Source organism: Planctomycetaceae bacterium (genome assembly GCA_041398785.1).
Taxonomy (GTDB): domain Bacteria; phylum Planctomycetota; class Planctomycetia; order Planctomycetales; family Planctomycetaceae; genus JAWKUA01.
Window position 1 is genome coordinate 173,015 of record JAWKUA010000012.1, and the last position, 57,671, is coordinate 230,685.

The following is a 57,671-nucleotide window of genomic DNA, read 5'->3' on the forward strand; positions in this document are numbered from 1 at the left end:
CTGGCGAACGATCGATCGCCTGCGGCCTTGTTTTGCTTTCCGGCACCGCAGCGTCGTCTGACTCTGGAAGCGTCCGCAGCACGGTCCCAACCGCAACTCGTGGCACGAGACCATGATTCCGTCTTGCGACGCAGCGGTCAACTCCAGCCCCCCTGCGTGACGATTCGGTGCAGCAATACGACGTCTCCGGGGAGTCTTGTGCCAGAAGGAATCACCGGCGAGCGCGATTCCCGTACTGGCAGCCGGCAGCTTGTTGAAGGACATCGACGTCACGTATCAGGAAGTTGTCCGCAGCCGTTTCGTTTTCATGACGCTCGTCCGCACCTTTTTCGGAAATCCCCGGATTTCCCAAGGTTTCAGCGCCCGATGTTTCCGGGGACGGGATCGGAATGATTGTGCACTGCTCTTGCGCGCTGCACATGCCTGTGACCGATCAAATCCACCAGCAGGGGGCTGAGCCATTGAATGGCGATGGTTGTATGTGGCGTGTTCGCCGGGGAACGTTGTCGATATTCGTCTGTTGTCTGGTCGTGGGCGGTGTCCGTGGCGATGTCATTGAAGTCGGTGACGTCAGCAGGCCATTTACGGGCGTCGGTTTCGATCGCTGGGTGGGAAACGCGGGTGTCGGATCGATGGAGATCAACGGCGGGACGTTTGAAGTCAATAACGTTGGCCGTGTCGGTCGTCAGGCGGGATCAGACGGAACTGTCCTGGTCACAGGTGCCGGGTCCACCTGGCAAAACGACCGCCAACTCAACATCGGCGAATCAGGCACCGGGCGACTCACTGTTCAGAACGCCGGAACTGTGACCTATCGCGATACGGGAATCATTGGCCAGAACGCGGGCTCGACCGGAAGAGTGACCGTTACGGGAACGGGATCGCGGATGCGAAACCTGGGAGGCGTCGGCGGCGGGATCCGCGTGGGCGAAGCCGGGTCCGGGACGCTGAACGTCCTCAACGGCGGCGTGGCGGAAGATGCGTCACCGAATGTCGCCGACGGCTGGATCGGCCGACTGTCCGGCTCCACGGGAACAGTCAACGTCGATGGCGCCGGGTCATTCTTCGAAGTGAATTCCAATCTGCACATCGGTCAGGACGGCACCGGAGAACTGAACATCACAAACGGCGGACGCGCCCGAAACAATGCCGCCAACGTGGGCGCTACGTTCAACGGCACCGGGTCCGGAACCGTGACTGTGGACGGTGCCGGGTCGACCTGGTCGAACTTCAGCGGCATTAACGTTGGCGACGGTTCGATCACGATCAGCAACGGCGCGTCTGTTACAAGCACTTTTGGCATTGTGGGCAACCGTTCGGGCGCAACGGGTAGTGTCCTGGTGACTGGCACTGGATCGTCCTGGGCCGCCGGCGGCGGAAACGCAGCCTTCCAGATTGGTCAGTCTGGTGGAACCGGTTCTCTGACCATTGAAAACGGCGGTTTAGTCACCAGCGGTTTAGGCAATATCGCAGCTGGAACTGTCATCGTCCGGGGAACCGGCTCGACGTGGCAGAACACCGGAAGCAACGGCCTCACGATCGGCAGCTCCCTTGGAGCCTCGCAAACTGGTAAACTGAACATTGAGAACGGCGGTTTGGTGGTGAATGTGACGGGATTGGGAAGAACGAGGGTTGGACCACAAGGCATTCTGAACGTTGCGGGCGGCACGCTTCAAACTGCGACGGTCGAGATTCTCAACGGTGGCCAGGTGAATCTGTCCGGAGGAAAGATCGAAGCGTCCGGCACCGTGACTCCCGGAGCACCTTCGAATTTCTCCATGACTGGCGGAGAACTCGAAGCGCCCACGATTCAGGGTGACTTTGCATTCAGCGGAGGCACGCTGGACGTGGAAACCGTCAACGGGACGCTGACTCAGTCCGGCGGCCTGCTGGCTCCCGGCGATTCGCCCGGCATCACGACGATCAATGGCAACTACCTCCTCAGCGGCGGCAGCATTGGCATCGAAATCGCCGGGCTGACTCAGGGGACGGGATTCGATTTCATCGACATCAACGGCAATTGGATCCTGACCGGCGGAAGTCTGGACGTGTCGTTCCTCGGCGGCTTCACGGCAGCCAACGGCAGCACGTTCGATCTGTTCGATTTCGACTCGGTCAGCGGCACGTTCGACACACTCAACCTGCCCAGCCTGTCCGGTGGCCTCGCCTGGGACAGCAGCAACCTGTATTCCAGTGGCTCACTGTCGGTCACGGCCGTCCCGGAACCATCGACATGGGGGATTTGCGGGCTGCTTCTCGGCGGCGCTCTTGTTCGATCTTGCTCATCGCGGCGAAGGCACCGCCGCCTCGATGGGACGAAGGTCCTGGACTCGAACGAACAGCGGTTGCTGGGCGAACACTGAAGCACTCAGCCCGGATGATTCACGCGATCAGAATCTCCCGACGTACGGCGCCCGGGAAACGGTGGCTATGTTGAGTCGGCGAAATGCACACTGTCCGACGGGACTCCGATCCCGTCGCTGCATTTCGACGGGATCGGAGTCCCGTCGTACAAACCCGTCAATAATCCGGGTTAGTCTGATCTGCGGCCTGGCACGCCGACCGCTGTAGGGCAACCAGACTGACATTTCCCGGCAAGCGAACGCTACTCCGCTTCCGCGGGCGGATTTGCGTTGGGACGATTGCCGCTCTGCAACTGAACCCGCACGTCCCAGACGTGAAGTCGGAATGGCGACAAGGGGCGGCGAGAAGTGAACGGGGTGGCGAAGCCGGGAGGTGATGCGGGGCGGTTCTGTTTGTCGGAGAAAAGCTGCATCGCCAGTTGATGTCCGAACGGTGACCACGCGGCGTGCATGACCTGTCCCGGAAGTTCGGCCGATGCGATCAGGCTGCCGTCGTGAACCTCGAACGCATTGATGAACGTGACTGCATTCCTGTTGCCTCCCGATCCGTACTGGCGGTCGACGGTCAGCAGGATCGAATCCGTCGGATCGAACGACATCGCCTGAATGTCGGCGCGAGCGTTCGTTGCCTTGACGGAAAACCTGCTCAGCAGGCTACCGTCTTCAAGCGATCGCAATTGCAGTTCGTCAGACGAAGTCAGCAGGGCGAATCGAGCCGGATGAAGCAGTCCTTTGATGTGCTGCGAACCGGCATCCAGCGCCAGCAGTGACGGCGGGCGTCTGAGAGATTGCTGCCATTGCGGCTCGCCTGTCGCGACGTTCAACGACAGAATCAGGTAGTCGCCCGGCGAACGATACGACGGAAACAGCGTCGACGGCATCTCGGGGTTCTGCCGTGGAATTTCCCTCATTCCATCGAACACGCGTCCGAACGAAACCAGAAGCGACTGACAGTCCAGCGAAAACGCCATGTCTTCGACTCGCCCTTCATGCGGCCGAAGTTTGTGCACCCGTCGAAAGTTTCGCGGCGCGGGGCTGTCGTCATCCGGCTGAAACGGCCATTCGGGCGTCACGAGTCCGATGGGCCGATCCGGCAGCGGCTGACCTTCGGCGGCCCACAGTTCCACGGTGCCGTCCATCTTCCCGACGGCAAACAGACAGCCGCCGGGAGCCGCGAAGACCTTGCGAACGTCGGCATTGCTGTATCGCAGACCGTTGGAATGTCTGTCAGCGCGATGGCTGACATCCAGTTCGGCGACCGGCAGCGGTTGGTCTTCGTCAAAGGTCTGCAGCAGAGTTCCATCCGCTGCGTCGCGGAAGCACAGCCGAGTGAATTCACCCAGCGTCGCGATCACTTTCCCGTCACCGGACAACGCTGCGTGGTACAGTCGCTCGGTGGAATGAAGCTCAAAGAATTCATGCTTGAGCCGCCATTCCGGGCCTTCGGCGATGGCGCAGACGTCGGCCGATACGGCGACAAGCTGGCCTCGTCGTCCGAAACTCAGCCTCGGCACCGAGAGCCTGCTGTCGTCCAGATCGCGGATGGAATGTCCCGTCATCTCAATCGTGGCGTGCGGCCAGCGACTGCCTTCGGGCACCGTCACGGTCGGCGTCGGTGCGTGCTGCCAGACAGCTTCCAGGTCTGCCAGCCGCTGCTGTTCCCGGCGATAGTCGGCAAGCACGGGAACCAGGTGCCAGCACACGGCCACCGCCGAAACCAGCAGCCAGACGGATAGAAAAATCCGAAACGGTGATCGCTGTTCTGTGAACATGATTCAGTCTCCACTCGTTGCAGGCTTTCAGGCCAGATCGATCCGACACCATCGGCGGAATGCATAGGCCGTCGCAGCGACTCCGACACACAACATTGCCATCGACGCTACGACAACAGCGTTCGTCTGCAGAACATTGGTCGCTCCCATGAAGGTCCATGTGGCCTGGCAGATCATGACAAGCACGATCATGCCGACCATCTTCCAAAACATCGAACCCAGCGATGCGGACAATGCCCCGCATCCAAAAATCATGACGTGAGCCGACAGCAAATAGACGGCCGCAGCGGCAAGAATCGGCGATGTGATGAACTCGCGGAACCACACGAACAGTATGGGAATTTGAATAACGAGCCACACAACCTGCAGCGTCACGATGGTTCGCAGGACGGCCAGGCCGTTTTCCACGACCCAGTCGCGGCGAGTCACCGGCCGCAGTGATTCGTATCCCAGACGCGCCCAGCGCTGCACCTGCGGCAGCCAGCACATCCACGAAAGCATCAGCGACCACATCAGCGGAAACGACATTAACCCCGCAAAGCTTTCGGCGGTCTTTGGATTCGCTCCTCCCATCATCTGCAACGGAGTGAGTTCAACCAGGCACGCCATAATCGCCGTGAAAACGATTCCCTGCGGCCAGTCCACCGCCAACTGCCAAAGCCGGATGCGTTCCCGTCGGCCGACCCCAGCTCGCTGAGTCAGTTGTTCCAGCCGCCGCGAAGCTCCGAGCAGGAACCATTGAAACCGCTTTGTATTCCATCCCGGCTGCTGCCACAGAGCCCTCTGGCGGCGACGCATTTCGGCCGCCTTCAGATCCCACATGTTCATAGGCATCACTGCGGCGTACGACGGATCTTCTTCTGTCAGTTTCGACAGCTGATAAAACATCCGGACGGCCATCGCGGCTGCCGTCGACAGCAGGCTCAGCATCAGAGCCGTTCGCTGACCGTCCTGAATTTCGAACACGGCCATTCGCAGCGGACCAGCAAACATCGCCGCGAACAGACCGAAGAAGTAGATCACTCCAACGGTATTCGCATTGGCCATGATTCCGAACACAGCAACCCAGGCACTTAGCTGAATCGTCACGTGGCCGGCCGCCGATCCTCCGGTTGCCGCGGCCAGCAGAATGCCCATGCTGACCGGGACGACCAGCAGGAAGGCTCCCACCGCCAGGTGAGGAAACCGGTAACCGGGAACAAGCGACGCTTCCGGCGTTGCCAGTTGCTGTTTCAAATGAGCCCCCAGGAACATGGCCGGAAAAATCAAAAAGATGCCGCCCATCGCGGCCTCGCGAGGAGTCTCGTCCGACAAGATCGAGACGAATACCGGCAAACCGGCAATCAATCCAAACGCCAGAATCGCCAGAACCAAGAGGCGGCGGGTCAAATACGAGTTGATCACCTGAAGATAGACATTCGGTGACCCCGTCAGCCGCTTGGCCAGCACCAGATCAGTTGTCGCTGACATGAATGTTCTTTCTATCCGGACAGTCCCGGGATCGATGCATCTGTGACAAGGCTTCCGTCGCGCGCTTGAATCGGTTCGACAAATGAAACCGGCTAGGAAATATCCACCAGCGGCGAGTGGTGCAGTTCCAGGAAGATCTCTTCGAGGTTGAGATCTTCCACATCGATTTCGGCCTGCCATTCGTGACGCAGTCGCTCCGGCAGCGACGGGTCGAAGTCACGCACGCTGATCACGGCGCTGCGGCCGTTGCGGTCGCAGTTCAGCAGGCCGGGAACGGTGTTGATCCCGTCCGGCAGAGTACCCGCGACGGAGATTCGCAGGCGCTTCACGCTGTCCTTCAGAGAACTCAGTTCGTCGTCCCACGTGATCGTTCCATTCTGCAGGACAGCCACCTGATCGGCGACTCGTTCCAGATCCGACGTGATATGGGTTGAAAACAGCACCGTGCGTTCGCCCGACATCGCCATGTCCAGCAGCGTCGCCAGAAACCGACGGCGAGCGTCCGGGTCCAGGCTGGCGACGGGCTCGTCCAGAACCAGCAGGTCCGGTTCGTGCCCGAGTGCCATCACGATGGCCAGCTTCTGTGTCTGACCGGTCGACAGTGTGCCGACTCGATCGTCCACGGGAAGATTCCATTCGGACACAAGCCGGGCGATGAGTTGATCGTTCCACCGAGGATAGAAGGCTCGAATATAGGCAATTATCTGCCGCACCTTCATCCACGGATAGAGACTCACTTCCTGAGGCACATAAGCCAGGCGGGCCTTCGCTGCGGCGGACAGTTCCAGAGTCGGCTCACCAAATACGGTGATCGTTCCCGCCTGTGGCGTCTGCAGACCCAGTGCACACTTCAGCAGTGTGGTCTTGCCGGATCCATTGGTGCCCAGCAGTCCCGTGACCGTGCCCGGACGCAGCGAATAGCTCAGCGCATCCAGCACCGTCTTCTGTCCGAAGCGTTTGGTGACGTTATGCATTTGAATGATGGAATCAGCCATTCTTCAAGTCCTTCAGCAACGGAGACAACGCGGACAGCACCTGTTCGCGGGACAGTTCCAACTGCTTCGCCTGAGCGGCCACCTGTTCGAGCAGCGGTTTGAGAGACTGTTGTTTTTGTCGCACCGTCGACGGCCCGGCGGCATTCGACGATACGCGCATGCCCTGGCCTCGCACACGTTCCAGCACGCCGTCGCGTTCCAGCAGCGAATAGGCCTTGGACACGGTCATGGGATTGATCTGCAGTTCTTCGGCAATCTGCCGAACAGACGGCAGCAGTTCGTCGCCGTTGAACTTCCCGGCCGCGACCAGAGTCTTCACCTGATCCATCACCTGCCGATAGATCGGCACGCCGGACGAGGGGTGGATCTGAAACAGTAGTCTGGGACTCATACGTCTTGCTGTCGGGCCATTCTGTATTCATCAGAGCCGCGGCGTCTTTGTGCGACGATACGACAGGCCGCGAGTTTCGCCGTGATGCCACTGCGTTCGACAACGGACCCGCGGCAACACTCGAAGTGTGTGTATTACTACAATAATACACATGCAGGCGGGTTTCAAGCGAAAGCTGGCCGATAGCAGATTTTCAGTGAATCCGATGAACCGAGACAGCCGCTTTTGTCTCACAACCGTGAATCAACCGGGCTGATCAGGTAACTCAAGGGCGAACGCGCCTTGAGCCGGCAGCGCCGGCGGCCTTCTCAGGACGCGGTCCTGACACACTTCCAACTGCCGAATAAGCGTGACCGTGGCACCGCTATCGTTCCTGCGGTAGGCTGTTGTACAAGGCGGACTTCGCCGCGCATAAGACGTGTTGCCGGCGATGCGGCTGGTAAGCGAAGGGGCAAGTCGCCCCGCGTCACACCGCGAATCACCATCTACGGGGAAGAAACCATGAAACGTTTTGCAATCGCTGTTTCCGTGTGCTTCGCACTGACTGCTGGCGTGACACTGTGTGCTCAGCAGCCACCGCAGTTTCCTGCCGAAAAGGAACATGCGTGGCTGCAGCAGTTCGTCGGAGAATGGGAGTCTGAATCGGAAGCGTCGATGGGCCCAGGGCAGCCTTCGATCAAGGGCAAAGGAGCCATGTCTTCGCGGATGCTGGGTGAATTCTGGGTGGTATCAGAAATCACTGGCGACATAGGCGGCGGCAGCATTCATGCGATCCAGACAATCGGCTACGACCCCAGGAAGAAAAAGTACGTTGGGACATGGGTCGATTCGATGATGAATCACATGTGGAAATACGAAGGCGCCGTCGATGACTCCGGCAAGCTGCTGACGCTGGAAGCTGAAGGCCCCAACTTCATGGATGAAAAAAAACTGACGAAGTTCCGGGATTCGTACGAATTCAAATCGCCGGACCACATCGTGGCAACATCGTCGATGCAGGGTGAGGACGGCAAGTGGATCATCTTCATGACCGGTCACATCCGCCGCGCCAAGTAATGGTTGCCGTGCGGCGCCGCGTACGCTCGCGGATCATGTTCCGGTTTCCCACCGTTGACGATTGAGAGTCATTCCCGCGAGGGCGTGTCCGAGACGCGAAATCGGACGCGGCAGCAGTAGCGGACACAGCCCGGGAACGAAAAAACATCCGAGGATCTCGATCGTGTCCGCCAGATAGAGACTGCGACTCACCTGGAAACCGTTTCGAAATTCGTTCGTGCGTTCGGTCCCTACACGCCGCGGCGTTCCTGTTTGCCATCATTCCGGCGCAGGCGGGATTCCAGCCCGGATCGCTGAATGCCCGCTGTCAGCCCGGGCGATTCACGGAACCGGGGAAGGGGGCAGGCTCCGAGAGCCACCTGCGGCCGCAACCGAAATCCGACGATCTTCCGCTCGGCGTCTCCTTTCCGGCGAGGTGCGGACCCAACAAAAGCGAACCCGCGCGCATCAACTGGCGATGTATGTGATTTACCAGAACCATCTGCCCATGCTGGCTGATTATCCATCTGCTTTTTCGGGCCAGCCGGACTGGAAGTTGCTGGCGCAGATTCCTTCGAACTGAGACGAAACACGCGTTCTGCATGCTGAGTTCGGTAAGTGTCTCGTCATCGCCCGCCGATCGGGTAACGACTGGTATCCTGGTGGCATGACGGCGACCGAAGGAAGGACTTTGAAGCTGCCGCTTGCGTTTCTTCGCGGCGGTTCGTACCAGACCGAATTGTATCTGGACGATCCGGCAGCCGGTCCGACATCCGTGAAAAGTTCGCGGCAGGCCGTTTCGGCGGAAGACTCGCTGGAGGTTCTCATGCCTGCATCCGGCGGGTTCGCCGCGCAATTGACGCCAATGGAGCGTTGATGCCGCCGCGAACCGGTCGACGAAGGTCTTGCTGCCGGTCGGTCGCGGGCAGCGGCGCGTCACACCTTTTGCGGCGGTGTGTAGGGGTTGACGACTGCCTCGGCGCGGCTGTCACTGATCTGCCGGTCGCTGGTGTCGGAATCGTCGGCGACGTGGCTCAGATCCCGCAGACTCAGGCCCAGCGAATTCAGGAAGTAGACTCCCAGAAGCGTCACCGGAATATACATGCTGAGGTGGTAATACAGTGACGATCCCAGCACGAGCGACGGGTCCGGCTGAACGGCCAGCGTGGCCATACTGATCTTGAAGCAACCCTGGATGACGCCGAAGTAGCCGGGAGTCGACGGCACCGTCACGCCCAGCGCTGTGACACCGGTTACGATCAGCCCGGCGGCGGGAGTCACCGGAATGTGAAACGCTGTCAGAGCCGTGTAGGCGATCATTCCGTTCAGCAGCCATTGGGCCAGCGAACTGGCGGTGATCAGAACCAGTGCCTTACCGTTGCGAAGTGCCTGAAGTCCGGCAGCTCCGCTGCGCAGCATTTCCAGAAGCTTGTTGCTGAGTCCTTCGGGGACAAACGGCAGGCGGTTCAGCACGGCCATCGTGAAGCGGACGAACTGCTCCGTCCAGATCAGAAACACAACAACACACAGCACAACGCCGGCGGAGGCAATGCCCAGGAACTTAGCGGCGTTGCGGTATTCGTCCGGCAGATCCTTCGTGAAGACCAGTCCCAGGCTGAACAGTGCCAGAATTGCCAGGACGTCGAAGATGCGTTCCAGCACGACTGTCGACAGGACAGTGCTCGCGGGCACTTTGTGTTTTCGCTGTACCACGAAGACTCGCACGAATTCGCCCAGGTGCGCGGGCAGAATGTTGTTGGCCGCGAATCCGATCAGCAGCGGTGCCATCAGTTGTTTCGTCGACAGCGGCTTGACGGGAGCCAGCAGCCACGACCAGCGCATTGCTTTCAGCCAGTAGAAGCCGAACAGCAGCAGCAGCATGACGGGCAGCGTCAGGTAATTCGCCTGCTGAAAACCGGCCTGCAGTTCTTCGCGCGACGTTCCCTGCATCGACCACGCGAACGCGGCCACGGAAACCAGAATGCCGATCAGCAGGCCGAGAAAGCGTTTCATGACTGGCGACGTCGCGCGGGGAAAAGGCGAATGCTCAACCCGTGGTCGCAGAACAGACCATCAATGTGGTGTCTCTGAAGGTGCAGGCCTGATCCGCGACCACGGGCTGAACCAAGTGCCCGGGAACCAAAGTATAGGCCACAAACACCGCTCGTGCAGAGGCACGTTTTGATCCGAACGTTCCGCACAACCGGAACACGCCGATGCCGGGCGCGAAGCTCAACGCATGACGCGACTCCGATCCCGCCGATTCACAGCGACGGGAATGGAATTCCGTCGTACAGTAATGCACGTCAACCAAGGGCCGGCCGCGAAGCAGAATCCTACTTCAGCAGATCCTTCACGGTGTCACGTTCTTCGCGCAGTTCGGCGATCGTGGCATCGATTTTAGCCTGAGCGAAGTCGTTGTGTTTCCGGCCCTGTACGACCGACCAGGTTTTTCCGTCGCTGGTGAGTGGAAAACTGCTGATCAGGCCTTCGTCAACGCCGTAGCTTCCGTCGCTGCAGACCGCGGCGCTGAATGACTGACCCTGCGGCGTCGGATTCGCGGCCGCGCGGATGGTGTCGATCACGGCGTTGGCGGCTGACGCTGCGCTGGAAGCTCCCCGAGCTTCAATCACGGCGGCACCGCGTTTCTGAACGGTCGAAATGAAATCACCCTTCAGCCATGCTTCGTCGCCGATGACTTCCGCGACCGGTTTGCCGCCGATCTTCGCGTTGTAGAAGTCCGGGTACTGCGTCGCCGAGTGGTTGCCCCAGATCGTCATGTTCGACACGGCAGAGACAGGCTGGCCGGACTTCTGCGCCAGTTGCGAGACCGCTCGATTCTGGTCAAGCATCGTCATCGCATACCACCGATCGTTGGGAACTTTGGGAGCGTTGTTCATCGCGATCAGGCAGTTGGTGTTGCACGGATTTCCCACAACGACAACTCGCACGTCCGACGCGGCGGCATTCGAAATTGCCTGGCCGGTGCTGGTGAAGATCGGGCCGTTGATGCGAATCAGATCGCCTCGTTCCATGCCCTGCTTGCGGGGCACGCTGCCGACGCACAGCACCCAGTTGCAGTCGCCGAAACCGTCTTCCAGATGATCGCTGTCGGCTTTGACGACACCAGCCAGCGTGGGGAACGCGCAGTCGTCAAGTTCCATCTGGACGCCGTCGAGAGCCTTCATGACCGGCGGCACTTCCACCAGATGCAGGATCACCGGCTGATTCGGGCCAAACACCTGTCCGGAAGCGATGCGAAACAGAAGTGCGTAACCGATCTGTCCGGCGGCTCCCGTGACGGCAACTCGAATGGGCGACGACATTCAACAATCCTTTCGCTTTGGGGCAGGGAAACCGGAATTCCGGAAACTTTGTGATGGTGGAATCGCGGGATTGTAGGCACATCCGTCGCCGCGCGCCAAAGTGCGGCCGCGCGAGTCTCACGAACAGAATTTCGTGTTCCCGTCCCTGCTGGCTATCGGGAAAATGTCCGCTGCAGCCAGCCTTGAAGCCGCCGCCACAGAGACACGGAGTCTGTCTGAATGCGCACCCGCCCCGTGCCGAACAGCTGCGTCGCACCAGCTTCTTCGGAAACGATTCGAATCGTCACCTCATAGACGACCTCCGCCGGGCGGAACTTCGCGCCATTCGGAATTGCAGCAGCCAGACGCGCTGCGACGATTTCCGAAGGCAGCTCATCGGCAGCGCGCGGAGCGACGCGTTCCACAATCCCGCGCTGAGCACCGGCACCGGTTCCGACGGAAAGGAACTGCAGAGACTGCCCCGGTCTGACGGTGTCCAGTTGGTATTCCGAAACGAAGGCGGCCACGTGCGATGACGTTTCCGGTTCGCCGACATAACCCAGCAGCGTGCCTCGATTGATCCATGATTGTCGGTTGAGATGTTCGAGCGGCAGGCCGGACCAGTGTTCGGGCAGGTCGTCATCATCATGCGTCGGCGTTACTCGGGGCGGCAGCAGCGTCCCGCTGATGGAAGAGCGAATCGAGAGCGCGGCGTACTCGGAATTCACGTTGTCCAGCGTTCCCTGCACTGCCAGCATCGATTCACGCAGCGCCGGGACCAGCGGTGAGCCGGCCGTCTGCGGATCGCGAAGTATCGCTTCCAGCCGGAGCCGGCTTTCTTTCAATTCGGCCTGCAATTGCTGCTGACGCTGCTGCAGGTCCGGATTGCGGAACTCCGCCAGCACGTCTCCGGCCTGCACGGTGTCGCCGTAGTTGGCAGCAGCGAAAACCTGTCCCGGCAGAGAGGCGTACACCGGCACCGCGTCCGGTAACACGATCGCCGGCGCAATCACCGAATGAGGCAGCGGGATCGCCGCCAGAGCGATCAACACCGGCAGCGCCAGCAGTATTCGTCGCTTCGCGGAAGAACGGAATCCGCGCGTGCGGTGGTGGCCGATCAAAGCGCCAGAAAACGCGGCAACCGGAGTGACAATAAACGCGAACAGCACCGCGACGGAGATCCCTGCGGTGACCACCCGCAGATTCCATTCGCGACCGACGGTCTGCAGCAGCTTCAGAATCGCGATCGTTAATACCGTTCGATAGAGCAGTGACAGCACTCCATAGCTCAGCAGGAAACCGTGACGGTCGTCAGCCGGTTCGTCGCTGCCCATTTCCCCGGCAGTCAATAATCGCTGAAAAAATGCCTGCACCGTCGCGGACGCTCGCTGGCCGAGATTCGGCAGATTCATCCAGTCCGACAGCAGGAAGTATCCGTCAAATCTCAGCAGCGGATTGCCGTTGAACAGCACGGTATTGACCGAACACACAATCATTGTGTTCAGCAGCACAGTTCTTGTCAGTCCCGGCGCAGCGAAGAACCACAGAATCGTGCAGACGGACGCCAGCACCAGTTCGACGACCAGACCGGCAGCCGTCACCAGCAGCCGCTGACGTCGAGGCAACAGCCAGGCGTCGGTGACGTTTGTGTAAAGCACGGGAGTCATCACCAGCAGCATGATGCCCGCTTCATGGCATTCGGCCCCGAAGTGCCGGCATGTGAAAGCATGACCCGCTTCGTGCAGCACTTTGACGATAACAAACACCAGCAGCATCAACGGCAGATTCGCCGGCCCCAACAGCGTGCCGATATGTGGAAACGAATCTGTGATTTCGTCGAATCGCAGCACAACAAGGACAGCGGCGATCGCGGTGACAGAAATCATCACAGCAACCGCCGCCGGCTGAAACAGCGGTTGCACGACCGGCATCACAGCGTCCAGCAGTCGTGTCGGATTCAGCAGCGGAATCCGCAGCCGCAGCAGTTGCAGCACCGGCTTCACGACAGCACTGACCAGTGCGGCTGTCGTTGCGGATGCTGTTTTTGTCGTGGATGCTGTTTTCGTAAAGGATGGCGGTGCGGCTGACGCGGAAACCGTGGATCGCAGCAACTGCCGAGCCGCAAGGTGCCTCAGAAACCCGCTCAGTTCTTCAATCGAAATCCCTTCGCCGAGTCTGGTGACGTGCTGCAGCAATCGCGACGCGGTCACCCTTCCGTCCAACTGGTTGAAGATATTGAATTCCAGGTCGTTCAGAACGACGTATTCCAGCGTCAGCGGATCCTTCAGCACCCATCCCTCTGATTCATGGCGTCGCACGATCAAATCCGATCGTTTGCGCCAGGGAATTGGATGTATGGGACGTTCATTCATGATTCGACACGTCGATAACACACGGCTCAGCGTGAACGCACGCCGCTGGCAGGATTCAGTGTACCAGCGCCGTCCCCCGGGTCAGGTCGTGTGCCGCTGTGCCAATGTCTTAAATGTTGGATGGCACCGGCACAAGCACCGGCACAAGGCGGATGGCACCGGCACAAGGCGCGGCACCGGCACAAGGCGCGACACACGTTGATGGGCGATTAAGGCCCAACGGGCCGGTCGTTCGTCCAGCCTGGGACGACGTCCCAGGAAACGGGTGCGACCGTAACCAAAGGCCCAACGGGCCGGCAGTTCGATTTGTCTTCGTGAGGCGGTTTGTCGGCGGAATGGTGTGGGCGAATCTCACGTGTCGAATGGACGCCTCAACGTGGCGTGGATTACCCGGGGCGATGCCGCAGGCTGGGAGAACTGCCGGCCCGCTGGGCCTGAACTGCGACTTGACGGCTGGGTTCTCGCCTGCGCGGGAATGACGGGAATCGCGAGACTGCGTTCCCGCCTGCATGGGAATGACGGAAATCTGTCCCACGCGCCAAACTCAGTCACTCCCATTCGATCGTTGCTGGTGGTTTGCTGCTGATGTCGTAGACGACTCGATTGATGCCGCGGACGCTGTTGATGATGCGTGTTGAGATGCGGCCAAGGACGTCGTGGGGGATTGGGTACCAGTCGGCCGTCATGAAGTCTTCGGTCTGGACGGCCCGGATCGCCGCGACGTTTTCGTATGTGCGGTCGTCTCCCATGACTCCCACGGACTGCACCGGAAGCAGCACAACAAAAGCCTGCTTCACTTCGCGGTACAGTTTCGCGGCGTGGAGTTCCTCGATCAGGATCGCATCGGCTTCGCGGATGATTTCGAGCCGTTCTTCGGTGATTTCGCCAAGGCATCGCACGGCCAGGCCGGGACCGGGAAACGGATGCCGCCAGACCAGAGTTTCGGGCAGCCCCAGCTTCAGCCCCATGCGGCGGACTTCGTCTTTGAACAGATCCCGCAGCGGTTCGATCAGTTCGAATCCCAGCTCTTCGGGAAGTCCTCCGACGTTGTGGTGAGATTTGATTGTCGCGGCCGGACCGTCGACATTGGCTCCGCTTTCGATCACGTCGGGGTACAGCGTTCCCTGAGCCAGAAACTTCGCGTTTTCGATCGATTTCGCTTCGTGACGGAAACAGTCGATGAAGACCTTACCGATGATCTTTCGTTTCTGCTGTGGTTCTGAGACACCGGCCAGTTCCGATAGAAAGCGTTCTCTTGCGTCGACGACGTGCAGGTCGGTTTTGAAGTGGTTGCGGAACTGTTCTTCCACCTGCCGTCGTTCGTCTTTTCGAAGCAGGCCGTTGTCGACGAAAATGCACGACAGTTGTTCGCCGATAGCTTCGGAAATCAGTGCCGCCACGACTGACGAATCGACTCCGCCGGACAATCCGCAGATAACCCGGTTTTCGCCGACAAGAGTGCGGATGTTTTCCTTTTGTTGTTCGATCAGCGACGTAATTCGCCAGGTGCCTTTGCAGCCGCAGATGTTGTGGACGAAGTTGCCCAGCAACTGCCCGCCGAAGTCCGTGTGAGTGACTTCCGGATGAAACTGCAGCCCGAAGATCGGTCGCTGAGTGTGACGCATGGCGGCGTTGGGACATGTTTCGGTCGTCGCCAGAGATTCGAAGTCACCGGCCAGTGAGTCAACCTGGTCACCGTGGCTCATCCATGCCGTAAACGTATCGGGAATGGCTTCGAACAGAGGATGGTGCTTCTTGACGCGGCAGGGCGCTCGTCCGAATTCACGGGAAGTTGCGGGAAGAATTTTTCCGCCCAGAGTCTGACTGACGACCTGCATTCCATAGCAGATACCCAGAATAGGAATGCCGAGTTCCAGAATCTTCGGGTCAATCGTCGGAGCACCTTCGGCGTAGACGCTGGCGGGTCCGCCGGACAGAATCAGTCCGCGGGGATTCAGTTCGCGGATGCGTTCGGCGGTCAGGTCATGGCGAACGATCTGGCAGAACACATTCTGGTCGCGGACTCGCCGAGCGATTAGCTGAGCCGTCTGGGATCCGAAATCCATAACCAATACGGATTCATCCTGAGCCTGGGAAAGCGCTGGCGCGCCGGCTGCGTCGGGTCCTGTCGAGGATTTCGCCATCGTGTTTCTGCTGTCGCCGAGTTTGGAAAAACGCGGCAGCTTAGCACACGACAGGCGATTCTCAACGCCGGTTCTTCAACTGATCTTGGCCCGAATTTACCGTCGGCGGTAGAATGCCGGCGTCGCGTCAGGGATGACAGTACGCGACGTTCGAAAGTTTCAGCGGCGAAAAGCAGGAGGCGAGTCGTGAGGCACGTAGCAATCATCGGATCGGACACCGTTGTCGGCCATGCACTGGCGACGCAACTGGAAAAGTCCTGCCGGATCACGTCGCAAACCCTGCGGCCCGGATCCCTGCCGGGAGCTGGGGCGAGCGGCATCGGACCGCATGATTCCGGATACTTTGAAGCCGGTGCCGACTGTGTGGTCTTCTGCGGTGAAGCATCCCGATCATCGTGGGATCCGGAATTCGGAGACCTGTCGACGGACGAACACCACATTCCGTCCTGTGCGTCCGCCGCGGCCGAAAGCGGGATACCGCTGATCTTCATTTCCAGTGACGCCGTGTTTCGCGGACCGTGGATGTTTCACGACGAATCATGTGACGCCTTCGATGGAACACGCGTCGCCGTGCGCCTGCTTGAACTGGAACGCTGTGTTCTGAGTGCCGGTTCGAATCTTGTTGTTCGCACGAACGCGATCGGCTCAACAGGACACGGTGATACCTTTCTGGACAGCATCGTCGACGCGGCTTTGACCCTGCAGCCGTGCGAACTGAATTCGACGACATGGTCGACTCCGATTTCCGCGGCTCTGCTGGCGGCGATGTTTCCCAAACTGCTGAAGCATCGCCTGACCGGACTGCTGCACCTGTCCGGGGCGGAACGAGTTTCGCCGTGGAGTTTCGCGGGTCACCTGGCTGCCGAAATGGGCAGCCACCGAAGTCTGTTTCCACCGGCGACCGACGCGATTCACCGCACGGAACGGTCGCTGCACTGTGCTCGTGCCAGACAAGACCTGTCGCTTCGCATGCCCGCGATGAAGCAAACACTGGACGCACTGGTCGACTGTATGCAGATCGGGCTGCCCGAGTTGATCGCCGCCTGAATCGACTGCTTCGGAATGCAATTTCTTCGAAGATGTGGCATCCGGTGCCCGGATCCCGCAGAGAACGCGGCTATCGTGCTGCCTGGATCACCTGAATCTGCGGGCGAATCTTTTCGCGGCGAGCTTCCACGACAGCTTCCGCTCGATTGAATTCCGCTTCCGCCGCGGGCAGCTTTGCCTGAGCGTCCGTCAACTGCTGTTCCAGCGGAGCGATTGCCGCCATGAGCTGCGGAATCGCCTGCTGATTTTCCAGGATTTTCTGCTGAGTCGCGGTGATCTTCTCTGCAGCGGCCTGGATGGCTGACTTCGTGGCCTGGATGGCTGCATCCGTTTCCGCCACGAGCTGTTTCCGCTGAGCCAATTGCTGTTGCTGACCGGCGACGGCTTTCGCGAGCGCTTCGGCCGATTGTTTGATGTCTTCGTCGTTCGGCAGAACCGCTGCCGCCTGGTTGATCTGCTTGACGGCGGCCTGCAGTGCAGGAACGGCCTGTTCGTGCTTTGCAGCCTGTTCCGCCTGAACGACTTTTTGCTGTTCCGTGGCTGCCAGTTTTGCGGTCAGCGCATCGCTGTTCTGCTTCGCATCCGCGATCGCAGCTTCACCGGTGGAGATCGCCCGCTGAGTTTCTTCGAACTGTTGCTGTGCTGTCTTGAGCGCGGCTTCCGCTTCAAGTGCGGCCATGCGCGCCTGTTGCAGCGTGTCCCGCTGCTGTCGGAGAACATCCAGTTCGTCGCGCAGCGCGATGTACTGGTTCCACTTTTCGATCTCCGCCTGGCCGTCGCTGAGTAACTTCTGAGCGGCACTGTCGGCGGTCTGCGCGGCGGCGAGTTTTTCATCGAGCGGTGCGAGTGCTGCGGTGAGCTGTTCGACCGTTGACGCAGTCGCGGCGGCCTGCTGTTCGGCCTGCTGAACGCTTTGAGTGATCGACGCAGCGGACTTCTGGTGTTCCGTAAGTGCGACGGATGCCGTTTCCAGGCCTGCTTCCGTCTGCTGCAGTTCCGTATTGCGGGCTTCCGTCTGCGTCTTGAGTTGTTCGGCAACGGCCTTGAGTTGTTCATCGGCCGGAATCAGTTCTGACGCCTTGCCGGCCGTTTCCGCGGCGGCGGTCAGATCCGGAATGGCTTTTTTCAGGGCCGCGATGCGTTCCTGACTGGTTGTGATTTGCTGTTGAACGGTGGTGATCTGCTGCTGAACATTCTTTAGCGAAGTCTGCTGTTCCGCCAGCGCGGTCTGCGCTGCCGTATGTGCCTGCCTGGCGGATTCAATCTGCTGAGCGTGGCTGTTTCGCTCTGCGGTTGCCGCGGCGACGGCCTGCTGTGTCTCCGACTGTTGTTGATTCAATTCCGGCAGTCGTCCTTCCGCCGCCTGCAGCCGGTCTTCCAGCGCCGGCGGGTTCGTCGTCAGGTTGCCAATCCGAGCTCCGTCGGCGGCATTCCAGACGCGGATTTCTCCCGTCCAGTCGCCGGCAATGACGCGGTTGGATTCGTCGCAGTGAGTCACCTGCAGGGCCAGATCTCCCAGCGCTTCGAAGGCGAGCAACTGGGCTCCGTTCTGATCCCAGAGTTTCGCGACGTTGTCACGACCGCAGGTGACGAGGCGCCCATCGCGGCAGAATTCCAGGCCAGTGACGCCGCCGCCGTGAGCGTCCCAGGACTTGATGTTGCCGCCGGCTTCCATTTCCCACAGCTTGACGCTGCGATCCTCGCTGGCGGAGGCCAGAACATTGCTGTCGATCCGCCAACTGAGAGCATTGATGCCTCCCTTGTGCCCGGCCAGATTCAGGTATTCACGGCCGGTGAACGCTTCCCACACGAACAAGCCGCCGGCACGGTCCGCCGTGGCCAGCAATACACCGTCCGGACTGAATTCCAGCGAATGGATCCAGTCCGTGTGTTTCGTCACTTCGTAGGCCAGTTCGCCGGTCTGAGTGCTGTAGACTCGCACGACTTTTCCCGGTCCGCCGAGCGCCACGAACATCTGGTCGGAACTGATGTCCGCGGCCAGAACTTCGTCGAGTTCGTCACCGACTTCGATCACACGTTCGCCGGTCCTGATATTCCAGACGACAGCCAGACCCTTTGAGGCACCGTGTCCTCCGCCAGCCAGCAGCAGTGCTCCGTTACGGCTGAACTTCAATACCCGCGCCTGGCCTTCGGGGAATGGAAGGACTCCCAGCGGTTCCAGCGTCTCGCTGCTGAACAGAATGACCTGCTTCTGTCCGGCGACAGCAACCAGTTTAGCCCACGGGCTGGTGGCCAATGCGGGTACCGCCGTTGTTGCCGACGTATGGACAACCGGCGCCAGATTCAGGACATCCGGCATCGGCGGCGGGCCTTCCGGTCGAGTGTCCGCGGCGCCGTCGATCGCCAGACTGACAGCCGGCTTCTTCGGCAGCATGACTTTGCTGGAGGCCGTTTCCGGCGCGCCGGTGTCGATCCATTTGCGAATCGTGGCCAGCATGTCATCCGGCAGCCGATCCGATTCCGGCGGCATGTAGGGTTCCAGGTCATGATTGATCAGGCTGAACAGATAGCTGTCGCCCGCGCTGCCCGGTGTGACTGCCGCACCGGAGGCTCCGCCCTGCATCAGCGTCGTGTACGTCGACAGGTCCAGGTCGGATGTCTTTTTGTTGGTGCTGTGGCAACTGAAGCACTTCTGCCGCAGGATCGGCTTGACGTGGTCTTCGTAGTTGACCTTGTCATCGGCCGTTGCCGTGCATGCGAACCCGGCGAACAGAAGCAGCGTGATGTTTCGGATGGGGATCATAATTGGCTCAGAGAGGTTTGAGGCTCTCGGGATCGAAAAGGTTATTTCGCCGGTTTTCCTTTGTGCGCGATTGGCCCGGGATTGACGACTACTTTCCCACTGGCCAACTCCAACTGGAGTGTCGTTGGCGGGAGTCAGTAGAATCCGCGGTTGTTGTATCCGAGATAGAAGACGCTGACATAGGCGGGCGATGTATCCGCCGAGTACCTGGCGACAACCTTGGTGATGCCATCGTAGACAGTGTAATCGGTACCAAGAGATTCATCGTGAATTGTCTTTGGTTCGGGGTATTCAATCGTGCTCCTGATCGGCTGCAGACTCGCGTCCAGGAGTGCAAGTTTCAACGGACGCAGGTATGGGTGTTCTTGCTGCGAATAGATCTCAATCTGGTCCGCAATTGTTAGCTGAATTTCAATAGTGCGTTCATTCTTCGATTCCGTTGTTCGTGATTTTGCCGCGAGGACTACGGGTTCCGGTGTCTCGTTTTTCCGGATGTGATTCCCGTCAACGACCTTTTCATCAGCGACGGCTGCGGCTCCAATTCCGCCAACCAGCAGAAGAGTGAGTGTTCGGAGTTGATTCATGACTAGCTCCGCGAGGTTGTGGGCACTCAGGGAATTGAGTTCTAAACGCCGGAGGAGCGATCCTCTATTAGGACCGGGCGTCAGCCCGGTGTTTCGTCGGCGATGTTCAAAGCTCCGGGAGGGGTGGCATGATTTGGTGGTTCGACGTCGTTGTGTCACATCGTCGGGCAGAGTGTCTGTTCTCGATTGTTCACCGGGGCTGACGTCTGACGTCCGGTGCCTATGAAAGGGTCGTCCGTTCGAGACTGAGCTACATCAATGATTGAACAAGAACTCCCGTGAATTCAGCAGACTCCAGAAAATGTCTTCCAGAGGCTGCTGCGGGTTTTCTTCTTCCGTTGCAACCGCCACAAGTTGTTGCAGTTCCTCGTCCGTGGGTTTGCGAGCGAAGCAGCGGACGTACAGCTCGGTGATGATCTCTGCCGGCGTCCTGCCTTCCTTCAGCAGGGCAGGGATGAGTCCGCCCTGCTGAATCTTGCTGTTGGTGGTATCGCCGTTGATCAGGTGCAGGGCCTGAGACAGGTTCGGTTCCATCTGAACTTCACAGGAACAGACGCTTTCGCGCTTGGCGCGACCGAAAGTTGTCAGGAAGTAGGTCGATGTGTTTCCGTCGGCGATCTGGACGGCTCGCGCGCCAACCGGCAGGCCGGGGAACTTGTTGTTGGTGGACGTCACCTGAGTAATGCAGTCCAGCAGCACTTCGGCGCGCATTCGCCGGAGTTCGGCATGTGCGAAGTTGCTGTGATCGGTTTCGTTCGAGGAGTTGGTTGCCGTCGAAAGCTGATAGGTCCGTGATGCGCAGATGTCGCGGACCAGTCGCCGGAAGTCATAGTTGTACTCCGTAAATCGCCGGCCGAGTTCATCCAGCAGTTCCGCGTTCACAGCCGGGTTGCTGACTCGCACGTCGTCGACCTGATCGATGATGCCCCGGCCGAAGAAATGTGCCCAGACGATGTTTGCCAGGTTCTTCGCAAAGTACGGGTTGTCGGGAGACGCCAGCCATTCAGCCAGAACTTCGCGACGATCGCGGCCCTGAAGATCGGGAACTTCGCCGCCCAGGAACTTGGGCTGCATGACTCGGCCGCCAACCAGGTGATTCACTTCACCGCCGCCGGAGTTGAAGATGATCTGTTCGCGCGGGTCTTCGCCCTGCTTGCGTCCGATCTGTGAAAAGAACGCCGCGAAGCCGTAATAGTCGTCCATGGTCCACCGGTCGAACGGGTGGTTGTGGCACTGAGCACACTGGATGCGCATGCCCATAAACACCTGCGCGACGTTTTCGGCGGTCTTCAGGGTTTCTGTTTCCGTTTGGTAGTAGTTGGTCGCCGGATCGGAAAACGTTCCTCCTCTTGACGCCAGCAGTTCACGGACCATGACATCGCTGGGAGTATTACCGGCGATCTTTTCCTTCAGCCAGTTGAAGTACCGCAGCATCGGCTTCTGAGTGACGCGGTTGGCGATGGTGCGGATCTGCAGCAGCTCCGCCCATTTCATCACCCACATGTCGACGAATTCCTTACGGTCCAGAAGCTGGTCGATGACGTTTTCGCGTTTCTGCGGATCGGTGTCGGCCAGGAACTTTTCGTATTCTTCAGAAGTGGGCACTGTACCGGTGATGTCGATGCAGACTCTCCGCAGGAATTCCGCGTCCGTGCAGACTTCGGACGGCGTGATTCGCAGCTTTCGCAGCTTGTTGTGAACCAGCGTATCGATGTAGTTGAATTCCGGAGTCTGCGGATCTTCGTACTGCAGGCCCTTCGGCAGCACGATGAACTGTGATCCGACGGTGTGCGTTTCGAACCGGGCCATGATGAAGGCTTCGCCGCGTTCGTGGGCCGTAACAATCCCGGTTTGGGAAATCTCCGCCGCTGTTTCGTTGTTGGAACTGAAGAAGGCCAGCGATGTGACGTCGCGGTCTGTTCCGTCGGAGTATTTCGCTCTGACGGTCAGTCGCTGTGATTCTCCTTCGCCGTCCATCACCGCCTGTTTGGGGTAGAGTTCCACGGCAACGACCTTTGGAACTTCGCCCTGGTCATTGGGTGCTCCCGCCTGTAGCCAGCGGACCAGCGTGCTGCAGCGTTCGTCTTCGATATCGAAGCGTTTGCCGCCGGTGTGCGGCACGGCGCCGACGGATTTTTCGATCAGCAGGCTTTCTTCGGGCAGCGCCAGGTTGATTCGCCGGCCTGGAACCTCGCGAGTCAGCCGGAAATGGTCGCCTTCCGGATCAAATCCGAACAGAGACAGCCGGAAACCGTCCTTGCCGCGCGCGGCTCCGTGGCAACTGCCATTATTGCAACTGCTTTTCATGAACACCGGCATGACGTCCAGGCGAAAACTGATCGCCGGATCGGCGGCACTGCCGGAAATGGTGACCGGGACCTGGGCCGTATGGCCGGCGAATTGCACGATCAGTTTGGTCGCGCCGTCAGCCAGTGGATAAAAGGTCTGGCCTTCGCGTTTCAGCAGATCCGGGTTTTCGACGGTGATCTGTGCCTGTTCGGTCACGTCGTACGTCAGGCCGCTGGGCACGACGGCCTGAACAATCAGTGACTGTCGATCGCGCTGCGACGATAGCCGGATGTCGGCCGGGCTGACGATGATCGAAGATGGCTGGATGTTGTCGGCCTGTGCGACAGGTGCGGCCATCAGCAGAATCAGTGTCGAAAGTCGTGTGAGCTTCATGGTTCCTGATTTCGAATGTACGGTCGGGGTCGATTGTCAGACCCCGCTCGGCTCGTGCCTGCGGAGTCGGCGAATGACGATCGTTATGAACCGCCGGCGGCGCGGCGCGCTTCGGCTCGTTGTTTGGCTTCCAGACGAAGTTGTTCCAGACGCGTGAGGCGTTTTTCCGGCGCGGGAGCGGGAGCTGCCGGAGCCGGCGCTTCCGCGGTTGCAGCGGGCATCGGCGCGGGGGCGACGGGTTCGGGAAGCGGTTCGTCGACTCGCAGTTCTGTCCCGCCGACTCGCGCGTGAACGATTGGTTCGTTGTTCGACGTCAGCACGACCTGGCAGAAGATATTCTTGTGAGTCCCGACCGGACTTTCGCCTTCGGTCTTCACTTTGAACACCAGTTCTTTGGTTTCGGGAGTGATCTCCAGCGGTTCCGCGGTGACCTTATGCGGCAGGCCGAGCAGTGTGACCTGCGCGTTTGACGGCAGGTCCTTCAGCACCTGAACTTCCGCGACGATTTCCGTTTCGCGGCCCTTTTCCACGGCGGCCCGCTGCAGCGCCAGTCCGACATACGGTTCAGCGATTTCCAGCTTTGCCATCTGCGAAGCGGCCCATGCGGCGCCGTTGACGTTGGCGGACGCTATGGCGTACACCGGCCATTCTCCGATCGCCGCATTGCCGTTGGCACTGAGTGGATAGAAGCCTTCCGTCTGTCCCTTGGGGATGCTGATCGCGCTGGTCGCTCCGATGCCCGGCGGGCGGAAGGGGAACTGCACGGACACGTCTTCGTCCCAGCCTTCCTTTTTGTGGACCAGGATTTTGAGCTGCATCGACCCGTCACGAACAATCGGAACGCCGGGCTGCGCGATTTCGATGCTGAAGGGAAGCTCCTCAATCACAGCCACCGGCAATCGTTCGACATCCTTCCAGACGAACAGCGACTGCCCCGGCGCGGAAATGACAAAGTCGGCACGGTTGGTGAAGCGTCCGCTGATGTTGCTTCCGGCTTCGTTCAGGCGAGCTCGAAAATCCACCAGAGCACCGCTCAGCGGAGCGTCCGCGGCGGCTTCGAAGACGACCGGCATCGTGTTCAGGGCTGCCGGCATCGGCTGAGCGGTCATCGTGATGCCCGCCGGAAGCTGCATGTCTTCCAGCACCAGTTCGCCGCCGAAGTTGACTCGGCTGGCCGAAATCAGAGTCGCGAAACGATTTCCTTTGGGCACGTAGATCTGCTGCTGGTTCTGCGAGTAGCGGGCGACTCGGGGAATTCCCAGCGTCAGTTGCGGAACGATGGGCTGGAATTCCACGCGATACACAAATTCATCGCCGCCGCGGTTGAGATGGTCGTGAATCAGAATCCCGTACTCACCGTCTTCCGGCACCTGAAAACGGATGTAGCTGTCCGGTCCTCGGGCATCGTCAGCACCGGCGATTACGCTGCCGTCGGCCCTGAGGATGTACATCACCGGATCGATGGGTGATCGGATCCGGCGGCCGAAACATTCCACTTCGTAGACCTGATCCTTCTTTGCGGTGAACCGGAAATGGTCGCGGTCGCCGGGTTCGCTCAGCACGCCGTTGAAGGCTGACGGAAACTCAACCACCGTGGCTTCGGCAAACGTGTTGTTGGGTTCCGCTTCAAAGCTGTTCGGATCCGGCGAGACTCGCAGGACGTGGCCGGAAGGACTTATGCCCCGATCGTCTTCGGCAAAGACCTGAATTTCGGAACGGCCGTCATCGGGCAGCGTGAACTTCCGGGTGAACGTTCCGCCGGCGTCGCCCAGGAACGTGACGTCCAGTTCCTCACCGGCTTTGCCGCCTGCCGGAAAGACGCCGGTCGGCCTGGGGAACTGTCCGACATGCAGTCGATAGCGGCAATTGCCGTTGCCGCCGTAACCGCTTTCGCGGACTTCGATGACATAGCGACCGTCTTCGGGCACGATGATTGATGTGACGGCGTCCTGTTTGACCAGCGGCGAATCATCAACGGCGGAAAGTTCGAAGCGGTTGGAATCCAGAATCGCGATATAGGGATCGAACAGTGTCTGCCCGAACCTCATGCCTTCGATTTCCAGCGAGAGCCGCTGGCCCTGTTTTGCTTCGACGGAGAAATAGTCGACGTCTTCGTTTTCGACGACACCTTCGACGGTCACGTTTTGTTCGATCGGCTGCGCGGCGGAAAATTCCGTGTTCGGTTCCTTCTCCGCCACGGCAGGCAGGGCTCCGACAAAGAACGTGCGGTAATCGGAAATGCCGCTTCGTGTGCGTACCTGCGCCGTGTGTTCACCCGGCTCGCAGTCAGCTGCAACGCTGATGGTGGCTCGCACGATGTTGGCGTTCTTTTCATCCGGTTCGATCTTCACGACTTCGACACCGGGTTCGTAAAACAGGATTTCCTCCGCGTCGCTGAGTCTGGCGCCGTGAAACGTCAATACGTGTTCCGCGCCGCGCTGGACGCCGCGGGGCGTGATGACGCTCAGTGACGGGTCGGACGCCAGCGCCGCAGCGGCACTGAACAGAGCTGTGAGGATAAGAGTCAGGAGACGCATGGTCCGGTCTTCCATAGATTTCCGAGTCACGGGGCACCTTTCGGCGTCGAGTGGCGGAATTGTCAGAAAGCCTCGAAGGGCCGACAGTTCCCCGGCTGCAGCGAACTCACGCGGCGCGGGTGTTTGGTCACTGATCGTCGTCGATCAGCTTCGGCGGGCGGCCGCCGCGTTCGGCGACTCGTTGGTGAAAAAGGCGCTGGCTGCCCAACAGCGCGGCAGAAAACCGTGTGGAGCTTCGGGGAAACTCGACTACACCAGCAGTTCCCTGCGGACCTTGCCACCATCGACGATTTCAATCGGCCGGTCGCCGGGAGCCATCAGTTCCTTGTCGGCGACGATTCCCAGGCAGTGGTAGATCGTTGTCGCCCAGTCCTGAACGGTCAGAGCGTCATCCTGTGGTTCGGCGGCCGTCGGATCCGACGAACCGTAAACCTGTCCGCCCCGGATACCGCCGCCCGCCAGGACGACACTGAACACCTTCGGCCAGTGATCCCGACCGGCGGTGCCATTGACCTTCGGAGTCCGGCCGAATTCGCTGGCGATGCACACCAACGTATCCTGCAGGCGGCCACGTTCGTCCAAATCCGTGATCAATCGTGCAAAAGCCTGATCCAGGGCCGGCACCTGCCCTTTCATCGCGCCATCGATGTTGTCGTGCATGTCCCAGCCGCCGTATGTCAGCGTGACAAACCGCGCGCCCGCTTCAATCAGCCGGCGAGCCATCAGCATTCGGGCTCCCGCCGTATTGCGGCCGTACTGGTCTCGCAGCGCGTCGGATTCCTTGCTCAGGTCGAACGCTTCGCGCGCTTCCGGAGAACCCACCATGCCGTAGGCTCGTTCGTAAAATGTGTCCACGGCGGCGAGCGAATCGGCCTTCTGGTTTGACGTGAAGTGTTCATTCACCGCCTCCAGCACGCTGCGGCGACGAGTGAACCGTTTGTCATCGACCCCGCCGGGAAGCTGCAGGTCTCGCACGGTGAAGCCGTTGTCCGCCGGGTCGGAGCCCAGACTGAAGGGAGCGAACGACGAACTGAGATATCCGGTTCCCGCGAATTCATTCGGCTGGCCCGGAATGCAGACATATTGAGGAATGTTGTTGCGCGGTCCGAACTCGTGCGTGACCACACTTCCCATGCTGGGATACGACAGCGCCGGGCTGGGACGGTAGCCGGTAAACATGTTGTGCGTGCCGCGTTCATGAGCGGCCTCGCCGTGCGTCATCGAACGGCAAATGGCGATTTTGTCGGTGACCTGAGCCGTGTTCTTCCACAGTTCGTTGATGAAGATGCCGCCGACTTTCGTTTCGATCGAAGCCATCGGGCCGCGGTATTCCACCGGAGCATACGGCTTGGGGTCGAAGCTTTCCTGATGGGCCATACCGCCCGGCAGGAAGATGAAGATCACCGATTTAGCGGTGCCTTCCTTGCTTTCATACTGCTTGATTTCCGCCTGAGCGGACTGCAGTTTCAGATACTGCGCCAGTGTCAGACCGATGCCGCCACAGAAGCCGACATGCAGGAAATTCCGACGAGACGAACCGCGAAACATGAACTTACTCCGTGAAACGTACGGGGCCCGCTTCCTTCAACCGTGGCGTTGCACAGCAGTTGCAAAGCAAGAGAAGCGACAAGGCAGGAGGGAGGAGAGGTGGGGAAAACGCCAACACCAACGGACAACAACGTTACGCTGTCGTCCCGTTCAAGTGTCAGGACGACTTCCCGCGTTGTCAAGGGGCCGGTTGGGAAATGCCAATACCGGCCGGGCCTACGGGAGGCAGGCCGCGTCCACCAATGCTGAAGTCGTCCGGTCTGCGGCGTGGCGCCCCGAACGTCGATAGTCGTCCGGTGAACCGAGCGGTCTAACCGTTTCCGAAGTTGTCGAAGTCTTCGAACGCGCGGTCGATGTCATAGAACCCGAAATCATAACCGGCCACGCTGTCACCGCTGATGACGCGAAGTGACAGGGGCTGAGCGTCGTACAGAGTTTCCGGATTGACGTAGTAGCTGTTGTCCAGCCGCGCGATGAACGTTCCTGACAGCGCGCCGGGTGCCGGCCCGCTGGCTCGGTCCCACTGAAACAGACTGCCGTCTGCCTTGATATACACCCACTCACGCAGCCGGCGGCTGAACAGCCAGCGTTCCTTCTCCGTGCCGAAGTTCTCAAAGAAGTCGCCCGTAAACACCAGGTCCAGTTGCTGGTCGATTCGATACGCCACCGGTGCAAACGGGCTGGCGAACGGCGTGGTTTCGAATGTGCCATCCTGAAGCTCGTGGCGCACGGTGTAGGTTCCGGGAACCAGGTTCGCAAACTCGTAGATTCCCCGTTCCGTTTCCGGATCGATGCTGTTGCTGTTGTCCAGGTCGACATCGGCCGTGGACACTTCCGCAACAACGTGATTGGCGCGATCCAGCAACTGCACAATCTGGTTGTTGGTATATGGTTCGCCCGCCTGGCGGCTTCCGCTGCGGTCCAGATCTTCGAAGACACGACCGGAGATCACGACCGGCTGATAGTTACCGAATGTCGGCCCGGCTGCCTGGCCACTGCCGGCTGTGTTGATCACCGGATCGACGGCGTCCCACAGCAGTTGAGGACTCGCATGATAAATCGGATCGAGCTGCGCGATTTCCGTTCCCATCAGCGGACCGCGATTGCCTCCGCTGGTCCGGTCCCATTCAAAGACCTTTCCGTCAGGCAGAATGTAAACCCAGCCGGTATCTGTCCGCAGCCAGTTTTCAAACAGGCCGCCGAAGTTTGTGAAGTAGTTGCCCGTGTAGCGCAGGTTCAGAGTGTCGTCCAGCATCAGCGCTGTGTCCGCGTCGGGGCCTGGTCCGGAGCTCTGGCGGTATCCCGTCTGCTGAACCTCCCGGATCGAAACCGACGGCTGCATGACCACCTGGAAACGATAGACGCCGCGTTCGGTTTCCGGATCGATCGTTCCGCTGTTATCCAGATCGATGTCTGCGGTGACCGCCGTGTCGATCACCATGCCCATCGAATCCAGCAGCTCAATCGTCCAGCCGTTCAGGTACGGTTCGCTGTCGCTTTCCGTCAGCAGAAACGGGTCGATGTAGTACCGCACGTTCAGATTGGCGACGACAGTTCCCGACAGCATTCCGGGAGTGCGATCCCAGCGGGTGAACGTGCCGTCGGGCAGGATGAAGTGCCAGTCCAGACCGGAGGATCGCACCCACTTCTCCTGCCCGCCGTAGGTGTTCGGGAAGAAGTTGCCGTTTTGTGCGAACAGGTTCAGATCGACGACGGACTGCGGCAGACGAGCGCCGTCGCCATTCAGATCCAGGAACTTGCGGCCGGTGACTGTGAAGATCTCGATTTCCGCGGCGCCGATGTCATAGGCGGTTCCCTGTGGCCGGGCCACGCCGCGCTGGTCCAGTGTGATGCCGCTGCCGCTCAGATCCATGCCGGCATTGATGGCCGGGCTGCCGACGATCAGGGCGTGCGTCGGCGTCAGACCGCCGTTGTCGGCCAGTACCGGATTCAGCACAAGCGCGATGTCGATCGTGCCGGCGCCGGAATCGCCTACGAGATTCCCGTCCGTACCGTCCGTCAGTCCGCCGCTGGACGCTGCATCTCCGATCAGGTTGTTGAAGCTGACTCCCGCGACGCTGTCACCGGCGATATCGTCGGGTGTGTTGCCGGCTCCGGAATCGTTGCCCGCCACAATCGTGTTGGTCAGACCGGTGGCTCCACCGCTGTCGGTGAACAGTCCGCCCCCGTTGCCGCCGCTGTCCGCATGGTTTCCGGTAATCGTGCTGTTGAGAATGGTGAGCGTGCCCTGGGACGAATTCCACAAGCCTCCGCCTTCGTTGGCGGCCGAGTTCCCGCTGATCGTGGAATTGGAAATCGTGACGCCGCTGTTGGCTGTGATGTGCAGCGCGCCTCCGTTGCCCGGTCCGGGCCCTGCCGAATTCCCCGTCAGCGTTGATGACGTGACGGATGTGGATCCCGATGAGTTGTCCTCAATGCCTCCACCCGCGCGACTGGCGCCGTTGCTCTGAATCACGGTGAACGAAATTGTCAGCGTGCCGGCGTCGTCGTTGAAGATTCCGCCGCCCGAGCCGGCCGTACCGTCCGCAGCGTTGTTGGAAATCACGACGGCTCCGTTTGAGCCGTCGACGATCAGTGTTCCGCCGTTGTTGAAGATGCCTCCGCCGCCATTGGTCGCGGCGTTTCCGGAAGCGGTGTTCGCGTCGATTTCTGCAGCGTCCTGAATGGTCATCGTGCCGGTGTTGTTCCACAGCCCGCCGCCTTCATTCGCCGCATGGTTGTTGCTGATCATGCCTCCGCTGACAGTGGTGTTCGCGGCTCCGGTAATGTGGATGCCCCCGCCGTTGCCCGGATTCGGTGTGCCGGCGGCAGTTCCGTCGACGTCATTGCCGGTCAGACTGGTGTCGGTCAGTAAAAGAGTTCCCTCCACCACTTCGATTCCGCCACCCGCGCGGTTTGCGGAATTGGACAAGATCGACGCGCCGGTGATCGACACCATTCCGTCGGTGCTGAAGATTCCGCCGCCGCTGCCTGCAGTTCCGTCCGCCAGATTGCCGGAGATCGTGACCGCGGACGCCGTGCCGTCGATTGTCAGTGTTCCGCCGTTGTTGAAGATGCCTCCTCCGCCGTCGTCGGCCGCGTCACCGCTGGCTGTGTTTCCGGAAATCACGGTTCCGTTCTGAATGGTCATCGTGCCGGTGCCGTTCCACAGGCCACCGCCTTCCAGGGCCGCGACGTTGCCATTAATGGTCCCGCCATCGATCAGGATGTCGCCGGCGCCGGTCACATGTAGCCCGCCACCGTTACCGGGATTCGCGGCCGCTCCGTCACCGATGTCGATTCCCGCGCTGTTGCCGGCAAGCGTCGCACCGGTCAGCGTCACGCCCAATCCTGCACCGGAGGCGTCTTCGATGCCGCCGCCCGCGCGGTTGGCCGTGTTGCCGGTGATTGACGAACCGGAGATCGTCAGAATTCCGCCGGCCGCGTTGAAGATCCCGCCGCCGCTGCCGGACGTTCCGCTGGCCACGTTGCCGCTGATGACCGTGCCGTTCTGAATCGTGACCGACGCGCCGTTGTTGAACAGGCCGCCGCCGCCTTCGGTCGCGGATGTTCCGGTCGCCGTGTTTCCGGAAATCGCCACGCTGTCGATTGTTGCCGTCGTCGACGTGCCGCTGGTCGAATTGTCGATCAGGATCCCGCCGCCAATCGAAGCGGAGTTTCCGGAAATCGTGCCGCCGGTGATGCCCAGAGTTTCCACTTCCGTCACCCACAGACCGCGACCCGGCGTGCTGACCAGTGCAACACCGGTCAGTTGCACGTCGTCCGTGGCGGCCGTTCCGCCGTTGATAATCAAAGACGCCACCCAGGCCGCGTCCAGAGCATTCACCGCGAGGGCATCTCCCTGATTGCCGAGGTTAATGGTCAGCGAATTCGTCGGGTTGGGGATGATCGTGTCTTCAATCGTGGTGCCGTTGTCGATCAGCTCAATTTCGCCGGCATTCGTGCTGTCCTGCAGAACTGCGTTGTTCGCGGCGTCGGCGGGCAGGTTCAGAATCGTATCGGCCGAATCGCCGGCCGTGACTGGTTCCAGTCCGGTGAACGTGATCATCGCGCCGTCGACATCGATCGAACCGTTGTTTCCGTCGGCGGACGTTGTCGTGTAGCTGATCGTCTGAGTCGTAAACGTTCCCAGCACTGTCAGCGAATCACCGCCGCTGGCACCGTTTTGTGTGCCTCCGTCGAATGTCAGGCCGCCGGGGACGGGATTGCCGCCGGAGAAGTCCACGGTGACCGAATCGTCGCCGTCACGTCCGTTGATCGTGATCGGCCCGGTGATATTCGCCAGCGGAATTGTGATCGTTCCGGTGCCGCTGCCGGCAACCCCGGTTCCCGTCGCGGTGAATGTCGCGCCGTTGGTGATCACCAGATCGGTTCCGCTGACCGCCAGGTTCAGGCTGTCGTCGGTGGTTCCGCTCAGGTCAGTGATCGTCAGGTTTCCGTCGCTCAGCGCCACGTGAGCGTTCGACGTCGATTGCACAGGAATCAACTGTGCGCGGATTTCTCCCGAACCGATCGTGGCACTGTGAATGTTGATGTACAGCGCATTGTCAAACAGCATTTCTTCCTGTGCATCAGACAGGGTCCACATGCCGGAGAATGATCCGGTCAGCGAGGTGGAACCCGCGGTATGCGTACCGGCGTCGACGAGGTTGAACAGAATACCGGCGTTCATGTTCGCGGCGTCCGGTGCCAGCACGAGTCCCGGACCGTGAATGTGGGCCGCGCCAAACGCGCTTTCCAGATCGTTGAATCCGAAGTCCGCTCCGTAGGCGAACTCAAATGACAGCACGTTGGTTGCTTCGTCATAGGTGATTCCGCCGCCGGTTTCGTTACCGGATGCCACGCTGGCATTGGGAGTGCCTTCGTTCAGCCCCGACAACCCGGCCGCGTGGTCGGCGGTGTACGGGTTCGCGCTGACGTTCAGGGCTCCGCTGAGCGGCGAAAGATCGATCAGCGTCAGCAGGCATCGATCTTCCAGCATCTCCGTCGCCCCCGATCGAAGCTGCCGAGTTCGCAGCAGCCGTCGTCGGCTTTCGACTCGCCGGTTGTCTGAGTGTTGAATGCGATGCGAAAGGTGAGTCAGCCAGGTTCTGAACATGAAGGTTCTCCCGAAGTGCGGGCGTCGCGAATGGAGTTGCGGATGCCGAAGTGACAGCGCGGAGATCAGGTGGCATCCTTCGCGTGATCCGTCCGAACCGTCTAACTGATACGGTGCCCACGGCGACGGAAAAAAACAAGCGACTGACTTCGACACAATCTCCATTCGAAGCGAAACGAAGGCCGCCGGTTGCCCGCAAACGCTGCCTGGATTCCCCGGTTTTCGGGACCGTTATTTCCTGGATGACTCGCAGTTCAATTCTGTGTCGGACATTCGGCCGCGGGTGCGACGAAACAGGCGATTCCTGCCGAATGAACGGTGGCAGCGGCAGGTTCGTGCCGATTCCTGATGATGGCAGAAGGACTTGAATCTGCATCAGCTACGGAGGCTTTCGCAACTGCCAGTTTCCGTCGATGCGTCGCAGAAAGGAAGTCGCCATGCGACTGACACACCGAACACTGGCTATCGCCGCGATCAGCGCCGTCGTCTGCGGATGTTCCGCCGATCGTGCGTACACGCCGGCGACTCCGCTTCGCAGCACCGTGCAGCCCGCGCCGCGTTCTGAACACGATCCGCCGGCGAATCCGGTTCCCCGTCAGGATTTCAGCGAACCGCCGATGGTGCCTCCGGCAATTGGTGTGTCGCGAATTAAGCGTGTTGGGTTTCTGACGGAGCTTCGCGAAGGATTCTCCCGACCGGTCCATTCCTATTCCGTTTCATCCGGCAACTGCGGCTCACAGGATGCTGTCTGCGGCGACGCGTGCGTTCCCGGTGAAAAGCCTGCCTGTGTTCGCCGGCACCGCTGCGGTCTTCTGAAGCGGCTGTGTTTCTGGAAGCGACATCGACATCCTGTGTGTCGTCTGCACCCGGAATGTGCCGAACCGCTTGTGCTGCATTCTGGCAACGGATGCGGTGCGAACAACGGATGCGGTGCGGGTGGCGGATGCGGTGAACTGTCGCGAAACAGCGGCTGCGGAGACTGCGGACTGATTGCTCCCGACACCAACCGACAGTTGCCGGGAGCAGGGCACACGCTGGGTGCTCGTCCCTTGACGGATCGGCTGGCCGATCCCTTCGTCCACGATGCTCCGCCGGTCGCCGACGACACTGAATTTTACACGTTCCCGGAATCGGATGTGATTCCACCGGCGCCAGTGACGCAGGATGCCGAACTGCAGCCAACGCCGATACCCGTGCATCCGCAGTCCGTCACAAGTGGCGAACTGCCTTTGTGGCCGCGTCGCTGCACCGGCGGCACTGCTTCGTCGGCCTTTGTTCCGGAGCTGTCCGATCTTTCCGAGCCTTCGGCGACCGAATCTTCGAACGTTACTCGGTCTGCGGGTATCGTGATTCAGCCGGCTCTGCGAGCGGGCGATACCATGCTTCGCTGACCGATTTACTGACTGCGATGAATGCTGACGGGCGGCCGATCTCCGGCCGCCCTTTTTATTTTCCGGTCGCCGCAGCGGAACCAGTTGCCGTTGTCGCGGCGGTCGCGCCGTAGATCCTGCGGCTGGCGAACCAGGGATAGATGGCCGGCACAACCAGCGACGTCAGCAGCGTCGAGGTGATGAGCCCGCCGATCACGACAGTGGCCAGCGGTCGCTGCATTTCCGCTCCGTCGCTGGTGGACAGCGCCATCGGCAGGAATCCCAGACTGGCGACAAGTGCAGTCATCAAAACGGGACGAAGGCGGGAATACGCCGTTTCACGAGTCGCGGTTTTCAGCGGCACGCCTTCAAACAGCATTCGTTCTGCCGCGCTGACCCAAACCAGGCCATTCAGCACGGCGACGCCAAACAGGGCGATGAACCCGACGCCTGCGGATATGCTGAACGGCATGTCTCGCAGCTTCAGCGCGAACACACCGCCGGACGCTGCCATCGGCACGGCAAGAAAGATCAGAAACGCCAGCTTCGGCGACTGAAACGTCGTGTACAGCAGCAGGAAGATCAGCAGCAGCACCAGCGGCGTAATCAGAACCAGACGCCGACTGGCGGACTGCAGGTTTTCGAAATCACCGCCCCAGCGAATTTCATAGCCGGGAGGCAGCCGGACCTGATCGGCCACCGCGCGCTGTGCTTCGCTGACGAACGTGGCCACGTCGCGGCCGCGGACGTTTGCCGACACAAACGTGCGACGCCGGTTGGACTCGTGTTCGACGCTCGGCGGTGTCTCTTCCATCCGGATCTCCGCAAGTTCGCGCAGAGGAACCGGCTTGCCTCCCGCGGAGGCCACCGGCAACTGTTCCAGCCGCTGAACTTCGGCTCGCCAGTCTTCCGGCACGCGTACCAGAATCGGAAACCGCGCGCGGCCTTCAAAGATCGTGCCGACCCGATAACCGCCCAGAGAAGCGACTACGTCCATCACCTTCTGTGCTTCAAGACCGTAGCGAGCCAGTGCCTGGCGGTCAGGCAGAATCGTCAGTGTTGTCAGGTTGGCCTGGTAATCCGCCTTGACGTCGACGGCTCCCGGAATGTCGCGCAGGACGCGTTCGACCTGCTTCGATTTGTCCGCCAGCATTGCCAGGTCATCTCCGTAAAGCAGCACGGCGACGTCTGCTTTGACACCCGCGACCAACTCGTCCACGCGCATTTCGATCGGCTGAGTAAACCCGAACGCGACGCCCGGAACCCGGCTGTTGAGCAGTTCGGACATTTCCTCGATCAGGTCATCGCGATTGACGCCTTCGCGCCACTGGTCGTGAGGCTCCAGGATGACCCAAACGTCGGTCTGGTGAACTCCCATGACGTCGTTGGCGATCTCCGGCCGGCCGGTTTTGCAGAACGCCGTCTTCACTTCCGGCAGGCCGATCAGTTCCTGTTCAATGCGAGTTGACATTTCGATCGCGCCTTCCAGCGACGCACTGGGCAGCCGCACGGCTTCGATCAGCAGGTCTCCTTCTTCCAGACGCGGCATGAATTCCGCTCCCAGATTTAATCCCACCGGGATACTGGCGGCAAAGACAAACAGGGCGGTCATTGCTGTCGTCACCGGATGGGCGATGGCTCGCGAAACGACCGGCGCGTAGAACCATTTGATCCACCGCACCAGGAACACGTCTTTATCCGACATTTTTCGCGGCAGCGCCAGCGACGCCATCGCGGGCATCAGCGTCATGGACAGAATCAGAGAACCGCCAAGTGCGAACAACACGGTCAGAGCCATCGGCCGGAACAGTTTCCCTTCGGTTCCCTGCAGCATCAGAATCGGCAGGTAGACGATGCAGATGATCAGTTCGCCGAACATTGTGGGTTTACGAACTTCGATGCACGCATCACGAATCACGGCCATGCGGCTGCGGCCGTCGGCGTTGTGCGACAGGCGATGCATGCAGTTTTCCACCATGATCACGGACGAGTCCACGATCAGGCCGAAGTCGATCGCGCCCAGACTCATCAGGCTGGCGGTGATGCCGAAGGTGTGCATCATGTTGGTGGCGAACAGCATCGACAGCGGAATGGCCAGTGCCACAATGACGCCGGCTCGAAAACTTCCCAGCATCACCAGCAGAACAAAAATCACCAGCAGTCCGCCTTCGATCAGATTCGTCATCACGGTTTTCAGAGTCCGCCCGATCAGCGCGGACCTGTCGTAGGTGATTTCAATCGACACGCCGTGCGGCAGAGTCGGCTGAAGCTGATCCAGCCGTTCCTTGACGCGACCGACGACTTCGCGCGAATTTTCACCGATCAGCATCATGACCAGGCCCGTGACGGCTTCACCGCGAGCGTCCCGTGTGACGGCACCCTGTCGCGTCATCGGCGCGGTGCAGACCTCGGCGATGTCGCGCACCAGAATCGGGGTGCCTCCCGGTTCGCGGCGCACCACGATCTGTTCGATGTCCGAAATTCCCTGCAGCAGCGCCTGGCCGCGCAGGAATCGCTGTTCGTCGTGATGCACCACGTAGCCGCCGCCGGCCGCCGCGTTGTTGGATTCGATCACGGTGAACAGTTCATCCAGCGTGATCGAATAGCTGTTCAGCTTTTCGGGATTCGGACGAATCTCGAACGTCTTGTAGAATCCGCCGTGGGTGTTGATTTCTGTGACGCCGTGAACCTCGCGAAGCTTGGGAGCGATGTCCCATTCCAGAATCGTGCGCAGGTCCATCGGGGAATACGCCGCGCCGCGAACTTCGAACTGCAGGATTTCGCCAAGTGCCGTTGTCAGCGGGCCGAGTTCCGGTGTCCCGTAGCCGGGGGGAATCTGCGAAGCCGCGGAACTAAGGCGTTCAGACACAACTTGTCGCGCGAAGAAAATGTCAGTGCCCTCGTCGAAGACAATCGTGACGACGGAGATGCCGAACTTCGACACACTGCGAAGTTCTTCGACGTTCGGCAAACCGCCCATCGTGGCTTCCACCGGATACGTCACGTAACGTTCGACTTCGACCGGTGACAGCGATCCGGCGTCGGTGATGACAGTCACCTGCACGTTGGTCATGTCCGGCACGGCATCGATCGGCAGCGACAGCGCGGCGTTGACTCCCGCCACCGCCATCAGCAGCGTCAGTGCCAGTACAAGAAAACGGTTTTCCAGCGAGAATTCGATCAGTCGGGCGAGCATGGGATCGTGGCTTCAGAAGGCAATCGGGAATCGCAGGCGAAATTCGGCGGGCGTTCTATTCCTCACCCTCCAGCAGCAGTTCACTCTTCAGATAGAACGCGTCTGACGAAAGGACCTGCTGGCCTTCTGTCAGCCCGCTGACGATCTCGACCATGTCGTCAGAGCGGCGACCGGTGATCACGTCAGCTTTCCGGAACTTCCGTTCGCCCTGAGGCACAAAGACGAACGCTTTGCCGTCGTGTTCGACGATGGCGCTTTCGGGAATGCAGAGTGCATCGATGGCGTCTCCGGTCGGGATGGTGGCCTGAGTGAACATGCCCGGCCGCAGCAGTCCGTCCTGGTTGTCGACTTCCGCGATCAGCGGAACGGCGTTGGTTTCGGGATCCACTTCCCGGCCGACGAAGTACACGCGGGCGGTCAGCGAAGTTTGTGTTTCGGTCGGCAGACTGAGCCGGATTTCATCGCCGGGCAGAAGTTTCAGCGCCGCGAATTCGTGTTCGCGCAGGTCGGCGGCCACCCACAGTGTTGCCGTATTCGCCAGCACAAAGACAGCGTCACCAACCGCCACACGTTCCGACGGTGCAAACGCCCGTTTTTCAATTGTGCCGGCGAACGGTGCTTTGATCTCCACGTGCGACAGTGGTTCCGGCGATGCATCGGACGGTACGGCTGCGGCAGTTTCGGCAGCCGCATTTGCGGCGGGCTTTGCGGAGTTGTCCGCGCTGCCCAGAAGAGTTCGTACGTTTTGACGTCGCAGGTCCAGACGCCGCTGAGCATCCTCAACCAGATTTTGCGCGGCGCGACATTGCTGCCGGGCATCGAATTTTGACTGTTCCAGCAGGGCCGACAGCTTCGCGGCCGTTGTGTCGCGTTCACTGAGCCGTTCGCGGACGACTCGCGCGGACAAAGCCCCGCGGGCTCCGTCATCGCTGATCGCATCGGCCATTTGTTCCGCCAGCAGCAGTTCGGAATACGCGGTCAGCAGCGTCTGTCGCACCGAACCCAGCGACACGTCGCGAAACTGTTCGCGAATCTGATCGGCTTCCTTTCGGTCGTGGATAGCCGCGGCCAGCGCCGTCAGCCCGTCGAAGGTTGTCTGTTCCCATTGCAGCTTTTCCTGAGCCAGCCGCAGATCCGCTTCACTCTGCATGACGTCAGCGCGGGCATGGCCGACTTCCGGACTGCTCAAAATCGCCAGTACCTGACCGGGGGCGACGTGGTCTCCCGGTTTGACCAGAACGTCGGTCAGAATGCCGGGCGTTGCGACTCGAACTTCAACATGCCGCCGGTCGTCGTATTGCAGTCTGGCCGGCACCACGCTTGTCGGCTGCAGCCGTCGCCGTTCTGCGGTTGCCACCTGCAGACTCAGCGCGGCCGCTTTCGGTTCCGGAAGCACAACGACATCGGCTGCCGCATCGGCGTCATCGGAACCCTCGGCCGCGGCGACCGCGTCCGCAGCGTTGTCGACGTCTGCTGTTGAACCGGTCCATAACCACCACAGCACGGCGGTGCCGCAAACGGCGATCGTAATGAACGTCAGCAACGCAGATATGCGAGAATTCATGGACGGAATCTTTGCAGGATGATGAGTGATGGACGGTCGCGGGCAGCAAGCTGCGGAACAATGCGAGTCGGTGCGAACTCCGGTTCCCCGGCTGGCGGACAGAACAGGTTCGGACTTTGCGAAGCGGGCCTTCGGGCGTCTGTGCCGAGCACGTCACGTCAGCAGCAGAGCAAGCGATACTCGGCGACGGCGACCACGGAGGCGTGCCGCGGAACAGGCAACTGAAGAACAGCCGTGAATGCGACCCTTCTTAGCGCAAAGCGACGCCGGTCAACGCGCACATCGGCGCGGACCCGGCAAACGACTGCAGGAAGGATCCGGCGTCTCCTGAGCATGGCCGGCGCTGTCGTGGTTCAGCGGCATTCAAGCGATACAACGCGGCTGAAATCTGATCGTCCATGTCAAGATCCGGTGCCGCCATATTCCCGGAACTCTGTGCCGTGACGACGGCGAATGCAGCCGTCAGATCGACCGGCACTTCCGGCCACGACGCCTCGTCATCATCGTTCGGCGGCTGATCGGGCATTGCCAGGTGCCAGTGCCATTTGTTGTCGCAGCCGTCTTCCGGGCACTCGTGGAACGCTGCGATGTGCCGGGCATAGCGGACCGCGCTGTTCCGCAGCGATTCGTGATGATGCACAATCGGCACCGGTCCCCGCCACGCGCAAACACATAGCAGCAGGCACAGCAGCCGCTGAGTTCCCGGTGTTCGTGATAAAGGCGAAGCGGACATGGGCACGAATTCAAAAGCGTCCGGTTGGACAGCTTGCCGACGGGCACCGGACATTATCGACCGTGCCGCACGTCGGTGGCAACCGGAAACCGGTCGTTCGTCGCATTAGTCCCGCAATCGCGAACCAGATATCGAGGCGACAACCGGCCTTCGCGACAGCACCGGGACCAAACTCTTCCCCGCCGGCATTACCGTCGACGATTCGGCATCGACTCAGCGTTCGGACGGTGGAAACAGCGACTGTTTCGCGGTCCGGGAAATCGCGACGACGGCCGGGTGACGGATCCGCCGATCGATCGTAATCGCGTAGAAGTGTTCGACGGCGCCGGGGATTTCCAGCAGCAGCCTCAGGCCATACTGGTTCTCGATTTCCGAGCGAATCGCAAGCGGAGCGGGGACGAATCCCACGCCGGCCTGCGCAAAGACCTTTAGCAGCGCGGTGTCGTCCATCTCCCCGATGATTGATGGCTGAAATCCCGATTCCTGAATCCACATGTCGACCGATCTGCGGATGGACGTGCTTTCTGAAGGCAGCAGAAAGGGAGCCTCGTTCAGCGAATCCGGCGGCGTCCGTTCAAATCGGCGGCACAGTCTGGGAACTCCGAACAGCCCGATTCCGCATTTCCCCAGGGCGTGATTGAACGCCTTCACGCGAACCATCGAACTGGCCGGGAAGTCAGAAAAGACGACGTCAAGCTCATGCGCGGCCAGTTGCCGAAGCAGTTGTTCCATCGGTCCTTCGCGGCAGACGAGTTGTACCGGAGGCTCCAGATGCAGCGCTGGTTCCAGCAGCCGGAACGCAATCAGTTTCGGCAGCACCTCGGGAACACCGACGACAAACCGCACCGGTCGGCCTTCAGGGCGGCCTTTGACGGTCGCCACAAGTTCCTGACCCAGCGAAAAGATGTCGTCCGCGTACCGGTAGACCACATGACCCATTTCGGTCAGCACGATGTCCCGGCCGACGCGGTCGTAGAGTTTTTCACCAAGCGACTTTTCCAGCTTGCGGAGCTGCCCGCTGATTGTCGGCTGAGCCAGGTGCAGTTTGTCCGCTGCCTTAGTCACGCTGCCTTCGCGGGCAACCGTCCAGAAGTACAGCAAGTGGTGATAGTTGAGCCAGTCTTCGGTCATGAGTGATCGCCGTCGCCGGAGTCCGCTGCTATCGCGTGTCTGCGACAAACCATCGTACTCAATTCGCACCGACTTCCTGATCTCGCGGCCAGTCGATGGCCATAGCCGCGGCGTAATCGGCCTGCGCGACGAAGTATTCCAGCGTCGCATCCACGACATCGTCGGCCGCTTCGATCGCCGCCTGTTCGCGCAGGAAGACGGCCAGCAAGTCGGCGGCTCCAAGGTCGAACTTGCGGCGTTCGACGTCGGCCATGTATTCGGCCAGGCGAAGAGCCTCGCGGGTTCGCTCGACACGTTCGAATGCGGCCGTCAGCGCGGCATACGCAAGCTGCAGTTCGGCGACAATTTTGTCCTGCGTAAAACGTCGCTTCGCCGAGATCTGCCGCAATTTGGCCGAAGCGGCGTAAGACTTCCCGCGAGCCTTCCGGCGTTCGACCGGAACGTCGAAGTAGACACCGGCTTCCAGTTCAAACTGAGACTTGTCCCGCTTGCTGCTGGTGGGCTGCCCGACATCCTGCGAACCGGCAAGCTGCGCATCCAGAGACGGCAGGCAGTCATTCTGAGCCTCCGCCAGGTCAACGCCTGCTCGGCGGTATTGAGCATCCAGCGCCACGAGTTCCGGCCGCTGCGACAGAGCGATCGATACGTCGTTGTCCAGTTGCGACGGCAGGACCTCAGTCGGATCGGGAAAATCATGTATTCGTGACGTATCCACCACGACAGGCGAACCCGAAGCGGCGCGATAGAACAGGGACAGCTTGACCGCTGCCTGATTCAGTTTGCGTTCGCGATCGATCAGCTTCGCTTCCCGCAAAGCGATCGAACGCAGGTTGTCCTGAAGCACGGGAGGATCCAGATCGCCGACTTCGACTCGGCGTTCGAGCTGTTCGTTTCGCTGCAGCGACAACTCCAGAGCGCGCCGCCCGATTTCGTGCTTCTGACCAGCGGCAATCCACGCCCAGTAAAACACGCTGGCGTCTCGGACGAACAGAATGAGCTGTGACTGAACTTCCGGCCGGGCTCGCTGCTGATCGTACGTGGCCCGCCACAGCTCGGCTCGGCGAGCATCGATGTCGCGATTGCGCAGCAGGGGAACCCGCAGACCGGCCTTGAATTCCCCGCCATCGTTGGTCTGGCGTTCCTGATACCACGGTTCAAAGTTGCCTCGACCAATGCGGTAGCCGCCGAAGATTTCGCCGCCCTGATAGATCGGCCGTTCGAAACCGGCGCTGTTGCGATACGTGGGGTAGAAGCTGGTCGGTCCGTTCTCGCTGGTTGCCTTTAGCTTCGTGTCAAACTGTCCCCACGCCGCCAGTTGAGTGCCGTCGGTGATCGCCAGATCCTGGTAAGCCACCTCCAGCAGCGGATACGACTGATGAACGGACGTAACGACTTCGTTCAGTCGAAGAGGCTGTCCGCCAGCCGCCGGCTGCTGCTCGCCGGTGTCACTCGCATCGGAGTCGTCATCCGCTGTGATGTCCGGAAGATCCACATTCGGCGCGGTCAGATCGCCATCGACTTCAGCCGGAGCACGCTCCTGGTCGACCGGTTGTTCGTCGATCTTTGACGGTTCCGGAATCGCAGGCAAACTGTCGGCAGTATCGGTATCGTCACCGGACTGCCAGCCCACAGTTGATACGGCGGCTTCCTCGTGGGTCGTTTCGACGGGAGACGAGACCGCGGTGCTGGCGCGCTGAGGCTCCGTAATGGACGCAGAGACGCTTTTCATAAGCTGAGACCGTGACGAGCCGGACGTCGAGCAGCCACCGATGCCAAACAGCACACACAGTCCGATCGTAATGCAGCACAGACGCATAGTCGGGCGATCGAAAAGCGGACAAGAAAAAACCGGCCGCGCCACGCTCATTCACTCCGACGGCGGCAACGCACGCTGGAACCTGACCAGGGGCGACGCAACAAACGGGCGAAGGATCACACGAGCGATGGAGGACACGTTGCCACGGGCGGCCTTCTCTTCCAAACTCATGCGAGTTCGGCTGCCGGAAGAGCGGACCGTCGGCGGCACATGATCGGCTTGTACATCACAGGCCGAGCCATCGACAGAATCGGCTTAGCCGCGAAATCCGCTGCAAGCGAATGCGACGTCCAGTTCACAGAACCGGTACGTCAAGCCACCTGAATGGACTGTGCCGGTTGTTCGGTGTCGGGATCGGTTCCGGATTCGGCTATCGGTGCCGGTCATGCAGAGTGGGTAAACCGTGCCGGTCGGGAAAGCCGGGAAACATTGCTTACGGCGCGTCATTCAGACGTGGAATCACCGACGACCGTCTACTCCGGCATCCAGTCTGTTCGGTCGGGAATCTCAGCAGAACACGCATCATCGAACGCTTCCTGTTGCACGAATTCCGGATAGTGTTTGCTCCACCAGAGCGCGACTACTTTCCATGTCCATGCCTCGCCGTTGTCGTACGACTCCAGGACGTCGAGCAGTTTATCGGGTGACTGAAATCGGTCTTCCGGCGCTTTCAAAATGCATTTTTCGATGAAGGCCTCCGGCTCGCGGCTGGCGGGACGACGATCAGGCATGACGCTTCATGTAGTGGCCGTCAAACTTTATGCGATGATTGCTGCACCAGGGAAGCACGTGTTTGGGCCACGACATACCCCATGGGCGATCGGCTTTCGGCGAAAGAGATACGGCCGGATAGGTGACGTACATCATCCGATCAGGAAATCACTCAGTGTACCTCGCGGGGGTGCGCTTTCAGCTCTGCCCATTCCCGTCCCGAATATCCGGCGGCAAAGCGGAAGAACGATCCTTCGTCGATCGACACCACGTGCAGCCAGTCATTCGCAACCAGATTCCTCAGCACGTCGTGACGCCTGATAATCGACGCGATGGCTTGGCGCGGGGCCGCAATGATGACCAGCAACCGCAGCGGTTCATGCTGGAAATCAGTGCCGTCATGCAGCGACTGGAACGGCAGGCCGGTCATCAGGTCGCCACCGTTGCCGGAGTGAATGCCAATGCGGCCGACGACGTTGTGAATCGTCTTGTCGCCACTGCCGAAGTGTCGATTGTCGACTGTTGATGCGTAGTACTGCATATTGATCCAGTGGGCGACGATCAGCGGCGCTGTCATGATCTGTTCCAGCACGGCAAACTCCGGATCCTGGCGGATATCGTAGCTGTGCAGGAAGCACCTCCCGCCAAGGTTGACGGATCTCGTGACGCTGCGCGGAGCTGCTACGAATGCGGCATTGCCTGCCAGCCCCCATTCCGGGCGGACTTCGGACCAGTCGGTCGTTCGGCGGAGTACCACGTCCGGAGTGTCCGCTGCCAGCCGTGCCATCCGCTCCGCGCGACTCAGTGACGTGGCGACTTCCGCAAATTCGGTCAGTTCGCGCAAGTCGTCGCGGTGAGTCGCAGGCAGAAGTTGCAGGTCAAAGAATGTCAGTTGATCGCTGGCTGTGTTGTGAACAGCGGCGGCAAAATGCGTTTCTTCCGGGATTTCGAGGCCCCGTTCCGCCAGCTTGCGGCGAACCGACTTCTGGTTCAGCAGCTTTGCCGCCAGTCGGGCGTTCGGTTCCCCTGAGTGACCACCGCATGCCCCGCAGTCGAGTCCCGCCTGAAGCGGATTATTCTCCGTCTGGCTGGCGTGACCGCAGAATACAACCAGACGAGCATACCGGTCCGTCAGACCAATTCCGCGCAGCATGGATTCCGCCAGGTCAGCCTGTCGGGACGTTGTCAGTCCCTGCTGATGAAGACCGCATAACACAGGGCCGGGCCGCTGGTCGCTGTCCGGATTGCTGCGCACGACGTCAGGCAGTGATCGGCGAATAAGTTTCGCTCCGTACAGCAGCCCTGACGTTTCGACGAATCCAAAGCAGCTAACGGCGGACGATTGAAACGCCTTCCATGCGGCGGCGAGCATCCGCCGCAGTGTACGTCGTCCGGCCAGCTTCGCTGTTGCCCGGCCATCCGCGGAGTCCACGCCTTCATGAACCGTGATTGACGGCGATATCAGTGCGGGAACCTGATTGCTTCCGGATGTCGCATCGACGGGAACGTACTGAATCGGGAGCCCGAAGAATCCTGCGAAACCATATGTCTCAACTCTGTCGGAAACCGATTCGATGCTGCGACGGAAGGCTTCAGATCGCACGTCGATGCAAAACACCATCTGTGCCAGCGCGAGTGTATTCCGCTTGCTGGACGGATGGCTCGTTGATCGTTTCTTTGCGTCCTCGCGCACCGCTGCTTCGATCCCGTCCAGAAACCGGTTGCGGTAGGCAATCTCGCTGGCTCGCAGCAGCACGAATCGCGGAAGTGCATCGGGTTCGGATTCGCTGACTGGTACCGTCAGGAGTTCGCTGCGGTAGTCAGCGATCGACGTCCAGTCGACGGCGAAGTCCTCCAGCTCAGCCACGGCCACGTCGTATGCCAAACGCATTGCCACAAGCCCTGCAAGGTCAGCGATTCCTTCGCCCTGATTTTCGGTTTTGCGGGCTTGATACCGGGTCCATGCAGCCCAGCCGGGAACCGTGAACGCCTGGCAAAGCAGAAACGCTTCCCACAGCCTTTCGGGAACCATCAACTTCTTCAGCAGTACTTCAATCGCCGGGACGGGCGTGTGAGGCAGTGCGGACACGAAACCTCGAAAGCCCTTCAGTCCCAGTATTTCGACCTGGCGGTCAACAGTCGCTGCCGAACGCCATGCCTGAAACAGCGGCAGGTTCTTCCACGGACTGCGCCATGCGGCCTGGCCGTTGTCATAGTGAGCTGCGCAAAATCGGCCAACCTCGTCGCGAATGATCCCCGTCCAGTCGCTTCCCGAATAGCGATCGACGATTTCTGACAAAGCGTTCACACAGCGCGCGTCGATCTTCGTCTTTTCCGATCCGGATTCGCCGCCCAGCAGCGCGGTGACGTCATCGGTACAGAGTTCGCCGGCTCCGTCGAAGCCTGCTTCGTGAAGCTCGTTTAAAGCCGCGGAGATGTCTGACTTCGTGAAGTGGCCTCGCTGAAATTCTGTCCGGTAATAGTCGAGCGGCATCAGCGTTTCACAGTCGGAAAACACCCGCAGAAACCGTCGAGCATTCAAAAATGGCCGATCCGCGAGGCCGAGATACGGATTGACGGCGACATAATCCTGCAGCGGCCAGACAGGAGCGATCGTGTTGCCGACCTTTCGCAGCGTTTCGGCAAGCTTGTCCGTGGAGTCCGCAGCGCGTGGCATGCGAATTCTGCGGACAATCGCCGGATCAATTTCAGAATGGAGAGAAGTCGTGAGTGCGGTTTGCGCTGCGGGCATGGGTGTTGGCTCCCTGTGATCCTGGGCCGGGATTTCCGGGTTGCTGTTTGCGGTTCGAGAAGGTGCTCCGGACCGAGGCTGGGTTACGACAGCGCCGCTGCCGCCAGGCGCTGCACCAGTGCATCGATGTAGAAACCGTTCGATGCATGCACGTAGAGTTTGTTTAACCAATTCGGCGGTTTTTCGGCGGCCAGAGCGTGTTCCAACAGGAGCAGACCGCCGAAGCCGATCGCGGCAACCAGTCCTGCGGCAAATGTCGTCAGCCCGAACGGCTTTGGCACAGCCGCTGCTGCGATCACATGATCTACGGCCAGAAAGCCGGTGACATACGCAACGCACAACACTGTCGTTGTGGCCAGCGCCGTCAGGACCAGTCTTCGGTTGCCGGAGGCCGCCAAGAGCCACATCCATCGCGTCAGACCAAGGCACAACACACTGCCCAGGAGAAAACTGCCTGGTTTTGCCGCGGGCTGCATGTCGAAAAGCCACGCCACTCCCAGGAAGATCGACGCCGTCACAACCGCACATCCTGCGAACGTACCGGCCGAGCGGCCAAAGTCCCGAGTCGGCAAGAGCGAAGCAAGGTTGTTGTGCGGCTGCCTGAGAACTCCGCCGCTGCCGAGGAATGCGTGAGCCTTGTAGAGCGAATGGGCGATAATGTGCAGCATCGCGGCCGAAAAGGCGCCGAGGCCGCATTGCAGCATCATGAACCCCATCTGCGAGATCGTGGAAAAGGCCAGCGATCGCTTTACGCTGGTCTGAGTCAGCATCACGACCGCTCCGAAGCAGGCCGTCACCGCACCAGACACCGCCAGCCAGCTCATTGCAGCCGTTGCATGAACCAGCAGCGGGCTGGTGCGGATCAGGACATAGCCTCCGGCATTCACGATTCCCGCATGCATCAGCGCCGAGACGGGAGTCGGCGCTTCCATTGTGTCGGGAAGCCACGTGTGAAACGGAAACTGCGCCGACTTCAGGATGGTTCCGGCCACCATCAGCGCGGCGAAGACCTTCAGCGCCGCCACGTCTCCGGTTGCCGATCCGGCCACAGCGAACAACTCCGCCAGTTCGAACGTTCCGAACCGCCGATACACCACCGCGACCGCCACCAGCAGCAGGACGTCGCCCATGCGACTGATGGCGAACTTTGTCCACGCCGCTCGCTGAGCCGCCCGGCGATCAGAAAAGTGAAGCAACAGCCGGTGAGTTCCCAGGCTGGCTAATCCCCAGCCGGCCAGCAGGACCAACAGGTTTCCGGTCATTACCAGCAGCGAGACTGATCCGATCGTGAGTGCTGTCCAGCAGAAAAATCGCCCCTGCTGAGGATTTCCATCCAGGTGCCGGATTGAGAAACGACAAATATTCCAGCTCACAAACGCGACCAGTGTCATCATCACAGCCGAGGTCCCGTCGAGCAGCAACGGCGGCCAGTCGATCGGACCGCGTGAGATCGTCAACCCAAGCCCGATCGCGGAGGCGATCAGATGCAGCCCGGCAGCGTTTGTAACAGTCTTCCCGACGATCTTCGGCCGTCTGTTCGGCCAGCCCGGGGGCATAAGTCCCATTGCCAGCAGGCTCAGCATCGGCAGAATCAGTGGCAGGCAATATACTTCGCTCATGACGCTCATCACCCTATGGGAGTTATGCCCGACATTAGTCGCGTGAAATTTAATACGCGACATAATAGTCGTCAATAATGTATCGTGCTTTGATTGTCACTTTTCTTGTGATAGATCGCGATTTTCGGGGGTTGGTTACGACGTCGCACTGGCACGGCGCGAAACATCGGCAGGGAACTGACGCGGAGGGCGAAATCAATGGCGAAAAACGCAGCGCGACGGCCGTCAGGCGGGTCCGCGAGCAGCACGTCGCGGACGACGGAATCGCGCCGAGACGGTTCGGGGGAGTCAGTTCACCGCTGGACATTTCTGACGAATCATGCCCACGTACTGATCGTGCTGAACTCGGCCCCGGACATGGTCCTGCGTGAGGTCGCTTCCCGAGTGGGTATCACGGAACGGGCGATTCAGAGGATCATTCAGGACCTGGAGGAAGGCGGCTTCATCGAACGTGAGCGTGTGGGCCGCCGCAATCGCTATCGTGTCCTGACCGACATGCCCCTGCGGCACCCGATCGAATCGCACCGGAACATCGGCGAATTGCTGCAACTGATTGCCGGTTCGTCGTCGACTCGCCACGCGGAGTGACGTATTCCGAAGTGTTTGACGGCTGAATTCGACCTCGTTGTCGCCTTGCAGAATCAACGACCCGGTCGGCGCGGAGTGCCGCTCGATGCCCGCGAGAAGTGTTGTTGGTGTCAGCGTGGCTCCGCGCGGGGTCGACGCGGTCTTTTTGACCGCGCGACGCGTCAATCACGGCTTCGGCAGCTTTGGCTTTTTCGTGTCGTCCTTGCCCGGTTCCTCGGTGGAAACGACCGGCGGGAACCCATTCATGTTTCGCCAGATTTCGTACCACAGCGGTACGCGCTCCAGCAGTACCCAGCCGTTCGCCCGCACGCCCTGCCGCAGGAAGCGCTGGCCGGGCCAGTCCTGATCCGTTTTGTCTGGCAGGACCAGAATGCGGAACTTGCCCTTGCGGTCATCGGTGGCATCCACGGAAATGACTTCACCGCCAAACGTCCCCACCGCGACGGACGGCCAGCCCGCGAACTGCACAGCCGGCCAGCCTTCGAACTGCAGCCGCACGTGCCGTCCCGGTTCGACCAGCGGAGCATCGTTGCCGTCCAGCCAGATCTGCACAGCTCGGTCGGCCGTATCCGGGACGATCATGCAGATCGGGTCGCCTTCCTTCAGAATCTGACTTCCCTGGTTCGGCGTGATATTTGTCACAAATCCGTCGAAGGGTGCGGTCAGCGTCTGATTGTTCTGACGGGCGACTTTGGTTTCGGTTTCCAGCAGCTCCTTCTGGGCCTTGTTCAGATCGCTGCGAGACTTGGCGACGTCGCTTTCCGCCTTGGCGACGTCTGCCCGGGCTTTCTTCAGCGCGGCGTCGGCGTAGTCGATGTCCACCTGAGCCTTCTGTTCCTTTGCCTGCCGATCGCTTTGTTTCCCGAGCAGATCGTTTTCGGCGGCGTCGACGTAGGCTTCCGCTTTGGCCACCTTCGCTGCTGCTTCCTTCAGTTTCCGCTCGGCTTCCTGGAACTTGAGCTGCGACACAATGTTGTCTTCGTACAGAGCCTTCTGACGGTCGAAATCCAGTTCAATCTGAGCCAGCGCCGCGTTGTGTTCGGCCAACTGCTGTTCTTCGGCGCGGACCTTGTTTCTGGCGGAATCCACGGCCGCATCGGCAGCGGCGACAATCTGCGTCTTCACCTGTCGATACGCGGATAGCTGAGCTTCCATCGATGACACAACCGCCTGAGCGGCTTCCATCGTGCGATGATTCGCATCCAGCACCGATGTGGCCGCTTCGACCTGCTGAGTCGATGCCGTGAGCTGATCCCGCAGCCGGCCGAGGTACTCCGGATCAATGTCGGTGATCTCCGCGATGAACTGTCCCTTCCTGACCCGCGTGTTTTCCCGCAGTCCTTCGCCGAGTCGCAGCAGTCGCCCTTTCGTCGGAGCTTCCAGAATCTGAGGGCGTTCCGACGTGTCGTAGGCAATGACATTGCCCGTGCCCCGAACCGACTGCTGCCACGGAGCAATGGCCACCAGCAGAATCGCAATCACCAGCAACACGAAAAGAATCCTGCCCAGAGTCCGAGCCAGCCGCGACGACCGCGCCAGTCTGAGGGACGGCATCACGGTTTCGCTGTACGCAGCCGGAGCCAGCATCCGCCGCCCGTGCGAAGCGACAGGTTCTGAATGTGTCGTCGTGGTTTGAGTTTCAGTCGTGGTTGCCATATTCGTTCTTTCGACGCGTATCGCAGTCTTCCATTCACCGGGACCGCGACGCAGAGCGGTCCGACACGGTTTGCCGGTTAACCGCCGTCACGACACGGGCGAAGTTCACGCGATGATCGGTCCTGTCGTCTTTCGCAAATCGATTCGGCGGGCACACCGGTCGGCAATCGCTGTTCGCCCCGTCGCGATAATCAGCGTCCACGGTCGTTCCGGAGCCAGCAGGAAACTCAACACGGTTTCCAGTTCACCGTCCGACAGCGAATCCAGCACACCGTCGATCAGCAGCAGGCCCGGCTGTCCCGCAATGGCCCGGGAGATTCCCAGCAGTCGGCACTGGTTTTCCGTCAGCGGAGCCCCGCCGCTGGCCAGCACTGTGTCACAGCCATCGTCAAGATCCATCACCGCGTCGTACAGGCCGGCGTGAGCCAGTGCATCGCGCGTTTCAGCGGCGGAGATGTCTTCGCGATGCAGATGCACATTTTCGTCGATTGTCGCATGGAAGACCTCACTGCCGCGCACCAGAGCGACTCGGTCGCGAAGCACATCCGGACGCAGGTCGCGCGGATCGAAACCGGCGACGGTCAGGTGGCCGGCCGTGGGACATCGAAGCCCAAAGATCAGGTCCAGCAGCGTGCTCTTGCCGGAACCCGAACCGCCGCAGACTGCCAGACTGGTTCCTTCCGGAATCTTCGCCGACACGGAATTAACGGCACTGGTGCCACCGACAAAGGAATAGCTGACCGAGTTAATCTCCAGAGCAATCGGCCCGCGACGAATTGTACCCAGCATCCCGTCGTGGCGTTCTGTCGGAAGGTCAAACAGAACACCCAGCTTGTCGACGGATGCCAGCAGGTCGTAGTAACTTTCCATGTGCTTGCCCAGCTTTGCGAACGCTCCGACGATGACAGCCACAATCAGTTCCGCCGCCACAAGCTGCCCCAGAGTCAGTTCCTGCGCCACGACCAGCCAGCCGCCGATTCCCAGAAGGACCGTACTGGCGATCGCCTGCAGCATCAGGGCGAACAGAATCTGACGCATCAGAATTCGGAAGTGACCCCTGCGAGCAATCAGGTATTGGTGAATCAGTCCATCCGCCCGTTCAAGCGCGAACTCCGCGCCGCCGTCGGATCGAAATGCCGTCGGACACCGGGCGATGTCTTCCAGCCACGCCGCCATGTAGTACTTATTCTTTGACTCCATCATGGCGCTGGAAACCGCGCCGCGACCCAGGACAAAGATGATGAACGCGATCGAAGCCAGCAGCAGCACGTCAAAGCCCAGCAGCCAGGGGTGATAAAACCCCAGCACCGCCATGCCGACAATCGTACTGAGAACAAGTCCCACTCCGTCCAGCAGCAGCTGCGCCGACACTTTCTGAACGGTGACGACGTCGAAGAAGCGGTTGGTGAGTTCCGGCGCGTATTCACGATCCAGCGATTCCACTTCGGCGCGGGGCAGCCGGTGTGCAAGATCCGCGGCCACTCGCGCAAACAGCCGGCGCTGGATGATTTCGACGACATATGTCTGCAGCGCTCGAACGGCCGCCTGGAATCCCAGAAACGTCAGCAGGATGAGCGCCAGCACGACAATCGGCTGCAGGAAGCGTCCGAAGGCCACCGTATTGATCAGAGATTCCACGGCGATGGGCGTTGCCAGCATCAGCAACCCGACGACGAAGGCGAACACCAGCACCAGCCAGATGTCGGACCATTCCGGCTGCAGAAGCTGCTGCAGACGCTCGATCGGCGACAGACCGTGCTGGCCATGACTTCGCGACTTTCCGGTCGACGGAAGCTGCATCACCACGCATCTCAGCTTTCCGTCCGATGCCGCCGCGCTCAGCTTGCGCCGCAGCGCTGAAAGTCGGACCAGTTGGCTCGGGGCTGCGGTGTTGCCTGTGGCGATTTGAAAACGCCGCCCGCGGGATTCCAGGACCGCCAGCCATCGGGTGTCGGCATGTTCGTCATAGTTGACGATCTGCGCCCCGTTGTGCACCAGTTCCAATGCTTCGTCGACCGTGCAGTCCACGGTCTTGCAGCGTATTCCCAGACTTCGCGCGGCTTCGCTGAACCACTTCCACCACAGCCGCCGGACATCTCCCGGCCAGGCACGAACGACTTCGCTCATCACGCGCCGCGGGGCATTGCGATCGTGCCGTTCCGATAGCGCGGAAAGCTGCTCCAGCACCAGGGCACCGCCGTCCAGTTTCTGATCGGTTGCTTCAGAATTCATGACGCCTCGCCTGGTGCTGCGGAATCGAATCTTCCTCGTCTGTCGCGGCCCGCGGAGCCTTCGGCACTCTGTGACGCTTCCGGGACCGGAGCTTGCTGCTTTGTCTATCGGGTCTTTTTACGCCGGCAGAACACATTGAACAAATAGGAACTTAGAGAGCCGGGGATCGAAAATACCGATGGATGGCCGGGGCGACGACGCGTTGCCCGCAGTGCCGGAATCGCCAGTCGTGTACCGGACGGATTCCGACGGAAACGGGCACCTGGCCTCCATCGGAAGAGCCGGGTTCCGACCACTCGTGAGTTGCTGCGCTGACCTCTGTGACTCTTTGCCGGAACGGAGAGTTTGTCAACGCGGCAACGGCACATGCGCGCCGGCGTCGCGGTGAATTCACAATCGCAAATCGCGAACCGGAGTGGTACGCTGGTCTGCACGACGCATCGCGGCACCGCAGTGATCATTGGCGAAAAATCCGCTGGTGTTTCCAGGGAAATGCCGTGTCGCGAACAACCCGCGATGCGTGCGAGTTCTGCTCTGTCCGAATTCCGCTGTTTGGTGTCCGGAGGACTTTGCGTGCGAATCACCGAATTGCCAAACAATCTGCTCAGACGCCGGTTCCTGGTTCCCATCCTGATGTCGCTGGCTGCGGCGTGGCTGCCCGGTTTCGCTGCTGGAAATGACATGCCCGCGACGCTGGCGGATTCGTTCCGGACCTACTGCTTTGACTGCCACGGCAGCGAACTGGCGGAAGGCAGGCTGAACCTGGAAGCGATTACTCAGGATGCGGACTTCGGTCTGAGTTTTCGAGACTGGGACCGAGTCATCCGCGTCCTTCGCGAACAGTCGATGCCGCCGGCCGAAATGCCTCAACCGACAGCGCAGGAACGGACGTCGCTGGCGGACGCCGTCAGTGCAGGAATCGACGTGTTCATCCGGGACCATGCCGGTGACCCGGGACCAGTGCTGATGCGAAGGCTGACGAGCGCGGAATATGCCTACACGATTCTGGATCTGACGGGACTTGAACACGACGCGGCTCGCGGCTTTGTCAGCGACGCTGTCGGAGGGGAAGGGTTTACCAACGTCGGCAGTGCTCAGTTCATGCAGGATTCAACGCTGGAGCGCTATCTGGAATCAGCGAAGATCGTCGCGTCGCACGCCGTAATCGGTTCCGGACCGTTATTCTTCTATGAGCACCCCGGAACGACGGGACGAGAGCTGTCGGCGATCTCGCGGATTCAACAGATTTATCGAGAACACGGTTTTCGAACGGCTGCGGGTGAAGGAGCCGAACCATTCGGACTGGACCTGTATCCGCGAGCGATGTACGTGGCGTGGATGTACGGGCACCGCAAGGAACTGGAACGCGGCGACGAAACGCTGGCGCAACTGGCGACATCCGAAGGGGTCAGCGTTCGGTTGTGTGAACATGTCACCGACGTTCTGAATCGCGAAGCCGCTTCGTTTCCGATGTCACTGATTGTGTCGCAGTTTCGGGCGCTGCCGTCGCCGTCAGAAACGACGATTGCTGAAGTGCGTCAGCAATGCGAACAGATCAGCGCCGTTCTTCGGGACTGGCAAAGCACGCTGGCCGCAGCGGCCGGAGACGAAGAGGAAGCATCCGTCCTGACTGCCGGCGACGTCAGCGTTTCACCGACACATACGTTCGCCGCCGCGATTGACTGGGAAGACGGGAATGCACAGGCGGAGTTCGAAATCTCCGTCTCGGCTGCCAGCGACGTCCCTGCGGACCGTTCCGTTGTCGTCTGGCGAAATCCGCGGCTGCAGTTTCGCCGTGAAGATCGGCGCCGCGATCCTCCGCGGCCGCTTAGCGCATTTGTGACTGCCGAGACCGCCGACCGGCTGCGGTTCGGGAAGCATCCCGCCGGCCTGGCCATCGGCGAAAACGACTTCGTGGTGACGGGTGATCTTCGACTGCCGGTCGCTCTGGAGATCCCCGCCGGGCGCACGTCAGCCCAACTGCTGGTGGACGTGGAGCTGGATCCGACTCACGATCCGAACAGCATTGTCCGCTGCCGGATTTCGGACGGCGAAGTCGCCGGGGAAACGGCGGCCGAAGTGGGTGAGTCATCCACCCTGCTGGCGAATCCCGACAGCCCGGCAGTCGCCGCGTGGCAGGTTGAAGTGGCAAAGTTCGCCAGTCTGCTGCCGGAAGTGTCGCACCGCGAACCGGCTCCCTCTGATCGCGATCCCATCCCCGCGCCGTTTGACAACACCTACAACGAGCCGGAACGAAATCACTTTCATTACGCGGTCAAGTATCACCGCGACGACGATTTCTTCGTTCAGCATATCGCCGACGACGACACGCGGCGCCGGCTTGATCAGGCGTGGACGGACCTGCTGACATCGTTCGAATATCACGACGTGAATCTGAGATTCGTGAACAACAAGTTTTCACCGGGACTGCAGGCGACACACATCGGCGACCTGGACCAGGCAGCAATCGACAGACTTTCCGCACCTGCCGCAGATTACATCCGTGGATTCCGCGACGAATATCTGATGATGCAGCAGTCGCTGCGGTCCGCTCAACCGGGTCATGTGGCTGATGTTCTGGAATTTGCGGCGATGGCATGGCGTCGTCCGCTGACGGAAGCCGAACAGCAGCGGCTGACCGATTTCTATTCAGCGCTGCGTCAGGAACACGATCAGTCACACGAAGAAGCGATTCGCGGGACGCTGGCGCGAGTCCTGGTGGCTCCCGGTTTCCTGTACCGCGCCGAATTCGGCGACACGGGCGACACCGACGCCGATCGTATTGTTCCGCTGGACGACTGGCAGCTTGCCAGCCGGCTCAGCTACCTTTGCTGGTCGTCGGGTCCGGATGCTGCTTTGACCGAATCGGCCGCCGCCGGACGACTGCAGCAGCCGGAAGAACTGCAGCGCCACACCGATCGCCTTTTGCGTGACCCGAAAGCGCGCCGGCTGGCGGCTGAGTTCTTCGGTCAGTGGCTGGGGTTCTACCGCTTCGATCGGCACACCGGCGTGGATCGGCAGCGGTTTCCGGAGTTCACGGAAGAACTGCAGTCCGCGATGTATAACGAAGCCGTATCATTCTTCGAATACGTGCTGCGCGAAGACCGGCCTGTCGATGAGATCCTGTTCGCCGACTACGCGTTCCTGAACCGGCGGCTGGCAAATCACTACGGTGTTGACGCTTCGCAGTTGTCGGAAGAGCAGTTTTCCGATGAACAGTTCGCTCGGATGGAGCTTGCGGAAGAACAGCATCGCGGAGGATTGCTGGGGCTGGGTGCCGTGCTGACGGTGACGTCGGCTCCGCTGCGAACCAGTGCCGTGAAGCGCGGCGACTGGGTTCTGCGGCGAATCGTCGGAACACCGGTGCCGCCGCCACCCGCCGACGCCGGTTCGATTTCAGCCGACGATTCCCGGGATGACGGTCTGACGATTCGGCAGCAGCTTGAAGCTCACCGCGACAATCCGGCGTGCGTCAATTGTCACTCCCGCATCGATGCCCTGGGTTTCGCTCTGGAAAACTATGATCCGATCGGACGCTGGCGCGATACGTATGGCAACGGTCAGCAGATCGATTCGTCGGGAACTCTCAGCGACGGAACGGAATTATCCGGTCTGCCGGGACTTCGCGACTATCTGCGTCGGCAGAAAGACAACTTCCACCGAACACTGTGTACCCGGCTGGTCGGATACGCTCTGGGACGCACGGTCATGGCTTCCGATCGCCCGCTGATTGAATCCATGCTGGCGGATATCGACGGACAGGCCGGTGTCGCCGACCTGATCGTACGCATCGTTCTGAGCGAACAATTTCGAAACCGACGCTATGACGCTCCGGACGCAACCGATGTAGAATAAGGTGGTCACCGGAAACCCGCGGGCGGACGCCTGACTTCGTGAATTATCAGAACATGGCGGCACTTGCCGGAGGAAAGCAGATGAAAAACATGACGCACACAGGCAGCCGGCGGGCGTTTCTTCAAGGTGCCGGCGGCACGGTTCTGACGCTTCCCTGGCTCGAATCCGTTCCGCTTCGAGCGGAGGATTCCGGAAAGCGGACCACCGCCGGAACGTCCGGCAAGCCCCCCGTTCGATTCGCGTGCATCTATTTTTCGAACGGTGTTGAGCCCGAACACTGGTGGGCTCGCGGTCAGGGATCGTCGATGGAAATCGGTCCCGGTCTGCAGCCGATGCTGCCTTATCGCGATGACATGGTGTTTGTGAAAGGTTTGTTCAACGAACAGGCCGTGCGCCATAAAAGTGCTCATCTGGGACGCGTGCCGAATTTGCTTTCCGGAGCCTGGGTCAGCACGGACCAGGACCTGATTCGCGTCGGCCGGACGATGGATCAGGTGCTGGCGGATGAAGTCGGCCGGCACACGGCGATCCCCAGCCTGGTCCTGGGAATCGAACCCACGGAACTTCGGCTGGAAGACGGATTGTCCATGATCTACGGATCGTGCATTTCGTGGGCCAGCGACACAAAGCCCGCGACCAAGGAAATCTATCCGTCGCGAGTCTTCGATGCGCTGACGGGCAACGGAACGGACCGCACGCTGGACCGCACCGTTCTGGACGCCGTGCTGGCCGATGCAAAGGATCTCCGCGGCAGGATCAGCGAATCGGATCGTGGGAAACTCGACGAGTATCTCGAATCTGTTCGCGACATCGAACGCCGCATCGATCGCGCGTCGGCGGACGGACGGCTGGAAGGCTGGAAGCCGAATCTGACGGCTCCCGACATGGACCGCCCTGATGACCAACTGCCGCAGGATATTCCGGACCACATGAAGCTGATGATGGATCTGATCGTGCTGGCATTCCAGATGGACAAGTCTCGAGTCGTCACCTGCATGCTCAACAACGACCTGTCACAGATGAACTTCGGTTTCCTGGAAGGGGTGCAGGGAAGTCTGCACCTGGATCTGACTCACAACGGGCGTCGGCCGGAACTGGAGGCGATGTATCTGAAGACGAACCAGTTCCACGTCAGTCAGTTTGCGTGGCTGCTGAAGCGGCTGAAGGAAATCCAGGAAGGTGAAGGAACGCTGCTGGACAATTCGCTGCTGATGTGTTGTTCGAATCTGTTCGACGGCGACAAACACGAAGCTGACGAGATGCCGATCCTGCTGGCTGGCCGCGGCGGAGGCAGTCTGAACACGGGCCGCGTCCTGAATTACCGCGATCGGCCCGACGACGAACGGCGAGCCTGCAGCCTGTACCTGTCGCTGATGGACCGCATGGGCGTCAACCATCCCCGATTTGGAGACACCGACCGGCGTCTGTCCGATCTCTATACCGCGAGCGGGACAGAATGAGACATTCGGGCTCGCGGGAGTAAGAAGAGCGAAAAGTATCGGCGTCCGCCGCGGCCAGTATAGTACTGCGTCACGCATGAATCGACGGGTCGTGTGCCACTGCCTGTGCCAGTGTGTACCAGGCTGCACAGCACTGGCACAGCCAGTGCCACACAACTCATCAATGCCGTGCTGGCGAAGCACTACCAGCCGCCGCCATTCGTGGCAGTTTTGGACGTATGACCTTTGGCTCCGTAATCTCACCCGTGACGCCGGATTCCTGATTGGAACAAAGCACCCGCGATTCGAATTGCGTCTGATGTTGGTGACCTGTCAGCGTATAATCCCCGTAAAATTCCCTCCGAAAAACCGCTTTGAGTCTTCCCATGTCTCGCCACGTCGCTGCCCGCAGCCTTGTGTTATCGTGTCCTGATTCATCTGCCGCCCGCGTACTCGGCGCATGGCGAACGGTGCTTCTTTTCATCGCCCTGCTGATTCCGCTTTCCGTAACGTACGGCGACGACGCTCGCGTGGATTTCGCGGAACAGATCCAGCCGCTGCTGGCCGAGAACTGTTTTGCCTGTCACGGACCGGATGCCAGCCATCGTGAAGCGGAACTGCGGCTGGACGAAGAAGCCGCCGTGAAAAAAGCAGTGGTCGTCCCCGGAGACCCCGCTGCCAGTGAACTGTTCACGCGGATCGTTTCCGTCGATCCGGACCTGCAGATGCCGCCGGCAGATTCCGGCAAGTCGCTGAAACCGGAAGACATCCGTCTGATTGAACGCTGGATCGCCGAAGGAGCGAAATGGTCGCGGCACTGGGCGTTTGTGTCTCCAAGGAAACCGGAACCTCCGAACGTCGGCGGAGACTGGAGCCGCAAC

The 57,671-nt window shown here is 60.4% G+C and carries 32 protein-coding genes and 1 pseudogene (1 of these 33 cut by a window edge); 9 read left to right on the forward strand and 24 right to left on the reverse strand.

The genetic code is table 11. The features are described 5' to 3' along the window. The first annotated feature begins 479 nt into the window (after positions 1-479). Positions 480-2,363 carry a hypothetical protein gene (locus R3C19_15490; GenBank protein MEZ6061751.1) on the forward strand — a complete coding sequence of 628 codons (1,884 nt, stop codon included), beginning with the start codon at positions 480-482 and terminating at the stop codon, positions 2,361-2,363. A gap of 242 nt (positions 2,364-2,605) precedes the next feature. Here the strand turns inward: R3C19_15490 and R3C19_15495 are convergent, their stop codons facing one another. The 4 genes from R3C19_15495 to R3C19_15510 all read right to left on the reverse strand — a co-directional run bounded on the left by R3C19_15495 (position 2,606) and on the right by R3C19_15510 (position 6,991). Continuing rightward, positions 2,606-4,135: a hypothetical protein gene (locus R3C19_15495; protein ID MEZ6061752.1), complete on the reverse strand. Its 1,530-nt coding sequence runs from the start codon at positions 4,133-4,135 to the stop codon at positions 2,606-2,608. A 27-nt stretch (positions 4,136-4,162) separates the two neighbouring features. Continuing rightward, complete coding sequence (locus tag R3C19_15500; protein MEZ6061753.1) at positions 4,163-5,605, reverse strand: hypothetical protein; 1,443 nt, start codon at positions 5,603-5,605, stop codon at positions 4,163-4,165. A gap of 92 nt (positions 5,606-5,697) precedes the next feature. Beyond that, on the reverse strand, positions 5,698-6,600 hold the full coding sequence (locus R3C19_15505; GenBank protein ID MEZ6061754.1) for an ABC transporter ATP-binding protein: 903 nt from the start codon (positions 6,598-6,600) through the stop codon (positions 5,698-5,700). After that, positions 6,593-6,991 (reverse strand): GntR family transcriptional regulator, encoded by a 399-nt coding sequence (locus R3C19_15510; GenBank protein MEZ6061755.1) that lies wholly within the window; start codon positions 6,989-6,991, stop codon positions 6,593-6,595. The genes R3C19_15505 and R3C19_15510 overlap by 8 nt, the downstream gene beginning before the upstream one ends. A gap of 501 nt (positions 6,992-7,492) precedes the next feature. Here R3C19_15510 and R3C19_15515 point away from each other — a divergent pair. Together R3C19_15515 and R3C19_15520 are read left to right on the forward strand one after the other, a co-directional pair. Next, positions 7,493-8,047: a DUF1579 domain-containing protein gene (locus tag R3C19_15515; GenBank protein ID MEZ6061756.1), complete on the forward strand. Its 555-nt coding sequence runs from the start codon at positions 7,493-7,495 to the stop codon at positions 8,045-8,047. Positions 8,048-8,621: 574 nt separating this feature from the next. Beyond that, positions 8,622-8,903, forward strand: a pseudogene (locus R3C19_15520) (glycoside hydrolase family 97 C-terminal domain-containing protein). A 59-nt stretch (positions 8,904-8,962) separates the two neighbouring features. On the opposite strand, the gene R3C19_15525 reads toward R3C19_15520, so the two are convergent. The 4 genes from R3C19_15525 to guaA all read right to left on the reverse strand — a co-directional run bounded on the left by R3C19_15525 (position 8,963) and on the right by guaA (position 15,847). After that, the gene (locus R3C19_15525) at positions 8,963-10,039 is read right to left on the reverse strand and encodes a lysylphosphatidylglycerol synthase transmembrane domain-containing protein (GenBank protein ID MEZ6061757.1); all 1,077 of its coding nucleotides are present in this window, start codon (positions 10,037-10,039) and stop codon (positions 8,963-8,965) included. A 323-nt stretch (positions 10,040-10,362) separates the two neighbouring features. Further along, entirely contained in the window at positions 10,363-11,352 is a 990-nt protein-coding gene (locus R3C19_15530) for a malate dehydrogenase (GenBank protein ID MEZ6061758.1), read from the reverse strand. 152 nt (positions 11,353-11,504) lie between these two features. Then, positions 11,505-13,649 (reverse strand): M50 family metallopeptidase, encoded by a 2,145-nt coding sequence (locus R3C19_15535; GenBank protein MEZ6061759.1) that lies wholly within the window; start codon positions 13,647-13,649, stop codon positions 11,505-11,507. 602 nt (positions 13,650-14,251) lie between these two features. Next, the gene (guaA, locus tag R3C19_15540) at positions 14,252-15,847 is read right to left on the reverse strand and encodes a glutamine-hydrolyzing GMP synthase (protein MEZ6061760.1); all 1,596 of its coding nucleotides are present in this window, start codon (positions 15,845-15,847) and stop codon (positions 14,252-14,254) included. Between the two features lie 186 nt (positions 15,848-16,033). On the opposite strand from guaA, the gene R3C19_15545 reads away from it, so the two are divergent. Next, entirely contained in the window at positions 16,034-16,894 is an 861-nt protein-coding gene (locus tag R3C19_15545; protein MEZ6061761.1) for a sugar nucleotide-binding protein, read from the forward strand. A gap of 70 nt (positions 16,895-16,964) precedes the next feature. Here R3C19_15545 and R3C19_15550 read toward each other — a convergent pair whose 3' ends face one another. The 6 genes from R3C19_15550 to R3C19_15575 all read right to left on the reverse strand — a co-directional run bounded on the left by R3C19_15550 (position 16,965) and on the right by R3C19_15575 (position 32,128). Beyond that, the gene (locus R3C19_15550) at positions 16,965-19,658 is read right to left on the reverse strand and encodes a c-type cytochrome domain-containing protein (protein ID MEZ6061762.1); all 2,694 of its coding nucleotides are present in this window, start codon (positions 19,656-19,658) and stop codon (positions 16,965-16,967) included. Positions 19,659-19,792: 134 nt separating this feature from the next. After that, positions 19,793-20,242 (reverse strand): protein-disulfide reductase DsbD family protein, encoded by a 450-nt coding sequence (locus R3C19_15555; GenBank protein MEZ6061763.1) that lies wholly within the window; start codon positions 20,240-20,242, stop codon positions 19,793-19,795. A gap of 255 nt (positions 20,243-20,497) precedes the next feature. Next, complete coding sequence (locus R3C19_15560; protein ID MEZ6061764.1) at positions 20,498-22,924, reverse strand: DUF1549 domain-containing protein; 2,427 nt, start codon at positions 22,922-22,924, stop codon at positions 20,498-20,500. Between the two features lie 83 nt (positions 22,925-23,007). Continuing rightward, positions 23,008-25,461 (reverse strand): PPC domain-containing protein, encoded by a 2,454-nt coding sequence (locus tag R3C19_15565; GenBank protein MEZ6061765.1) that lies wholly within the window; start codon positions 25,459-25,461, stop codon positions 23,008-23,010. 249 nt (positions 25,462-25,710) lie between these two features. Continuing rightward, positions 25,711-27,009 (reverse strand): DUF1501 domain-containing protein, encoded by a 1,299-nt coding sequence (locus R3C19_15570; GenBank protein MEZ6061766.1) that lies wholly within the window; start codon positions 27,007-27,009, stop codon positions 25,711-25,713. Positions 27,010-27,319: 310 nt separating this feature from the next. Beyond that, complete coding sequence (locus R3C19_15575) at positions 27,320-32,128, reverse strand: CHRD domain-containing protein (protein MEZ6061767.1); 4,809 nt, start codon at positions 32,126-32,128, stop codon at positions 27,320-27,322. 437 nt (positions 32,129-32,565) lie between these two features. Between R3C19_15575 and R3C19_15580 the strand changes: the two genes are divergently transcribed. Further along, the gene (locus R3C19_15580) at positions 32,566-33,519 is read left to right on the forward strand and encodes a hypothetical protein (GenBank protein ID MEZ6061768.1); all 954 of its coding nucleotides are present in this window, start codon (positions 32,566-32,568) and stop codon (positions 33,517-33,519) included. Between the two features lie 55 nt (positions 33,520-33,574). On the opposite strand, the gene R3C19_15585 is transcribed toward R3C19_15580, so the two are convergent. The 8 genes from R3C19_15585 to R3C19_15620 all read right to left on the reverse strand — a co-directional run bounded on the left by R3C19_15585 (position 33,575) and on the right by R3C19_15620 (position 47,020). Continuing rightward, on the reverse strand, positions 33,575-36,694 hold the full coding sequence (locus R3C19_15585) for a CusA/CzcA family heavy metal efflux RND transporter (protein ID MEZ6061769.1): 3,120 nt from the start codon (positions 36,692-36,694) through the stop codon (positions 33,575-33,577). Positions 36,695-36,749: 55 nt separating this feature from the next. Continuing rightward, a complete protein-coding gene (locus tag R3C19_15590) occupies positions 36,750-38,258 on the reverse strand; it encodes an efflux RND transporter periplasmic adaptor subunit (protein ID MEZ6061770.1) in 1,509 nt (502 codons plus the stop codon). 250 nt (positions 38,259-38,508) lie between these two features. Continuing rightward, positions 38,509-38,991 carry a hypothetical protein gene (locus R3C19_15595; GenBank protein MEZ6061771.1) on the reverse strand — a complete coding sequence of 161 codons (483 nt, stop codon included), beginning with the start codon at positions 38,989-38,991 and terminating at the stop codon, positions 38,509-38,511. 213 nt (positions 38,992-39,204) lie between these two features. Further along, entirely contained in the window at positions 39,205-40,122 is a 918-nt protein-coding gene (gene nhaR, locus R3C19_15600) for a transcriptional activator NhaR (GenBank protein MEZ6061772.1), read from the reverse strand. 58 nt (positions 40,123-40,180) lie between these two features. Beyond that, positions 40,181-41,851 (reverse strand): TolC family protein, encoded by a 1,671-nt coding sequence (locus R3C19_15605; protein ID MEZ6061773.1) that lies wholly within the window; start codon positions 41,849-41,851, stop codon positions 40,181-40,183. A gap of 560 nt (positions 41,852-42,411) precedes the next feature. Further along, on the reverse strand, positions 42,412-42,669 hold the full coding sequence (locus tag R3C19_15610; GenBank protein ID MEZ6061774.1) for a hypothetical protein: 258 nt from the start codon (positions 42,667-42,669) through the stop codon (positions 42,412-42,414). 152 nt (positions 42,670-42,821) lie between these two features. Beyond that, positions 42,822-45,326 carry a DUF2309 domain-containing protein gene (locus tag R3C19_15615; protein MEZ6061775.1) on the reverse strand — a complete coding sequence of 835 codons (2,505 nt, stop codon included), beginning with the start codon at positions 45,324-45,326 and terminating at the stop codon, positions 42,822-42,824. A 158-nt stretch (positions 45,327-45,484) separates the two neighbouring features. Further along, positions 45,485-47,020 (reverse strand): proton-conducting transporter membrane subunit, encoded by a 1,536-nt coding sequence (locus R3C19_15620; protein ID MEZ6061776.1) that lies wholly within the window; start codon positions 47,018-47,020, stop codon positions 45,485-45,487. Between the two features lie 198 nt (positions 47,021-47,218). Between R3C19_15620 and R3C19_15625 the strand changes: the two genes are divergently transcribed. Beyond that, complete coding sequence (locus tag R3C19_15625; protein ID MEZ6061777.1) at positions 47,219-47,608, forward strand: MarR family transcriptional regulator; 390 nt, start codon at positions 47,219-47,221, stop codon at positions 47,606-47,608. Between the two features lie 165 nt (positions 47,609-47,773). Here the strand turns inward: R3C19_15625 and R3C19_15630 are convergent, their stop codons facing one another. Both R3C19_15630 and R3C19_15635 read right to left on the reverse strand, forming a co-directional pair. After that, complete coding sequence (locus R3C19_15630; GenBank protein MEZ6061778.1) at positions 47,774-49,264, reverse strand: HlyD family efflux transporter periplasmic adaptor subunit; 1,491 nt, start codon at positions 49,262-49,264, stop codon at positions 47,774-47,776. Between the two features lie 105 nt (positions 49,265-49,369). Beyond that, positions 49,370-51,496 (reverse strand): ABC transporter ATP-binding protein, encoded by a 2,127-nt coding sequence (locus R3C19_15635; protein MEZ6061779.1) that lies wholly within the window; start codon positions 51,494-51,496, stop codon positions 49,370-49,372. Between the two features lie 573 nt (positions 51,497-52,069). Between R3C19_15635 and R3C19_15640 the strand changes: the two genes are divergently transcribed. The 3 genes from R3C19_15640 to R3C19_15650 all read left to right on the forward strand — a co-directional run. Further along, complete coding sequence (locus R3C19_15640) at positions 52,070-55,351, forward strand: DUF1592 domain-containing protein (GenBank protein ID MEZ6061780.1); 3,282 nt, start codon at positions 52,070-52,072, stop codon at positions 55,349-55,351. Between the two features lie 38 nt (positions 55,352-55,389). Beyond that, entirely contained in the window at positions 55,390-56,811 is a 1,422-nt protein-coding gene (locus R3C19_15645) for a DUF1552 domain-containing protein (protein MEZ6061781.1), read from the forward strand. Between the two features lie 449 nt (positions 56,812-57,260). Next, on the forward strand, positions 57,261-57,671 hold part of the coding region annotated (locus tag R3C19_15650) for a DUF1549 domain-containing protein (protein MEZ6061782.1) (this coding region is incomplete at its 3' end). The annotated region continues 963 nt past the right edge of the window; 411 of 1,374 annotated nt are visible.

Bases quoted from the DNA above. Each gene is read 5' to 3' on its own strand.
- R3C19_15490 (MEZ6061751.1), top strand. From the start codon at position 480: ATGTGGCGTGTTCGCCGGGGAACGTTGTCGATATTCGTCTGTTGTCTG.
- R3C19_15495 (MEZ6061752.1), bottom strand. From the start codon at position 4,135: ATGTTCACAGAACAGCGATCACCGTTTCGGATTTTTCTATCCGTCTGG.
- R3C19_15500 (MEZ6061753.1), bottom strand. From the start codon at position 5,605: ATGTCAGCGACAACTGATCTGGTGCTGGCCAAGCGGCTGACGGGGTCA.
- R3C19_15505 (MEZ6061754.1), bottom strand. From the start codon at position 6,600: ATGGCTGATTCCATCATTCAAATGCATAACGTCACCAAACGCTTCGGA.
- R3C19_15510 (MEZ6061755.1), bottom strand. From the start codon at position 6,991: ATGAGTCCCAGACTACTGTTTCAGATCCACCCCTCGTCCGGCGTGCCG.
- R3C19_15515 (MEZ6061756.1), top strand. From the start codon at position 7,493: ATGAAACGTTTTGCAATCGCTGTTTCCGTGTGCTTCGCACTGACTGCT.
- R3C19_15525 (MEZ6061757.1), bottom strand. From the start codon at position 10,039: ATGAAACGCTTTCTCGGCCTGCTGATCGGCATTCTGGTTTCCGTGGCC.
- R3C19_15530 (MEZ6061758.1), bottom strand. From the start codon at position 11,352: ATGTCGTCGCCCATTCGAGTTGCCGTCACGGGAGCCGCCGGACAGATC.
- guaA (MEZ6061760.1), bottom strand. From the start codon at position 15,847: ATGGCGAAATCCTCGACAGGACCCGACGCAGCCGGCGCGCCAGCGCTT.
- R3C19_15550 (MEZ6061762.1), bottom strand. From the start codon at position 19,658: ATGATCCCCATCCGAAACATCACGCTGCTTCTGTTCGCCGGGTTCGCA.
- R3C19_15555 (MEZ6061763.1), bottom strand. From the start codon at position 20,242: ATGAATCAACTCCGAACACTCACTCTTCTGCTGGTTGGCGGAATTGGA.
- R3C19_15560 (MEZ6061764.1), bottom strand. From the start codon at position 22,924: ATGAAGCTCACACGACTTTCGACACTGATTCTGCTGATGGCCGCACCT.
- R3C19_15565 (MEZ6061765.1), bottom strand. From the start codon at position 25,461: ATGCGTCTCCTGACTCTTATCCTCACAGCTCTGTTCAGTGCCGCTGCG.
- R3C19_15570 (MEZ6061766.1), bottom strand. From the start codon at position 27,009: ATGTTTCGCGGTTCGTCTCGTCGGAATTTCCTGCATGTCGGCTTCTGT.
- R3C19_15575 (MEZ6061767.1), bottom strand. From the start codon at position 32,128: ATGTTCAGAACCTGGCTGACTCACCTTTCGCATCGCATTCAACACTCA.
- R3C19_15580 (MEZ6061768.1), top strand. From the start codon at position 32,566: ATGCGACTGACACACCGAACACTGGCTATCGCCGCGATCAGCGCCGTC.
- R3C19_15585 (MEZ6061769.1), bottom strand. From the start codon at position 36,694: ATGCTCGCCCGACTGATCGAATTCTCGCTGGAAAACCGTTTTCTTGTA.
- R3C19_15590 (MEZ6061770.1), bottom strand. From the start codon at position 38,258: ATGAATTCTCGCATATCTGCGTTGCTGACGTTCATTACGATCGCCGTT.
- R3C19_15595 (MEZ6061771.1), bottom strand. From the start codon at position 38,991: ATGTCCGCTTCGCCTTTATCACGAACACCGGGAACTCAGCGGCTGCTG.
- nhaR (MEZ6061772.1), bottom strand. From the start codon at position 40,122: ATGACCGAAGACTGGCTCAACTATCACCACTTGCTGTACTTCTGGACG.
- R3C19_15605 (MEZ6061773.1), bottom strand. From the start codon at position 41,851: ATGAAAAGCGTCTCTGCGTCCATTACGGAGCCTCAGCGCGCCAGCACC.
- R3C19_15610 (MEZ6061774.1), bottom strand. From the start codon at position 42,669: ATGCCTGATCGTCGTCCCGCCAGCCGCGAGCCGGAGGCCTTCATCGAA.
- R3C19_15615 (MEZ6061775.1), bottom strand. From the start codon at position 45,326: ATGCCACGCGCTGCGGACTCCACGGACAAGCTTGCCGAAACGCTGCGA.
- R3C19_15620 (MEZ6061776.1), bottom strand. From the start codon at position 47,020: ATGAGCGAAGTATATTGCCTGCCACTGATTCTGCCGATGCTGAGCCTG.
- R3C19_15625 (MEZ6061777.1), top strand. From the start codon at position 47,219: ATGGCGAAAAACGCAGCGCGACGGCCGTCAGGCGGGTCCGCGAGCAGC.
- R3C19_15630 (MEZ6061778.1), bottom strand. From the start codon at position 49,264: ATGGCAACCACGACTGAAACTCAAACCACGACGACACATTCAGAACCT.
- R3C19_15635 (MEZ6061779.1), bottom strand. From the start codon at position 51,496: ATGAATTCTGAAGCAACCGATCAGAAACTGGACGGCGGTGCCCTGGTG.